Annotated in this window: 48 protein-coding genes and 2 pseudogenes (1 of these 50 running past the window's edge); 26 read left to right on the forward strand and 24 right to left on the reverse strand. The window is 59.2% G+C overall.

What is annotated here, in order from left to right:
- Nucleotides 1–170: 170 nt before the first annotated feature.
- Complete coding sequence (locus CKW15_RS23425; protein ID WP_095056093.1) at nucleotides 171–1,496, reverse strand: sigma-54 dependent transcriptional regulator; 1,326 nt, start codon at nucleotides 1,494–1,496, stop codon at nucleotides 171–173.
- Between the two features lie 345 nt (nucleotides 1,497–1,841).
- Between CKW15_RS23425 and CKW15_RS23430 the strand changes: the two genes are divergently transcribed.
- The 3 genes from CKW15_RS23430 (at nucleotide 1,842) to nhaB (ending at nucleotide 5,252) form a co-directional block, all read left to right on the forward strand.
- A complete protein-coding gene (locus CKW15_RS23430) occupies nucleotides 1,842–2,108 on the forward strand; it encodes a hypothetical protein (protein WP_095056092.1) in 267 nt (88 codons plus the stop codon).
- A gap of 274 nt (nucleotides 2,109–2,382) precedes the next feature.
- Nucleotides 2,383–3,672 carry a hypothetical protein gene (locus CKW15_RS23435; RefSeq protein WP_095152735.1) on the forward strand — a complete coding sequence of 430 codons (1,290 nt, stop codon included), beginning with the start codon at nucleotides 2,383–2,385 and terminating at the stop codon, nucleotides 3,670–3,672.
- A 77-nt stretch (nucleotides 3,673–3,749) separates the two neighbouring features.
- Nucleotides 3,750–5,252, forward strand: a complete 1,503-nt coding sequence (gene nhaB, locus CKW15_RS23440) for a sodium/proton antiporter NhaB (RefSeq protein ID WP_095056090.1) — start codon at nucleotides 3,750–3,752, stop codon at nucleotides 5,250–5,252.
- Nucleotides 5,253–5,417: 165 nt separating this feature from the next.
- On the opposite strand, the gene zwf is transcribed toward nhaB, so the two are convergent.
- Both zwf and gnd read right to left on the reverse strand, forming a co-directional pair.
- Nucleotides 5,418–6,941: a glucose-6-phosphate dehydrogenase gene (gene zwf / locus CKW15_RS23445; RefSeq protein WP_095056089.1), complete on the reverse strand. Its 1,524-nt coding sequence runs from the start codon at nucleotides 6,939–6,941 to the stop codon at nucleotides 5,418–5,420.
- Complete coding sequence (gnd, locus tag CKW15_RS23450) at nucleotides 6,938–7,918, reverse strand: phosphogluconate dehydrogenase (NAD(+)-dependent, decarboxylating) (protein ID WP_095056088.1); 981 nt, start codon at nucleotides 7,916–7,918, stop codon at nucleotides 6,938–6,940. Before gnd ends, zwf begins: the two co-directional genes overlap by 4 nt.
- A 272-nt stretch (nucleotides 7,919–8,190) precedes the next feature.
- On the opposite strand from gnd, the gene CKW15_RS23455 reads away from it, so the two are divergent.
- Entirely contained in the window at nucleotides 8,191–8,373 is a 183-nt protein-coding gene (locus CKW15_RS23455) for a DUF6026 family protein (RefSeq protein WP_095056087.1), read from the forward strand.
- A 201-nt stretch (nucleotides 8,374–8,574) separates the two neighbouring features.
- Nucleotides 8,575–10,311, forward strand: a complete 1,737-nt coding sequence (locus CKW15_RS23460; protein ID WP_095056086.1) for a phosphoethanolamine transferase CptA — start codon at nucleotides 8,575–8,577, stop codon at nucleotides 10,309–10,311.
- 170 nt (nucleotides 10,312–10,481) lie between these two features.
- Here CKW15_RS23460 and CKW15_RS23465 read toward each other — a convergent pair whose 3' ends face one another.
- From CKW15_RS23465 to zapE, 3 genes and pseudogenes are all read right to left on the reverse strand, one after another.
- Nucleotides 10,482–10,973, reverse strand: a complete 492-nt coding sequence (locus CKW15_RS23465; protein ID WP_095056085.1) for a GNAT family N-acetyltransferase — start codon at nucleotides 10,971–10,973, stop codon at nucleotides 10,482–10,484.
- Nucleotides 10,974–11,091: 118 nt separating this feature from the next.
- Nucleotides 11,092–11,190: pseudogene (locus CKW15_RS28400) on the reverse strand (damage-inducible protein DinB); the annotation flags it as partial.
- Nucleotides 11,191–11,253: 63 nt separating this feature from the next.
- On the reverse strand, nucleotides 11,254–12,372 hold the full coding sequence (gene zapE / locus CKW15_RS23470; protein ID WP_095152752.1) for a cell division protein ZapE: 1,119 nt from the start codon (nucleotides 12,370–12,372) through the stop codon (nucleotides 11,254–11,256).
- Between the two features lie 189 nt (nucleotides 12,373–12,561).
- On the opposite strand from zapE, the gene CKW15_RS23475 reads away from it, so the two are divergent.
- Nucleotides 12,562–13,614, forward strand: coding sequence for an aldo/keto reductase (locus tag CKW15_RS23475; protein WP_095056084.1), 1,053 nt, complete (start codon nucleotides 12,562–12,564; stop codon nucleotides 13,612–13,614).
- Between the two features lie 114 nt (nucleotides 13,615–13,728).
- On the opposite strand, the gene speB is transcribed toward CKW15_RS23475, so the two are convergent.
- Together speB and CKW15_RS23485 are read right to left on the reverse strand one after the other, a co-directional pair.
- Nucleotides 13,729–14,688: an agmatinase gene (gene speB / locus CKW15_RS23480; RefSeq protein ID WP_095056083.1), complete on the reverse strand. Its 960-nt coding sequence runs from the start codon at nucleotides 14,686–14,688 to the stop codon at nucleotides 13,729–13,731.
- A 9-nt stretch (nucleotides 14,689–14,697) separates the two neighbouring features.
- Entirely contained in the window at nucleotides 14,698–15,792 is a 1,095-nt protein-coding gene (locus CKW15_RS23485) for a polyamine ABC transporter substrate-binding protein (RefSeq protein WP_095152736.1), read from the reverse strand.
- Nucleotides 15,793–15,894: 102 nt separating this feature from the next.
- Here CKW15_RS23485 and CKW15_RS23490 point away from each other — a divergent pair, with 102 nt between their 5' ends.
- From CKW15_RS23490 to CKW15_RS23500, 3 genes are all read left to right on the forward strand, one after another.
- On the forward strand, nucleotides 15,895–16,788 hold the full coding sequence (locus CKW15_RS23490) for a LysR family transcriptional regulator (RefSeq protein ID WP_095056081.1): 894 nt from the start codon (nucleotides 15,895–15,897) through the stop codon (nucleotides 16,786–16,788).
- Nucleotides 16,789–16,946: 158 nt separating this feature from the next.
- A complete protein-coding gene (locus CKW15_RS23495) occupies nucleotides 16,947–18,053 on the forward strand; it encodes an enoyl-CoA hydratase/isomerase family protein (protein ID WP_095056080.1) in 1,107 nt (368 codons plus the stop codon).
- Nucleotides 18,054–18,056: 3 nt separating this feature from the next.
- Nucleotides 18,057–19,208 carry an acyl-CoA dehydrogenase family protein gene (locus CKW15_RS23500; protein ID WP_095056079.1) on the forward strand — a complete coding sequence of 384 codons (1,152 nt, stop codon included), beginning with the start codon at nucleotides 18,057–18,059 and terminating at the stop codon, nucleotides 19,206–19,208.
- A gap of 123 nt (nucleotides 19,209–19,331) precedes the next feature.
- Here CKW15_RS23500 and CKW15_RS23505 read toward each other — a convergent pair whose 3' ends face one another.
- From CKW15_RS23505 to CKW15_RS23530, 6 genes are all read right to left on the reverse strand, one after another.
- Nucleotides 19,332–20,105, reverse strand: a complete 774-nt coding sequence (locus CKW15_RS23505) for an enoyl-CoA hydratase (RefSeq protein ID WP_095056078.1) — start codon at nucleotides 20,103–20,105, stop codon at nucleotides 19,332–19,334.
- 13 nt (nucleotides 20,106–20,118) lie between these two features.
- Nucleotides 20,119–21,246, reverse strand: coding sequence for an acyl-CoA dehydrogenase (locus tag CKW15_RS23510; RefSeq protein WP_095056077.1), 1,128 nt, complete (start codon nucleotides 21,244–21,246; stop codon nucleotides 20,119–20,121).
- Between the two features lie 137 nt (nucleotides 21,247–21,383).
- Entirely contained in the window at nucleotides 21,384–22,577 is a 1,194-nt protein-coding gene (locus CKW15_RS23515; protein ID WP_095056076.1) for an acetyl-CoA C-acyltransferase, read from the reverse strand.
- A 12-nt stretch (nucleotides 22,578–22,589) separates the two neighbouring features.
- Nucleotides 22,590–23,351, reverse strand: coding sequence for an SDR family NAD(P)-dependent oxidoreductase (locus tag CKW15_RS23520; RefSeq protein ID WP_095056075.1), 762 nt, complete (start codon nucleotides 23,349–23,351; stop codon nucleotides 22,590–22,592).
- A 16-nt stretch (nucleotides 23,352–23,367) separates the two neighbouring features.
- Nucleotides 23,368–25,032, reverse strand: a complete 1,665-nt coding sequence (locus tag CKW15_RS23525) for an AMP-binding protein (protein WP_095152737.1) — start codon at nucleotides 25,030–25,032, stop codon at nucleotides 23,368–23,370.
- Nucleotides 25,033–25,292: 260 nt separating this feature from the next.
- Nucleotides 25,293–25,544, reverse strand: coding sequence for a hypothetical protein (locus CKW15_RS23530; RefSeq protein ID WP_007937833.1), 252 nt, complete (start codon nucleotides 25,542–25,544; stop codon nucleotides 25,293–25,295).
- 164 nt (nucleotides 25,545–25,708) lie between these two features.
- On the opposite strand from CKW15_RS23530, the gene CKW15_RS23535 reads away from it, so the two are divergent.
- Nucleotides 25,709–26,026 (forward strand): YqjD family protein, encoded by a 318-nt coding sequence (locus CKW15_RS23535; protein WP_095056073.1) that lies wholly within the window; start codon nucleotides 25,709–25,711, stop codon nucleotides 26,024–26,026.
- Nucleotides 26,027–26,162: 136 nt separating this feature from the next.
- Here CKW15_RS23535 and CKW15_RS23545 read toward each other — a convergent pair whose 3' ends face one another.
- Nucleotides 26,163–27,203 carry an Ldh family oxidoreductase gene (locus CKW15_RS23545; RefSeq protein ID WP_095056071.1) on the reverse strand — a complete coding sequence of 347 codons (1,041 nt, stop codon included), beginning with the start codon at nucleotides 27,201–27,203 and terminating at the stop codon, nucleotides 26,163–26,165.
- 195 nt (nucleotides 27,204–27,398) lie between these two features.
- On the opposite strand from CKW15_RS23545, the gene CKW15_RS23550 reads away from it, so the two are divergent.
- Complete coding sequence (locus tag CKW15_RS23550) at nucleotides 27,399–32,231, forward strand: dermonecrotic toxin domain-containing protein (RefSeq protein WP_095152738.1); 4,833 nt, start codon at nucleotides 27,399–27,401, stop codon at nucleotides 32,229–32,231.
- Between the two features lie 96 nt (nucleotides 32,232–32,327).
- Nucleotides 32,328–33,329, forward strand: a complete 1,002-nt coding sequence (locus CKW15_RS23555) for a FecR family protein (RefSeq protein ID WP_095056069.1) — start codon at nucleotides 32,328–32,330, stop codon at nucleotides 33,327–33,329.
- Between the two features lie 58 nt (nucleotides 33,330–33,387).
- Here CKW15_RS23555 and CKW15_RS23560 read toward each other — a convergent pair whose 3' ends face one another.
- Nucleotides 33,388–35,733 (reverse strand): acylase, encoded by a 2,346-nt coding sequence (locus tag CKW15_RS23560; protein ID WP_095152739.1) that lies wholly within the window; start codon nucleotides 35,731–35,733, stop codon nucleotides 33,388–33,390.
- A gap of 250 nt (nucleotides 35,734–35,983) precedes the next feature.
- Between CKW15_RS23560 and CKW15_RS23565 the strand changes: the two genes are divergently transcribed.
- On the forward strand, nucleotides 35,984–36,355 hold the full coding sequence (locus tag CKW15_RS23565; protein ID WP_095056067.1) for a fe2+ zn2+ uptake regulation protein: 372 nt from the start codon (nucleotides 35,984–35,986) through the stop codon (nucleotides 36,353–36,355).
- A gap of 20 nt (nucleotides 36,356–36,375) precedes the next feature.
- On the opposite strand, the gene CKW15_RS23570 is transcribed toward CKW15_RS23565, so the two are convergent.
- A complete protein-coding gene (locus CKW15_RS23570; protein ID WP_095056066.1) occupies nucleotides 36,376–36,564 on the reverse strand; it encodes a hypothetical protein in 189 nt (62 codons plus the stop codon).
- Between the two features lie 286 nt (nucleotides 36,565–36,850).
- Here CKW15_RS23570 and CKW15_RS23575 point away from each other — a divergent pair, with 286 nt between their 5' ends.
- From CKW15_RS23575 to CKW15_RS23585, 3 genes are all read left to right on the forward strand, one after another.
- On the forward strand, nucleotides 36,851–37,297 hold the full coding sequence (locus CKW15_RS23575; protein ID WP_095152740.1) for a DUF411 domain-containing protein: 447 nt from the start codon (nucleotides 36,851–36,853) through the stop codon (nucleotides 37,295–37,297).
- On the forward strand, nucleotides 37,297–37,731 hold the full coding sequence (locus CKW15_RS23580) for a YqaA family protein (RefSeq protein WP_095056243.1): 435 nt from the start codon (nucleotides 37,297–37,299) through the stop codon (nucleotides 37,729–37,731). Before CKW15_RS23575 ends, CKW15_RS23580 begins: the two co-directional genes overlap by 1 nt.
- Nucleotides 37,732–37,813: 82 nt before the next feature.
- Complete coding sequence (locus tag CKW15_RS23585) at nucleotides 37,814–38,842, forward strand: alpha/beta fold hydrolase (RefSeq protein WP_095056064.1); 1,029 nt, start codon at nucleotides 37,814–37,816, stop codon at nucleotides 38,840–38,842.
- A gap of 40 nt (nucleotides 38,843–38,882) precedes the next feature.
- Here CKW15_RS23585 and CKW15_RS23590 read toward each other — a convergent pair whose 3' ends face one another.
- The 3 genes from CKW15_RS23590 to CKW15_RS23600 all read right to left on the reverse strand — a co-directional run bounded on the left by CKW15_RS23590 (nucleotide 38,883) and on the right by CKW15_RS23600 (nucleotide 41,291).
- Complete coding sequence (locus CKW15_RS23590; RefSeq protein WP_143498505.1) at nucleotides 38,883–39,065, reverse strand: hypothetical protein; 183 nt, start codon at nucleotides 39,063–39,065, stop codon at nucleotides 38,883–38,885.
- A 221-nt stretch (nucleotides 39,066–39,286) separates the two neighbouring features.
- On the reverse strand, nucleotides 39,287–40,585 hold the full coding sequence (locus CKW15_RS23595) for an ATP-binding protein (protein ID WP_095056062.1): 1,299 nt from the start codon (nucleotides 40,583–40,585) through the stop codon (nucleotides 39,287–39,289).
- 4 nt (nucleotides 40,586–40,589) lie between these two features.
- Nucleotides 40,590–41,291 carry a response regulator transcription factor gene (locus tag CKW15_RS23600; protein WP_095152741.1) on the reverse strand — a complete coding sequence of 234 codons (702 nt, stop codon included), beginning with the start codon at nucleotides 41,289–41,291 and terminating at the stop codon, nucleotides 40,590–40,592.
- Nucleotides 41,292–41,558: 267 nt separating this feature from the next.
- On the opposite strand from CKW15_RS23600, the gene CKW15_RS23605 reads away from it, so the two are divergent.
- From CKW15_RS23605 to CKW15_RS23640, 8 genes are all read left to right on the forward strand, one after another.
- Nucleotides 41,559–42,716, forward strand: a complete 1,158-nt coding sequence (locus CKW15_RS23605) for an efflux RND transporter periplasmic adaptor subunit (protein ID WP_095152742.1) — start codon at nucleotides 41,559–41,561, stop codon at nucleotides 42,714–42,716.
- A gap of 15 nt (nucleotides 42,717–42,731) precedes the next feature.
- A complete protein-coding gene (locus CKW15_RS23610; RefSeq protein ID WP_095152743.1) occupies nucleotides 42,732–45,818 on the forward strand; it encodes an efflux RND transporter permease subunit in 3,087 nt (1,028 codons plus the stop codon).
- Between the two features lie 164 nt (nucleotides 45,819–45,982).
- Complete coding sequence (locus tag CKW15_RS23615; protein WP_095152744.1) at nucleotides 45,983–46,624, forward strand: DUF1345 domain-containing protein; 642 nt, start codon at nucleotides 45,983–45,985, stop codon at nucleotides 46,622–46,624.
- A 161-nt stretch (nucleotides 46,625–46,785) separates the two neighbouring features.
- On the forward strand, nucleotides 46,786–47,811 hold the full coding sequence (locus tag CKW15_RS23620; RefSeq protein ID WP_095056058.1) for a LacI family DNA-binding transcriptional regulator: 1,026 nt from the start codon (nucleotides 46,786–46,788) through the stop codon (nucleotides 47,809–47,811).
- A gap of 65 nt (nucleotides 47,812–47,876) precedes the next feature.
- Nucleotides 47,877–48,659, forward strand: coding sequence for a sugar phosphate isomerase/epimerase (locus tag CKW15_RS23625; protein ID WP_095152745.1), 783 nt, complete (start codon nucleotides 47,877–47,879; stop codon nucleotides 48,657–48,659).
- Entirely contained in the window at nucleotides 48,652–49,638 is a 987-nt protein-coding gene (locus tag CKW15_RS23630; protein ID WP_095152746.1) for a sugar kinase, read from the forward strand. Before CKW15_RS23625 ends, CKW15_RS23630 begins: the two co-directional genes overlap by 8 nt.
- A gap of 93 nt (nucleotides 49,639–49,731) precedes the next feature.
- Nucleotides 49,732–51,024, forward strand: coding sequence for an MFS transporter (locus tag CKW15_RS23635; protein WP_095152747.1), 1,293 nt, complete (start codon nucleotides 49,732–49,734; stop codon nucleotides 51,022–51,024).
- 21 nt (nucleotides 51,025–51,045) lie between these two features.
- A complete protein-coding gene (locus tag CKW15_RS23640; RefSeq protein WP_095152753.1) occupies nucleotides 51,046–52,023 on the forward strand; it encodes a D-glycerate dehydrogenase in 978 nt (325 codons plus the stop codon).
- Nucleotides 52,024–52,190: 167 nt separating this feature from the next.
- Here CKW15_RS23640 and CKW15_RS23645 read toward each other — a convergent pair.
- A pseudogene (locus tag CKW15_RS23645) lies at nucleotides 52,191–53,360 on the reverse strand (pyridoxal phosphate-dependent aminotransferase); the annotation flags it as partial.
- A 363-nt stretch (nucleotides 53,361–53,723) separates the two neighbouring features.
- On the opposite strand from CKW15_RS23645, the gene CKW15_RS23650 reads away from it, so the two are divergent.
- Nucleotides 53,724–54,008 carry a helix-turn-helix domain-containing protein gene (locus CKW15_RS23650; RefSeq protein WP_095152754.1) on the forward strand — a complete coding sequence of 95 codons (285 nt, stop codon included), beginning with the start codon at nucleotides 53,724–53,726 and terminating at the stop codon, nucleotides 54,006–54,008.
- Nucleotides 54,009–54,171: 163 nt separating this feature from the next.
- On the forward strand, nucleotides 54,172–54,798 hold the full coding sequence (locus tag CKW15_RS23655) for a response regulator (protein ID WP_256583271.1): 627 nt from the start codon (nucleotides 54,172–54,174) through the stop codon (nucleotides 54,796–54,798).
- Between the two features lie 260 nt (nucleotides 54,799–55,058).
- Here the strand turns inward: CKW15_RS23655 and CKW15_RS29195 are convergent, their stop codons facing one another.
- From CKW15_RS29195 to CKW15_RS23670, 3 genes are all read right to left on the reverse strand, one after another.
- Complete coding sequence (locus CKW15_RS29195; protein ID WP_095152749.1) at nucleotides 55,059–55,490, reverse strand: RHS repeat-associated core domain-containing protein; 432 nt, start codon at nucleotides 55,488–55,490, stop codon at nucleotides 55,059–55,061.
- A gap of 3 nt (nucleotides 55,491–55,493) precedes the next feature.
- On the reverse strand, nucleotides 55,494–56,759 hold the full coding sequence (locus CKW15_RS23665; protein WP_095152750.1) for a pertactin-like passenger domain-containing protein: 1,266 nt from the start codon (nucleotides 56,757–56,759) through the stop codon (nucleotides 55,494–55,496).
- 153 nt (nucleotides 56,760–56,912) lie between these two features.
- On the reverse strand, nucleotides 56,913–57,671 hold the final stretch of the coding sequence (locus CKW15_RS23670; protein ID WP_095152751.1) for a hypothetical protein. 1,221 nt of this gene lie beyond the right edge of the window; the window shows 759 of its 1,980 coding nt (coding positions 1,222–1,980); the start codon falls outside the window, past its right edge; its stop codon occupies nucleotides 56,913–56,915.

A 57,671-nucleotide genomic window follows, 5' to 3' on the forward strand; every position in this document is an offset into this window, starting at 1 on the left:
AGTTGAAAAGGTCGCCGAGGTCGAGCAGGTCTTGTTGAACAGACATAAAAAATCCGATGCCAGAGGTCTGGCATCGGATTTTCTAGGAAGCCCTGCGCGAGCTCAAATGCTTAAGTGAACAGCATTACGCCTGTTTGGCGGGTTTTTTATGCTGATGTCAGCAAGATGGCTCAACGTATCTGGTGCTTGTGCAACAACCGGTAAAAGGTAGGTCTGGATATCCCGAGTACCCTGGCGGCGATGCTCAAATTATCGCTGTGACGGTTAAGTACGTCGCACAAGGCCTGGCGCTCTGCCCGGTGTTTATAGTCTTCCAGCGTGGCAATCGGCGTGGCGACTGCCTGATGACTGATCAAGCCCAGGTCTCGCGCTTCGATCTGCCGGCCTTCAGCCAGTACCAACCCGCGACGCACCCGGTTGGCCAACTCGCGAACATTGCCTGGCCAGTCCTGCTTGCTCATGGCAAGCAACGCGTCTTCACTGAAGCTGCGCGGGCGGCGCCCGGTTTCATGGCTGTAAAAATGGGAAAAATGGTTGGCCAGCATCAGCAGATCGCCATTGCGTTCACGCAGGGGCGCGGTCACGACCTGCAACACGTTCAAGCGATAATAAAGATCTTCACGAAAGCGTTTCTTCTCGATCGCGGCCTCCAGATCAACATGGGTCGCGGCCAGCACTCGCACATCCACAGGAATCGGCTGACTGCCGCCCACCCGCTCGATGTGTTTTTCCTGGAGGAAGCGCAGCAGGTTGGCTTGCAGCTCCAGCGGCAGGTCACCGATCTCATCAAGAAACAGCGTTCCGCCATGTGCGGCTTCGATCCGTCCGATCTTGCGCTGGTGCGCGCCAGTAAAAGCGCCTTTTTCATGGCCAAACAGTTCGGACTGAATCAGGTGTTCGGGGATCGCACCGCAGTTGATCGCGACAAACGGTTTGTCGCGGCGCTGGGACTGGCGGTGCAACGTCCTCGCCACGAGCTCTTTACCGGTGCCGCTTTCACCCCGAATCAACACCGGAGACTCGGTGGGCGCCAGTTTGCTCAGCAGCTTGCGCAGTTCACGGATCGGTTTGCTGTCACCCAGCAGCTCGTGCTCGGGCTGATCAATATGAACCGTACCCTGCCCTCGCAGCCGCGCCATGCCAAAGGCCCGGCCCAAAGTGACCTGAACCCGGGAGACGTCAAATGGCAAGGTATGAAAATCGAAAAACCACTCGCACACAAAATCGCCGACATTTTGCAGTCGCAAGACTTCCTGGTTCAGTACGGCGATCCACTCAGTGCCACTGCGACTGATCAATTCTTTGACGGCATCTGGCCGGTCGAGGTGTAAGGGTTGCAAACGCAGCAATCCAACGTCGCAAGTTCGGTCGACGGCGTTTTCCAGCGTACAGCTGTCAACATCCCACCCCACTGACCGTAATCCCGGTAACAGGCGATGACAGTCGTCGCAGGGGTCCACTACCAACAAACGTCGTAAAGCTGGCACGTCATTCATGACTGTTCCTTGGCGCCAAATTTATGAAAATTTAATAAAAAACAGTCATTTGGCGGACCTGGCTGTAACATTAGCAAGAATTTGACGGAGCCTTGTACCGTTTGACTATAAGACTATTACTTAAGTAGTTATAAGAAACACAGAATCACCGAGTTCCCTAACGCGCCTTTTCTTTCGCTAAGCTTTCAATCTCAAGCACAATCTTGAGTTATGAAAGAAAGTTGAAATTTCTTTTGATTGTGTGTGACCCAACCCCCTGTTGCGGGCATCAGTACAAGTAACCAGCCGAACGGTCAGCCCAACCGACGGCACATCACTTGATTGGGCATACAGAGAGAAGACCCTATGAACGCCCCGCTCCGTATCAACGAAGCTCTTTTGATTGCCGACCGCGCATTTAAACCTTTCAAGTGCGTGGCCTGGGCGCCACAGGACGGTAACGGTGAACTCACGCTGACCGTTATCGACCGCACCAGCACCAGCATCGGCCGCAAGCAGATCCCGAGCAGCGCCTATACCGACCCTGCGCAACTGGAGCACTTGCTGGAACAGGCCCGCGCCGAATTAAGCGAAGAAGGTTACACGCTGCAGTCCTGGTCAATGCCGCACTAACCTTTTTGCGGATTACTCTAGAGTAATCCGCGCCCCCTTTCGCTAACTGGCTGATTTTTTAGCTGTTTGTACTTATCTGATTGAACTTTCGTAAACCGGCATTCTTTGCAGGCTTGCCATTGGTTCGCAAAGTCATTGTTGTGGCACATTACGACCCTCCGCCTGTTAGTGCCGACAGTTGTGCATCCCGTCATTCAGGGATTGAATGTTTTCCGTACAAAGTCCGACCCCTCCAAACTTTCGGAGCCAGGACGACTCGCAAGGAGATGCGTGCATGTCAATCCAGTCCGCTCTTGCCCTGCCCACCCCACTCCAGAACGCAGGACAACTCGATCCAGCCTTTGCCGGCAACGGCAAAACCCAAGTGTATTTCGCCGGTAGCCTTTGCAGCATGGCCCATGGGGTCGCGATTGATGCGCAAGGCCGTTTGCTGGTAGCAGCGAAGGTCGGAATGTCGGACGGCAGCCATTTCGGACTTGCCCGGTTGCTCAAGGATGGCTCGGCGGACCTTTCGTTCGGCATACAAGGCAGTGTCATCGGGCAATTCGAGGCGGGCTACGAAGCCATGGGCGCCAAGGTTCATGTACTGCGTGACGGAAACATCCTGCTGGCCGGCCTGCACTACGAAAACGCCCATCGCACGCTTCCGGCCCTGGCATTGATTGATCAACAGGGGCGCCTGGTACAGCCATTCGGTGATAACGGGCGCCGCGTTGTGCGTTTGCCGGGCGGTCTTTCCCTGGGCATGCGCGATACCTGGCTGCCTCCCGGTGTGCCTGGCGCAGAAACTTGTGACGTCGCCGTGCAAGAAGACGGTCGAATCCTGCTGTTGGCCAATCATCACTTCGAAATGGCCGATCACGTCGGCCTGCTGATACGACTCGACATCGAAGGCTCGCTGGACAGTTCATTCAATGGACATGGTTTCGTCATTGTCCGGCACTTGCTGATGAATACCTGGCTCAGCAGTTTACGGGTGCAACGCGACGGACGAATCCTGGTCGGCGGTTCAATCAACTTTCCCCACGAAGGCCTGCTGGCCCGTTATCACGCAGACGGTCGTCTGGATGAAAGCTTTTCCCTGGATGGCTTTATGGCTTTCAAGGCGCAAGACTACAGCGCGCAAGTCAGTCAGGTGGTACAGCAGGATAACGGCGACATCCTTTGCTTTGGCAGCAGTCGCGAGCCGATGCACTGCCTCACGTTTAAAGTTCACAGCAGCGGTCGCCCTGACAACCATTGCAACGCTGGCCAACCCCAACGCCTGGAAATCGGCCATAGCGGCTGCCAATGGACATGCGCCCAGGCCCAACCGGATGGCTCCGTGTTGACCGCGGGCGCAACGATTGCCGGCATAGAGGCCGATTTCCTCCTCGCTCGATACCTGCCCGACGGCTTGCTCGATGCAGACTTTGGCGATGGCAACGGTTGGACACGCACCCGCCTCGGTCGTAGCCTGGACACAGCCACGGCGATCGCGGCGCAAGCCGATGGAAACATCGTGGTGGCCGGCTATTCTCTCGATGGCAACTATAAAGCCGTCGTCACACGCTTCCTGGGATAAACACAGCCACTGCGCCTGCGCTTGATCTTCTGTCTCGCTTGCGGCAACTTGCGCGCTTCTTAAACAAGGAGCAACCGATGTCCGGTTCGATGGCCCAGGCGTTCGCGCACAACTTTCTCGGGAACTCACCCCGCTGGTACAAGGCCTGCATTGTCGGCTTCCTGATCCTCAACGCCCTGGTCCTGTGGACCGTCGGCCCGGTCGCGGCCGGATGGCTGCTGGTACTGGAGTTCATTTTCACCCTGGCCATGGCGCTCAAGTGCTATCCGTTGATGCCCGGCGGACTGTTGCTGATTGAAGCCTTGCTGCTGAAGATGACAACGCCCCAGGCCCTGTATGACGAACTGCTGCACAACTTTCCGGTGATCCTGCTGCTGATGTTCATGGTGGCCGGCATTTATTTCATGAAAGACCTGCTGCTGTATCTGTTTTCGCGCCTGCTGCTCGGGGTTCGCTCCAAGACGTTGCTGGCGCTGATGTTCTGCTTCTTGTCGGCATTCCTGTCGGCGTTTCTCGATGCCTTGACCGTGACGGCCGTGATCATCAGCGCAGGCGTGGGGTTTTACTCGGTCTATCACCGGGTCGCCTCCGGCAACGACCCACGCCAGGACAGCGAATACAGTGACGATCAGCAACTCCCCACGCTGCATCATGGTGACCTCGAACAGTTCCGGGCTTTCCTGCGCAGCCTGCTGATGCATGGCGCCGTGGGCACCGCGCTGGGCGGCGTGTGTACTTTGGTGGGCGAACCCCAGAACCTGTTGATCGGCCATGAAATGGGCTGGCACTTCGGGGAGTTCTTTTCCAAGGTCGCACCGGTTTCCCTGCCGGTGTTGGTGGCAGGCCTGGTGACGTGCGTCCTGCTGGAGAAGCTTCGCTGGTTCGGCTATGGCACATTGCTGCCGGACAACGTGCGCAGCGTGCTGGGCAGCTATGCGGCCGAAGACAACGCCGAACGCACCACTCGCCAGCGCGCAGCGTTGATTGTGCAAGGTCTGGCGGCGCTGCTGCTGATTGTCTGCCTGGCGTTTCACCTCGCGGAAGTGGGCCTGATCGGTTTGATGGTGATTGTGCTGATTACCGCGTTCACCGGCATCACCGACGAGCACCGCCTGGGCACCGCGTTCAAGGACGCCATGCCGTTCACCGCCTTGTTGGTGGTGTTCTTTGCCGTGGTAGCGGTGATCCACGATCAGCAGTTGTTCACGCCATTGATCCAGTGGGTACTGGCACTGCCGGCAGATCAGCAACCGGGCATGCTGTTTATTGCCAACGGTTTGCTGTCGGCCATCAGCGATAATGTGTTCGTGGCGACCATCTACATCACTGAAGTGAAACGCGCGTTCCTGGCGGGCGAGATGACCCGCGAGCATTTCGAGACATTGGCCATCGCCATCAACACCGGTACCAACCTGCCGAGCGTGGCGACACCCAATGGCCAGGCGGCGTTTCTGTTTTTGCTGACTTCGGCGATTGCACCGCTGGTGCGTCTGTCGTACGGGCGGATGGTGTGGATGGCCCTGCCGTACACCGTGGTGATGGGTACGTTGGGCTGGTATGCGGTGAGTTACTGGTTGTAATCCCCGCCCCTCATGCGTCCAACTTTGTGGCGAGGGGGCTTGCCCCCGCTCGCCTGCGCAGCAGGCGCATAACCTTCGCGTTCGGTGTGATTTTGGGGCCACTTCGTGGCCCAACGGGGGCAAGCCCCCTCGCCACAATGGCTCGCTCCAACAGGGGGATACGTGTTATCCGAGGCGATGCCAGACGCGTCCGTCGCGGGTCAGCAATTCGTCACCGGCCTGTGGGCCGTTCTCCCCGGCGGCATAGCTCTGCACACTGGCGTCCTGTTGCCAGGCATCAAGGAATGGCTGCACCGCTCGCCAGCCATTCTCGATATTGTCGGCACGCTGGAACAAGGTCTGATCGCCGGTGAGGCAATCGTAGATCAAGGTTTCGTAACCGGTAGACGGCTGCATCTCGAAGAAATCTTTATAGGCAAACCCCAGCTCGATGTTGTCCATCTTCAGCGCCTGGCCCGGCCGCTTGGCCAGCAGGTCGAACCACATGCCTTCGTTCGGCTGGATCTGAATACGCAGGTAGGTTGGTTGCAGCTCATCGACCTCGGTGTCGCGGAACTGCGCATACGGCGCCGGTTTGAAACAGATGACGATCTCGGTGTCGCGCACGCTCATACGTTTACCCGTACGAAGGTAAAACGGCACGCCGACCCAGCGCCAGTTATCGATCATGACCTTGAGGGCTACATAGGTTTCGGTATTGCTGTCGGGCGCCACGTTGTTTTCCTCGCGATAGCCCGGCAATGATTTGCCGTCGAGTTCACCGGCCGTGTATTGCCCACGTACTGAGTTGGCCTTGGCCTCCTCGACCGACCAGGGACGAATCGCACCCACCACCTTGGCTTTCTCGCCGCGCACCGCGTCGGCACCGAAAGCGGCTGGCGGCTCCATGGCCACCATCGCCAGCAACTGAAACAGGTGATTGGGCACCATGTCCCGCAACGCGCCGGTGTGTTCGTAAAAACTGCCACGGGTTTCCACACCGACGGTTTCGGAGGCGGTGATCTGCACGTGGTCGATGTAGTGGTTATTCCAGAACGCTTCGAAGAGGCTGTTGGAAAACCGGCTGACCAGAATGTTCTGCACGGTTTCCTTGCCCAGATAGTGGTCGATTCGGTAGATCTGTTTTTCCGTCATCACCTTGAGCAGGCAAGCGTTCAAGGCTTCAGCCGTATGCAAATCGGAGCCGAACGGTTTTTCGACCACCACCCTTCTGAACGCTTCCGGGGTTTCTTCCAGCAAACCGGCGCTGCCCAGGCGGCGCACCACTTCACTGAAGAAACGCGGCGCGGTGGCCAGGTAGAACACCGCATTGCCGGTTCCGCTGTCGGCGATTTTCGCCGCCAGCGCTTGATAGGTGCTGTCGTCCAGGAAATCGCCCTGAACGTAGCTGATGCCTTTGGCAAGTTTGGCCCACACCACCGGATCAAGGGCTTGATCGCCCTTGCCGGTCTTGGTGGCCACTTCATTGCGAATGAAATCTTCGAGTTTTTTCGCGAAGCCTTCGTCGCTGATGGCGTTGTGGTCAACGCCGATGATCCGCAGTCCATCCCCCAGTAAACCGTCACGACTCAGGTTATACAGCGCCGGCATCAGCAGGCGCTTGACCAGATCACCATGGGCACCGAACAGGAACAGTGTGGTCGCCGGAGCGGGTTCAGGCCTGGATTTTCTGCGGACCGGATGGGTCATTTTTTCGGGGTCTCCACATGGCCGCCGAAGCCGAAGCGCTGGGCCGAAAGCACTTTGTCGCCAAAGCTGCCTTGGCCACGGGAACGGTAGCGCGAGAACAGCGAGTTCGACAGTACCGGCACCGGAACCGCTTGCTCCATCGCCGCTTCGATGGTCCATTGACCTTCACCGCTGTCAGCCACGGAGCCAGAAAAACCGTCGAGCTTCGAATCACTGGCCAGGGCGTCAGCCGTCAGGTCGAGCAACCACGACGACACCACGCTGCCACGACGCCAGACTTCGGCGATGTCGGCGACGTTCAGGTCGAAGCGCTGGTCTTCCGGCAACTTTTCGCTGTTTTTGGTCTTGAGGATGTCGAAACCTTCGGCGAAGGCCTGCATCATTCCGTATTCGATGCCGTTGTGGATCATCTTCACGAAATGCCCGGCGCCCGCAGGACCTGCGTGGATGTAGCCACGCTCGGCGCGATCGTCATCGGACTTGCGGTCCTTGGTTCGCGGAATGTCGCCCATGCCCGGGGCCAGGGTGTCGAACAGCGGGTCCAGACGATTGACCGTGTCGGCGTCGCCGCCAATCATCATGCAGTAACCGCGCTCCAGGCCCCAGACGCCGCCGGACGTACCGACGTCGATGTAGTGCAGGCCTTTTTCCGCCAGGGTTTTCGCCCGGCGAATGTCGTCTTTATAGAACGTGTTGCCGCCATCGATGATGGTGTCGCCGGCTTCAAGCAAGGTGCTCAGGGTGTCGATGGTCTCTTCGGTCGGCGCGCCGGCCGGCAGCATGACCCAAATCGCTCGCGGCTTGGTCAGGCCGGCCACCAGGGCCGGCAAGTCGGCCACACCGGTTGCGCCCTCGGCGGCCAGGGTTTCGATGAAGGCGGTATTGCGGTCGTAAACAACGGTCGTGTGTCCGTTGAGCATCAGGCGCCGCGCAATATTGCCGCCCATGCGGCCCAGTCCAATAATCCCGAGTTGCATGTGCTGATGCTCCCTACTACAAATAAATGTGTGTCAAAGGTATAGCCCAACGCGACTAATGAAGCTTAGTCCAGAGCGTCGGGATGAAGTTTCCGGGCATTGTGCCCGATCCAGACTGATAACGTCGGGAATCAAGCCCAAGACACAACGACATTTGAAAATAAAAAAGTTCCCTTCAGGGGAAAAAGAAATCAAAATTGGCGCCGATAGTAGTTCTGCCGCTCAAATCGAGGCGGTTCTACAGTTGAGATACGCCATTTGCGAGGTGAGCAATGGGCACAGTACATACCGCACTGCCAGCACAAACCCTTTACGTCACAATCCGTCGTGATGAACTGCGCCAGTTGAAAGACGAACGCGATCAATTGAAGCAAGAGCTGGCGCAACTGCGACTGGTGCTGCAAGACACTCAAAATCCATCCGCAGTCGTCACTCAACGCGCCCCGCACGCCTGATCACCCCCGATTGATCTGGTAGCAGCCGACGCTGCTTTCCCCCTGCCTCTGAGCTGCCATTCAAAGCAGCTCACACAATTTTCACATTTGCTTTCCGATACTTACCTGTTTATGGCTGTTCGTTGCTCGGATGGTCACCGTTTCGTCGTCAGTGATATTTAACGTCCGGCGATGGAAGTGTTTTCTCGGCTGGAGCGCTGAATGACTTTGTTTAAACGCAGCAAGACGACTGCGAAAGGTTTCGACTGGGCCGGGTTACTCTGGTTGTTCGTATTCTTCTGGTACTTCTCCGGAATCACCCAGCTACTGATCCAACTGACAGGCACTTCCGGTTTCACGGGGTTCCGCCAGGCGTTCGTGATGAGCGCCATCTGGCTGGCGCCGATGCTACTGTTCCCCAATAAAACCCGTGTCATGGCCGCCGTGATCGGGGTCGTGCTGTGGGCCTGCTCGATGGCCAGCCTGGGTTATTTCTTCATCTATCAGCAGGAATTCTCCCAGAGCGTGATCTTCATCATGTTCGAGTCGAACGTGTCTGAAGCCGGCGAATACATGACCCAGTACTTTGCCTGGTGGATGGTGTTCGCGTTCCTCGCCCACACCGCATTCGCCTGGTTCCTGTGGACGCGCTTGCGCCCGGTGTACTTGCCACGCGGCAAGGCCTTGTTGGCTGCGACGGCCATTGTAGTCGCGGTGGTCGGCTACCCACTGGTCAAGCAAACCCTGCGCACAGGCAGTCTCGCTGAAGGTTTCGAGAAATTCGAAACCCGCATCGAGCCGGCCGTGCCTTGGCAGATGGCCGTGGCGTATCACCGTTACCTCGACACCCTGGCCAACATGCAGGACATGCTCGACAGCGCCAGCAAGATCCCGCCCCTGCACAACCTCAAGGATGCGATGGCCAACCAGCCCGCGACCCTGGTGCTGGTGATCGGCGAATCCACCAACCGCCAGCGCATGAGCCTGTATGGCTATCCGCGTCAAACCACGCCGGAACTGGACAAGCTCAAGGATCAACTGGACGTTTTCGACAATGTCATCACGCCGCGTCCGTACACCATTGAAGCGCTGCAGCAGGTTCTGACCTTTGCCGACGAGGAAAAGCCAGACCTCTACCTGTCGACGCCGTCGCTGGTCAGCATGATGAAACAGGCCGGGTACAAGACCTTCTGGATCACCAACCAGCAGACCATGACCAAGCGCAACACCATGCTCACGACGTTCTCCGAGCAGGCCGACGAGCAGGTGTACCTGAACAACAACCGCAACCAGAACGCCGCCCAGTACGATGGCGACGTGATCGAGCCCTTCAACAAGGCCCTGGCCGATGCCGCGCCGCGCAAGCTGATTGTTGTGCACCTGCTTGGCACGCACATGAGCTACCAGTACCGCTACCCTTCGTCCTTCGACAAGTTCAAGGACCGCAATGGCGTGCCGGCCGGTGTACGTGACGACCAGGTGCCGACGTACAACAGCTACGACAATGCCGTGCTGTACAACGACTTCGTGGTGTCCAGCCTGATCAAGGACTACGCCAAGACTGATCCGAACGGCTTCCTGCTGTACCTCTCGGACCACGGTGAAGACGTATTCGATTCCGCAGGCCACAGCACCCTCGGGCGCAACGAGAGCAAGCCGACAGCGCCGATGTACACCATTCCGTTCATGACCTGGGCCTCGCCAAAATGGCGTGAGAACCACAATTGGAACGTCGCCGGTGATGTGTCGCGCCCTTACAGCAGCTCGCACCTGATTCATACCTGGGCCGACCTTGCAGGCCTGAGCTTCGATGAGCTCGATCGCAGCAAGAGTCTGGTCAGCGACAGCTTCAAGGCGCGACCGTTGCTGATCGGCAACCCTTATGAACGCCAGCAGCGGGCCTTGATCGACTTCAGCCTGATCAAGCCTAAAGTCGCGCCAGCGGTGGTTCAGCAGTAATCCTTTCAGGGGCCGGTTCCGGCCCCTTTTTCATACTGGCTTTGCGGCCATCAGCGTTTGTTCCCATCTCATGTAATCGGCGGATATGACTGTAAGCTACAGGCCGAAATAAAACCGGGGACTTGTGTCCATCGCGAGCAAGCTCGCTCCTACAGGCGCCAGACGCTAATTCAGAGCGCCTTGGTCCAGAACAGCATCCGGCCATGGGCCGGGTCGAACATGCCCGCGGCAAAACCGGCTTTTTCGTAAGCCGCTTGCGCCACGGCATTGCCTTCCAGCACCTCCAGGGTGAGCTTGCAGCAACCGCGCTGACGGGCGATTTCCTCGACCTTTTGCAACATGCGCTGACTCAAGCCCAACCCGCGAAACTTATTCACCACCGCCACATCGTGCACATTCACCAATGGCCGGCAGGCAAAGGTCGAGAAACCCTCGAAGCAATTGACCAACCCGGCCGGTTCGCCACCGACAAACGCCAACACACTGAAGGCATGGGGACGTCGAGCAAGCTCTGCTGGTAATTGCTCCAGCACATTGGCAGGCAGGGATTGGCCGCCGCCCATCGGGTCCTCGGCGTAGTGGTTCAATACCAGACCAATCGCTTCGGCATGCACCGGGTTGGTGTAGCTGGCCTGAAGAACAAGAATTTCTGCGAAATCCATTTCCATCCTCGATCACACATAAAGTAGCCCCCGCCGCGTATGTCGCGCCGAGGTGCCGGGCGACCATAGCGCGAGCGCTGTGCTGCCGACAATCAGTTGTGCTGAAAATAATTGACGCTCAAACGCCCCAGATCAGCGTTTCGGTCCAACCCAACTCGGCAAAGTCCTCGGCCCGCCGGTGCGACTCACCGGCACAGAAAAACTCGTCGTGTTGCGGATTTTCGCGGGCGATGGTCAGCAAATGGTGCGACAGCGGTTGATTCATCTTCCCTCCTTCTGATCACGCTTCGGCGAACCGTTGCAGTTGCATCTCCTGCAGCCGACTCAGGGTGCGACGGAACGGAAACTCCAGATACCCGTCGGTGTAAAGCGAGGCCATCGGCACCTGAGCTTCCAGGTACAACGGCACCTTGCGGTCATAGCATTCGTCCACCAGAGCAATGAAGCGTCGCACACCGTCGTCATGCACCGACAATTGCGGCAACTCGCGATCCCCCGCCTCTACCCGCTCGACGCCGTCCTCAGTGCCACGGGCAATGCGTCCTGCGCGCTTTTGTGCACTCAGGTTGGGGACGTCGCTCAACAGGACTGCGCTGTAGGTGTCACACAGGGCCATGAAATCCATGGCGGCGAAAGGCTGCTCGCAAAGATCGGAGTAACGGGTCCAGAGCACGCTCGGGCTGGCCTTGATCACATTGAGAGAACGATAACCGACCTTGATCGGGTCGCTGGACACCGATTGGCCGATGGTCAGTGCGGCGAACACCTCATCCAGCGCGCAATCCTGCCCGGGCTCCGCCACCCAGTATCGTTGCGAACCGACGCCAGGGTGCAGCCGGTGGTCTTCCCCGCCGTCCACGGCGATCACCTGCATGTGCTGCTTGATTGCGGTGATTGCGGGCATGAACCGGTCGCGGTTGAAACCGTCGGCGTACAGTTGATCCGGCGGCAGGTTCGAGGTACAGACCACGACCACACCCTGCTCGAACATGACCTGAAACAGACGCCCGAGAATGATTGCGTCGCCGATGTCATTGACGAACAACTCGTCGAAACACAGCACGCGCACCTCCTCGCTCAACTCCCGGGCCAGTGCCTTGAGCGGGTCGGCGGTGCCGGTCAACTGGAATGAACGCTGGTGCACCCACCCCATGAAATGGTGAAAGTGCTGGCGCCGCGCCGGGACCCGCAAGCTTTGGTAGAACTGGTCCATCAGCCAGGTCTTGCCCCGCCCGACCGGCCCCCACAAGTAAACACCCGTGATCGGCGAGTGACCGGCATGCAAGGCTTCGTGGCATTTCTGCAATGCCCAGACGGCATGTTCCTGAGCCTCGTCCTGGACGAAGCCCTTCTGTTCGATGGCCTGCTGCCAGGCACTGAGGGGAGAGTCGATAGTCATGCGCGGCAGTATGCCATTGCGAAACACCCAAAAGGCAAGACAGGCCCTGTGCCTCCCTCGCCACTGGCTTAGTTTTTATCACTGACAACGCCAATGGTCGGGAGCATCTTGACGGTGAATATTACCGGCATCATATTTAATTCATGTCACCGGCATCTAAATTAAGTCCCATCCTTCTGGAGCCATCCCATGCATTACAAAGTGTTCGGCCGTAAAACAGGATTGCGCGTTTCCGAACTGGCGCTGGGCGCCGGTAACTTCGGCACTGGTTGGGGCCACGGCGCCGAGCGCGACGAAGCCAAACGCATTTTTGATGGTTACCGGGAGGCTGGCGGTAACTTCATCGACACTGCCAACGGCTATCAAGGCGGACAATCGGAAGCCATGCTCAGCGAGTTCATCGTGGCGGATCGGGATAGCCTGGTGATCGCCACCAAATACACCCTCGGGACGACACCGGCAGCGGGTATTTCCCACACCGGCAATAATCGAAAGAACATGGTTCGCGCCGTCGAAGAGAGCCTCAAGCGCCTGAAGACAGACCACATCGATCTGTTCTGGGCGCACATGAGTGACGGCGTAACACCGATGGAAGAGATCCTGCGCGGCTTCGACGATCTGGTACGCGCGGGCAAGATTCATTACGCCGGTTTGTCGAACTTCCCGGCCTGGCGCATCGCACGCGCCGATCTGCTGGCCGAGGTTCGCGGCTTCGCGCCGATTGCCGCCATCCAGGTTGAATACAGCCTCGCCGAACGCACCGCCGAACGCGAGCAATTGCCGATGGCCGAAGCCCTGGGCCTGGCCGCTACGCTGTGGTCGCCACTGGGCGGTGGTTTCCTCACCGGTAAATACCGCAACAGTGAAGGCGATAACCGTGCGACCAAACTCGGCATGCTGATTCATGCCGAAAAAGGAACCCGCGAAACCGCCCTGCTCGACACCTTGCTGGGCGTCGCCGCCGAACTGGATGTCAGCCCGACCCACGTGGCCATCGCCTGGCTGCGGGAAAAGGCCAAGCGTTCGACAACGGCCCTGATTCCAATTCTCGGCTCCCGCACCCGCGAGCAACTCGACGCGACGTTAGGTGCGCTGGACGTGCAGTTGAGTGCTGAACAAGTAGTGCGGCTGGATGCGGTCAGCGACGTGGCTAAAGGCGTGCCGCATGAATCCATCGCCGGTTCGGTGGCGCGATTCAGTGGTGAGGCCATTCTGGATTTGCCTATGATTCCAGTAGCCTGACACCCTTCAAAACTGTAGGAGCGAGCTTGCTCGCGATGAGGTTCTGCCAATCAACAGAGAGGTTGAATGCACGACCGTGATCGCGAGCAAGCTCGCTCCTACAGGGTTTATCGCTTACTGATCGACCTTGTGTTTTGCCGCATACAAACACAGCATTTCCATCGCTAGCGTCGCCGCTGCCAGTGACGTGATTTCTGCGTTGTCATACGCCGGCGCCACTTCCACCACGTCCATGCCGACCAGATTGATCCCGCGCAGGCCACCGAGGATGTCCAGCGCCTGCGCCGTGCTCAAGCCGCCACACACCGGCGTTCCGGTACCGGGGGCGAAGGCCGGGTCGAGGCAGTCGATGTCGAATGTCAGGTACACCGGGTTGTCACCCACCCGCGCCCGAATCGCCTCGACAATCGCATCGACGCCACGACGATGCACTTGACGCGCATCCAGCACCTGAAAGCCCTGATGATCATCGTTGGTGGTGCGCAAACCGATCTGCACCGAGCGCGATGGATCAACCAGCCCTTCCTTGGCCGCATGCCAGAACATGGTGCCGTGATCGATGCGCTTGCCGTCCTCGTCCGGCCAGGTGTCGCTGTGGGCATCAAAGTGAATCAACGACAACGCCCCGTGCTTGCGCGCATGCGCCTTGAGCAGCGGATAAGTGATGAAGTGATCGCCACCAAAGGTCAGCATCGCGCTGCCGGCATTGAGGATGTGCTCGGCGTGGGCCTCGATACTTTCCGGGACCGATTGCGGCGAGCCGTAGTCAAAGTCGCAATCGCCAAAGTCGACCACCGCCAGATGATCGAACGGGTCAAACGTCCACGGCCAGTGGCGCTCCCAGGCAATCGCAGTAGACGCGGCGCGAATGCCACGAGGCCCGAAACGCGCGCCGGGGCGGTTGCTGGTGGCAGTGTCGAACGGCACACCGCTGACTGCCACATCGACACCCCGCAAGTCGCGGCTGTAGCGACGACGCATGAAACTGGTGATGCCGGCGTAAGTGCTTTCGGCAGCCGTGCCGTAGAGGCTGTCGCGGGTGATGGCTTGATCGTTCTGCACAGGGACGTCCATTGAAAATCCTTACTGTTGACGGCTACGGAAGGTGGTCCACAAGCGAGTGCGCTGACGCATGTCCTTGAGGCTCATGCTGCGGTCGGCGTACAACCGGTCACGCACGTCGGCGGGTGGGTAAATGTCCGGGTCGGTGCGCACCGCCTCATCCACCAACGGCGTGGCCGCCTGGTTGGCGGTGGCAAAGAACAACGTATTGGTCAGCGCCGCGACGGACTCGGGGCGCAACATGAACTCGATGAACTGGCGCGCGGCCTCGGGGTGCGGCGCATCTTTTGGGATCGCCAGGTTGTCCTGCCAGACGATGGTGCCTTCCTTGGGAATCCGGTAGGCGATCTCGTACGGTTTGTTGGCCTTGCGTGCCTGATCGGCGGCCATGCTGGCGTCGCCGTTGTAGGTCAATGCCAGGCAAAGACTGCCGTTGGCCAGATCATTGATCTGCCGGCCGCTGGCGACGTACAGCACCGAAGGCTGCAACTGATGCAACAACGTCTGGGCAGCGTCGAGATCGTTTTTGTCGGTGCTGTAGGGATCCTTGCCCAAGTAGTGCAGCGCCAGGCCGATGACCTCTTGCGGTGAATCAATGACCGCGATCCCGCAGTCCTTCAGCTTGCTGGCGTATTCCGGTTTGAACAGCAGATCCAGGCTATTGAGCGGCACGTCCGGCAGGCGTTTGCGCACCTCATCGACATTCATCCCAAGTCCCAGGGTGCCCCATGTATAGGGCACGCCGTATTTGTTGCCGGGATCGACCGCCGCCATCTTTTCCAGCAGATCGGGATCGAGATTGGCGTAGCCCTTCAGGCCTTCGTGGGGAATCGCTTTCAGCGCGCCCGCTGCCAGGCCACGGGCCAGAACGCTGGAGGACGGCACCACCACGTCATAACCGCTGCCGCCGGTCAGCAGTTTGGTTTCCAGTACCTCCGGCGCATCGAACGTGTCGTAACGCACGTGAATGCCGGTCTCCTGTTCGAAACGCTGCAAGGTTTCAGGGGCGACGTAATCCGCCCAGCTGTAAAGGTTCACAACCTTGTCCTCGGCCTGGACCGAAGCAGCAACGGCAAGCAACAGCGCGGGCAAACACAGCTTGAACATGGGAGCCATGACGAACACCTGACCAGAAGGAAGTGGTGGCAGGATGCGTCGTCCGATACATTGGTAAAATACCAAGTTTGTTAACCTGACTTTATGCAGGAGTAATGTGTGATGCTCGGCCAACTCCACGATCTGGACCTCCAATTGCTGCGCCTGTTTGTCCGCGTGGTGGAGTGCGGTGGATTCAGCGCCGCCCAGGGTGAGCTGGGCCTGAGCCAATCGAGCATCAGCCAGCAAATGGCCAAGCTGGAGACGCGCCTCGGCTATCGCCTGTGCAGCCGAGGCAAAAGCGGATTTCAGGTCACCGCCAAGGGCGAACAATTGCTCAGCGCCACGCGCGGGTTGTTCGAATCCATCGAAGCGTTCCGTCATCAATCCAACGGCGTGGCCGGGCGCTTGATTGGCGAAGTGCGCCTGGGCTTGTCCGAAGCGCTTGATCAATCGGTGCTGCAACGGGTCGCCGAGGCGATCCGGCGCTTTCGTGAACGGGACGAGTCGGTGCGCATCGAGTTGATCAGCGCGATGCCCGGGGAAATGGAACGCCTGCTGTTGCAACAACGGCTGGACCTCGCCATCGGCTACTTCTCGCAGGTGCAAAACGCGTTCGACTACCGCGAACTGTTCATCGAAACCCAGCACCTCTATTGCGCGCCCGGCCACCCGTTGTTTACCAATGAAGCGCCGGACGACCAGGCGTTGCAGGCCAGCGACCGGGTCGATCACCCCTACCGCTTCCTGCGCAGTGACGAACCGTTCCAGGGCAAGCTGTGCTCGGCGCGCTCGGAACAGGTCGAAGGCACCCTCGCCTTCATTCTTTCCGGCAAGCACGTGGGTTACTTGCCCAGCCACTTCGCCCGCCAATGGGAGGACAAAGGGTTGCTCAGGGCCGTGCGGCGCAGTGACATGAGCTTCGATGTGGCGTTCCATCTGGCCCGCCATCGGGCGCAAGTGCCGGGGGATGCGCAGAAGGCGTTCGAAGAGGATCTGCTGGCGGCGTTTGCCTGATCAGACCTTGGTGTACGCTGAATCAACGCCCGTAATCACCATGCAAAAATGCACAGAGAACCTGCACTTATCCGGGTTGTACAAGGCAAATTTGCACTGCTACGATCCGACATCGCTCGCGCGCGAGCATAAAAAACAACAAAAGCAGGGAGTTAGTGATGACTGCTCAGGTTTCTTCACCGGGGACTCAGTCCATGGATGCCACGCAAAATGAAGTGCTGGCCGAAGTTCGCAACCACATTGGTCACCTGACCCTCAACCGCCCCACCGGCCTCAATGCCCTGACCCTCGACATGGTGCGCAACCTGCACCGGCAACTCGACGCCTGGGCCCAGGACTCGCAGGTGCATGCAGTGGTGCTGCGCGGTGCCGGTGAAAAAGCCTTTTGCGCCGGTGGCGACATCCGCTCGCTGTACGACAGCTTCAAAAGCGGCGATACCCTGCACGAAGATTTCTTCGTCGAGGAATACGCCCTCGACCTCGCGATCCACCATTACCGCAAACCCGTGCTGGCCTTGATGGACGGTTTTGTCCTCGGCGGCGGCATGGGCCTGGTGCAAGGCGCGGATCTGCGCGTAGTCACCGAAAAAAGTCGCCTGGCGATGCCGGAAGTCGGCATCGGCTACTTCCCGGACGTCGGCGGCAGTTACTTCCTGCCGCGCATCCCCGGTGAACTGGGGATTTACCTGGGCGTCAGCGGTGTACAAATCCGCGCGGCCGATGCGCTGTATTGCGGCCTGGCCGACTGGTATCTGGACAGCGCCAAACTGAGCACGCTGGACGAGAAACTCGATAAGCTGGAATGGCACGACACGCCGCTCAAGGACCTGCAGAGCCTGCTGGCGAAACTCGCCGTCCAGCAATTGCCGGATGCCCCGCTCAGTGCATTGCGCCCGGCCATCGACCACTTCTTCGCCCTGCCCGATGTGCCGAGTATTGTGGAGCAATTACGCCAGGTGACGGTTGCCGACACCCATGAGTGGGCGGTCACCACCGCCGACCTGCTGGAAACCCGTTCACCCCTGGCCATGGGCGTCACCCTGGAAATGCTCCGCCGCGGACGCGAGCTGCCCCTTGAACAGTGCTTCGCCCTTGAGCTGCATCTGGACCGCCAATGGTTTGAACGCGGCGACTTGATCGAAGGCGTACGCGCCTTGCTGATCGACAAAGACAAGAATCCGCGCTGGAACCCACCGACCCTTGCGGCACTGGACGCCGAGCACGTGGCGAGTTTCTTCAGCGGGTTTGACCGGAGCGGGAGCTGAACCATGCACGATATCGAATTGAGCGAAGAGCAAGTCATGATCCGCGACATGGCCCGGGACTTTGCCCGTGGCGAAATCGCCCCCCACGCCCAAGCCTGGGAAAAGGCCGGCTGGATCGACGACGCGCTGGTGGCGAAGATGGGCGAACTGGGCTTGCTGGGCATGGTGGTGCCCGAGGAATGGGGTGGCACTTATGTCGACTACGTTGCCTACGCCCTGGCGGTGGAAGAGATTTCCGCAGGCGACGGCGCGACGGGCGCGTTCATGAGCATCCACAACTCTGTCGGCTGCGGGCCGGTGATGAACTACGGCAGCGAAGAACAGAAACAGACCTGGCTGGCCGATCTGGCCAGCGGCAAGGTCATCGGCTGCTTCTGCCTGACCGAACCCCAGGCTGGGTCCGAAGCGCACAACCTGCGCACCCGCGCCGAACTGCGCGACGGCCAGTGGGTGATCAATGGCGCCAAACAGTTCGTCAGCAACGGCAAGCGGGCAAAACTGGCGATTGTGTTTGCCGTCACCGATCCGGATTTGGGCAAGCGCGGTATCTCGGCCTTTCTCGTGCCGACCGACACGGCCGGTTTTATCGTCGACCGTACCGAACACAAGATGGGCATCCGCGCTTCCGACACCTGCGCCGTCACCCTGAACAACTGCACCATTCCCGAGGCCAACCTGCTTGGCGAGCGCGGTAAAGGTCTGGCGATTGCGCTGTCCAATCTTGAAGGCGGACGCATCGGCATCGCGGCGCAAGCGTTGGGCATCGCACGTGCGGCGTTCGAAGCAGCGCTCGCCTACTCTCGCGACCGTGTGCAGTTTGGCAAACCGATCAATGAACACCAGAGCATCGCCAACCTGCTGGCCGACATGCACATGCAGTTGAACGCTGCGCGGTTGATGATCTTGCACGCGGCACGGTTGCGCACGGCCGGCAAGCCTTGCCTGTCAGAAGCGTCACAAGCCAAGCTGTTCGCGTCGGAAATGGCTGAAAAGGTCTGCTCGTCCGCGATTCAGATTCATGGCGGATACGGTTATCTGGAAGACTATCCGGTGGAGAAGTACTACCGGGATGCGCGGATCACGCAGATCTATGAAGGGTCGAGCGAGATTCAACGGATGGTGATTGCCCGCGAACTGAAGAACTATTTGGTGTGAAGCTCTAAAAGCATCGCTGGCAAGCCAGCTCCTACAGTGGATTCGGTCGTACGCACATGTTGTGTATACCCGAAAACCTGTAGGAGCTGGCTTGCCAGCGATAGCGTCAGCAGCTACGCCACATTACTGACCGACGAACTCCGCCTCGCGCTTGGCAATAAACGCCGCCATCCCTTCCTTCTGATCCTGCGTCGCAAACGCCGCATGGAACACCCGACGCTCGAAGCGCACACCCTCGGACAGGCTCACTTCGAATGCACGGTTGACGCTTTCCTTGACCATCATCGCAATCGGCAACGACTTCTTGGCGATCAACGCTGCGACTTTCAGCGCTTCGTCCAACAGTTCATCACTCGGCACGATCCGCGCGACGATACCGCAACGTTCCGCTTCCACCGCATCGATCAAGCGCCCGCTCAGGCACATTTCCATGGCCTTGGCCTTGCCCACGGCGCGGGTCAGGCGCTGGGTGCCGCCCATGCCCGGCAGCACGCCGAGGTTGATTTCCGGCTGGCCGAATTTGGCGTTATCGCCGGCCAGAATGAAATCGCACATCAGCGCCAGCTCACAGCCACCGCCCAACGCGAAACCGTTGACCGCCGCGATGATCGGTTTGCGGCGGTTGGCCACGCGATCGCTGTCGCTGAACAGGTCATCGAGGTAGATCTGCGGGTAGGTCAGCTCGGCCATTTCCTTGATGTCGGCACCGGCGGCGAAGGCCTTTTTCGAGCCTGTCAGCACAATGCAACCGATGTTCGAATCGGCTTCCAGGCCATCGAGGGCATGGTTCAGTTCGCCGATGATCTGCGCGTTCAACGCGTTCAGGGCTTGCGGACGGTTGAGCGTGATCAGGCCGACGCGGCCGTGGGTTTCCAGCAAAATCGTTTCGTAGTTCACAAGGGACTCCTTCTTATAAGTTGCGCGAAATGACCATGCGCTGAATATCGCTGGTGCCTTCGTAAATCTGGCAGACCCGCACGTCGCGGTAGATCCGCTCCAGCGGGAAGTCGTTCAGGTAACCGTAGCCGCCGAGGGTTTGCAGCGCCGAAGAGCATACCTTCTCGGCCATTTCCGAGGCGAACAGTTTGGCCATAGACGCTTCGACCAGCGCCGGTTTGCCGCTGTCTCTCAAGGCTGCGGCGTAATGCACCATTTGCCGCGCAACGGCAATCTGGGTGGCCATGTCGGCCAGGCGGAACGCTACAGCCTGATGCTCGATGATCGGTTTGCCGAAGCTTTCGCGCTCACGGGCATAGTCGCGAGCCGCTTCAAACGCGGCGCGGGCCATGCCTACCGATTGCGAAGCGATGCCGACTCGACCGCCTTCGAGGTTGGCCAAAGCAATCTTGTAGCCTTCACCCTCCTCGCCCAAACGGTTGGCCACCGGGACTTTTACGTCTTCGAAAAGGATCTGGCAGGTGTCGGAGGCGTGTTGACCGAGTTTGTCTTCGACCCGCGCAACTTTGTAGCCCGGCGAATCGGTCGGCACGATGAACGCGCTGATCCCGCGTTTGCCGGCGCTCGGGTCGGTCACCGCAAACACGATCACCACCCCGGCGTTCTGCCCGGAGGTGATGAACTGCTTGCAGCCGTTGAGCACGTAGTGGTCGCCGTTCAGTTTGGCCCGGGTTTTCAAACCACTGGCATCGGAACCGGCCTGGGGTTCGGTCAGGGCGAATGCGCCGAGCATCACACCGCTAGCCAGCGGCTTGAGGAAGCGTTCTTTCTGGTAGTCGTTGCCGTAGTGCAGGATCGGCACGCAACCCACCGAGTTGTGCACGCTCATGATGGTCGAGCAGGCACCGTCGCCCGCAGCGATTTCTTCCAGGGCCATGGCGTAGGCCAGGTACCCGGTGTCGCAACCGCCCCACTGTTCCGGCACCAGCATGCCGAAGAAACCCAGCGCGGCCATTTCACCGATGGCTTCCTTGGGGAATCGATGCTCACGGTCCCACTCGGCAGCGAACGGTTTCAGGCGTTCCTGGGCAAAGTCCCGGGCCGCGTCGCGAATCTGCTGTTGTTCGTCATTGGGAATCATGACTATTCCTTAACATTATATTGGACTCTGTAGGAGCGAGCATGCTCGCGATGGACGTCAACGATGATGAGGGAAGCCTGATTCCCCACAGTGCTCTCGAGTTTCTCGCGAGCATGCTCGCTCCTACAGAAATCGTGTCAGTACAGGCATTCCACAGCCATGGCCGTGGCTTCACCGCCACCAATGCAAATCGCCGCAACACCACGCTTCAAGCCTTTCTGCCGCAGGGCCGAGAGCAAGGTCACGATAATCCGCGCACCGGACGTACCGATCGGATGGCCCAGGGCACAAGCACCGCCATGAACGTTGAGTTTTTCATGGGGGATTTCCAGCATGGTCATGGTCACCAGGCTCACCACCGCAAAGGCTTCGTTGACTTCGACCAGATCGACATCGTTCAGTGACCAACCGGTTTTCTTCATCAGCTTCTTGATCGCACCCACCGGCGCCACCGGAAACAGGCTCGGGGTGTCGGCAAACGCCGCGTGCCCATGAATCACTGCCAGCGGTTTGAGGCCGCGCTTTTGCGCTTCGGAACGACGCATCAGCACCAGAGCCGCCGCACCGTCGGAGATCGAACTGGAGTTGGCCGCCGTCACGGTTCCGCCGTCGCGGAACGCCGGTTTCAGCAAGGCGATCTTGTCGAGCTTGGCCTTCGGCGGCTGCTCGTCGTTGCTGATCGTCACCTGCTCTTTGCCGACCGTCACGGTCAGCGGCACGATCTCGTCCTTGAAGCTACCGTCCTTGATCGCCTGCTGTGCGCGGGTGGTCGAGGCAATGGCGAAGGCGTCCTGAGCCTCACGAGTGAAGCCATGGGTTTGCGCGCAATCTTCGGCGAAGGTGCCCATCAGGCGACCTTTGTCGTAAGCGTCTTCCAGACCGTCGAGGAACATCGAATCCAGCACCCGGCCGTGGCCCATGCGGTAACCGCTGCGAGCGCGGTCCAGCAGGTACGGCGCATTGGACATGCTTTCCATGCCACCGGCGATCACCACGTCGGCGCTGCCGGCGAGCAGCATGTCGTGAGCCAGGATGGCCGCTTCCATGCCGGAACCGCACATCTTGTTCAGGGTGGTGCAGCGGGTCGATTTATCCAGCCCGCCGCCCAGCGCTGCTTGACGCGCCGGGGCCTGGCCGAGGCCAGCAGGCAGCACACAGCCGAACAGCACTTCATCGACCGCATCGCTGGCGACGCCGGCGCGTTCCACTGCGGCCTTGATGGCCGCGGCACCGAGTTGCGGCGCGGTCAGGCTTTTCAGTTCGCCCTGAAAAGCACCCATCGGGGTACGCACGGCGCTGACGATGACAATTGGATCGTTGGATTGAGTCATGACAAATCCTCCTTACTTGGCCGCCATGCGCAAGGCACCGTCGAGACGGATCACCTCGCCGTTGAGCATGCTGTTTTCAATAATATGCTTGACCAGCCCGGCATACTCGCCCGGTTTGCCCAAACGCGGCGGGAATGGCACGCCAGCGGCCAGGGAATCGCGAACTTCCTGGGTCATGCCGGCCATCATCGGCGTTTCGAAAATGCCCGGTGCGATGGTCATCACGCGGATGCCGAAGCGCGCCAGTTCACGGGCGGCAGGCAAGGTCAGGCTGACAATCGCACCTTTGGACGCCGCGTAAGCTGCCTGACCGATCTGGCCGTCGTAAGCCGCCGCAGACGCGGTGTTGATGATCACACCGCGCTCGCCATCGGCGTCCGCTTCGGTTTCGGCAATTGCCGCCGCCGCCAGACGCAGCATGTTGAAACTGCCGATCAGGTTGACGTTGATCACTTGGCTGAAACTGGACAGCGCATGCGGGCCGTTCTTGCCGAGGATCTTCTCGCCACGCACGATACCGGCGCAGTTGACCAGACCGTTGAGACCACCGAAGGCTTTGACCGTGGCCTGCACCGCGGCTTCGGCAGCCGCTTCGTTGCTGATGTCAGCGACAACACTCTGCGCACCCAGGCGCTGGGCCTGCGCCGCGACCGCTTCGGCGTTCATGTCCACCAGCATCACCTTCGCGCCGGCTGCGACCAGCACTTCAGCGGTGGCTGCACCGAGGCCGGAAGCCCCGCCGGTGACGATAAAAACCTTGTTCTCGATCTGCATCACTGTTTCCTTGAATTCAAGCTGAAACGTTCTTCGCCGCGGCTTCTTTAGCCTTGGCGATTTCCTGATTACGCAAAATAAAGCGCTGCAATTTGCCACTTGGGGTTTTCGGCAATTCACTGACAAATTCGATTTCACGGGGGTACGAATGCGCCGCCAGACGTTTGCGCACGTGTTGGCGCAGTTCTTCGGCGAGCTCTGGTGCGGCGCGGTATTGCGGGCTGAGCACGACGAACGCCTTGACCAGTTCGGTGCGTTCCGGATCGGGCTTGCCGACAACGGCGGCTTCGACCACGGCCGGGTGCTCGATCAGCGCGCTCTCGACATCAAACGGCCCGACGCGATAGCCGGAGGTGGTGATCACGTCGTCGCTGCGGCCGACAAAGCTGATGCTACCGTCCGGGTTCCACTCGACGGTGTCGCCGCTCAAGTAATAGTCGCCAACAAAAGCCTTGGTCGGCGCGCCTTCGTAGCCGGCGAACCAGCACATCGGCGACTGGGTGCGGTCGATGGCCAGAATGCCCGGCTGGCCGACGCCCAGTTCCTGGTACTTGTCATCCAGCACCACAATCCGATGACCGGGCGAGGCGAAACCGGCGGCGCCCATGTGAATCGGATGCTCCAGGCCGTGGTGGTTGCACAGCACCATGCCCAGTTCGGTCTGGCCGTAGTGGTCGTGAATGACCACGCCGAGGTTGTCGGCGAACCAGCGAATCACTTCCGGGTTCAACGGTTCGCCCGCGCTGCTGACGATGCGCAGCTTGCCCTTGATCGATTTGGCGAACTCATCGCCACCGGCAATCAGCAAACGATAGGCCGTCGGCGAACCGGTGAGGTTGGTGATCCCGTATTTGTTGATCACCCGGCAAGTGCTTTCGAGGGTGAACGGGCCATCGTAAAAGGTGATCGGATGCCCCATGGCCATGGGCCCTGTGACACCAAAATAAATGCCGTAGGCCCAACCCGGATCGGCAACGTTCCAGAAGGCGTCTTCAGGGCGCAAATCGACGGCGTCGCGGGTGTAGGCCTCAAAGGCGACGATGGCTTTGAGTGGTACCGACAGCGCTTTCGACGGACCGGTGGTGCCCGAGGTGAACATCAGCAGGAACGGGTCTTCGCCAGTCAGCAGCACCGGTTCACAAGCAGCGGGGAAATTGGCCAGCTCGGCCCAGAAACTGAAATCACCGCGCACGATGCCCTGCCCTTTGGCGCCAGCGACGGTGACGATGGTCGGGCAATCGGCGACTTCGGCGAGTTTCGACCGGTTGACCGCGTCGGTGACCACCACTTTCGCGCCAGAGCTGCTCAGACGATGCTCAATGGCTTTGGGGCCAAACGCGGTAAACAGCGGTTGATACACCGCGCCGATGCGCCAGGTGGCGAACACGGTGACCAGCAGTTCGATATTACGTGGCAGGAGACCGGCAACCTTGTCGCCTTTTTTCACGCCTTGCGCGAGCAGGAAATTGGCGAATCGCGCAGCCTTTTCTTGCAGGTCGGTGAAGGTGTACGTCGCGCTGGTGCCGTCGCGGCCTTCCCAGAACAGGGCGATTCGACCCGGCAAGGCATGGCGATCGCAACATTCGACACAGGCGTTGAGAGCCGTCAGATCACCGGCAAGTGCGGCATCGACGGTGTGCTGATAATTGAACTGAGAAGTAGCAGACAAGTAATCGCGCATTGCCAGAATCCCTCTGTTTTCTTATTAGGTTGGGGAACCGTAATCAACAGGGAAATACTCGCTCTGCGCGGGGTGGCGGGCAATGGTCAAAGTTATCAAGTTGCCTGACTGGTTTGGCCAAAACCCGCAAGGCGTCAGGAAACGAAGCGCACGCCAGGTTTGGCGCGCTCGTCGACGCTCAGCTCAAACACGTCCGGACGCGCGTAATGCAGGCTGCGATCTTTAAAAAAAGATCAAAAGATCGCCGCCTGCGGCAGTGCCTACTTGGCCGCCATCAGCCGATTGACTTCACTGCGCACCATGTTGGCGAATTCCGGAGGCGACATGCCGTCCAGCTCGGACCGCACCCACTCGGCCCATTTGCCTTTGCGCTTGGCCCGCTCGCCAAACAACCGAGCGGCTTCGCCCTTGGCTTTGCCCAAATTGTTTTGCCACAGTTCGAACAGACGGGACTTCTCGTCTTCCAGCGCTGCACGCTCGGCAAGGGGTTTGTCGGCCAGATTGAAGCTCATGGGAATTTCCTGCTGCGTAAAATTGGCGACATCTTACACTGTAGGACGAAACGTCCTGCGCCGGTTTTCAGCAAAATTGCGTCCCCGAGGCTATCTGGCTGCAACTTTTCCAGCGGCGGCAGACTCCACTGTTCACTGTCCACTTACCTGCAAGGAGTACGTCAATGGCCCGGAAAACCAGCACGCCCGCCGCCGAAGAACAAATCAAGGATCTGGCCTTCAGTGAGCTTTCGGCACTGATCGAAGAGTCGGAAAAGCTGCTCAAGAGCAGTGCTTCACTGGTCGGTGAGGACGCGGAAACCCTGCGCGAGCAAATCGCCCTGAAGCTTCAGCAGGCCAGGGATTCGGTCACCCGCGTTCGCGACCGCACTTTGCCGGCGGTCGAAGCCACGGAAACCTACATTGGCGGGCATCCATGGCAAACCGTGGCCATTTCTGCCGGGTTTGGGCTGGTGGTTGGCTTATTGCTCGGCCGTCGCTAAGCCCATCATTTGCAGCACCGAAGCCCCTGCAGGAGCGAGCCTGCTCGCGATGGACCCAAGAACGCCGCGCTTACCCAGTAAGCACGCGTTTTCGTTGACGTCCATCGCGAGCAGGCTCGCTCCTGCAGTTCCAGATTCAGACCCCGGCCAATTCCCGCAGATTCGCCAATGTCTGCGCATCAAGCACAATGCCTCCCGCCCGGGATTTTGCGCGCTGATGATGACGCCGATCCCCCGGCAGCCGCTTCAGCCCCACACTGTGCATTTGTCGCACCAGCTCCTGGCTGCGCTCGGCAAAACTCTGCCCGGCCGCCTTGCGCGGGTCGATCACGATCAGCAACTGACCGGTCCACGGCGTTTTCGCGCCGGGGTGATTCTTCCAATCGAACTCGAAGGAGAAATTGCCCCCGGTCAGCGCTGCCGCCAACAACTCGACCATCATCGACAACGCCGAACCCTTATGCCCGCCGAACGGCAGTAACGCGCCGCCTTCAAGTATCGCTTTAGGGTCGGTGGTCGGTTGACCGAGGCTGTCAACGCCCATGCCCTCCGGCAAACGTTCGCCCTTGCGCGCAGCAATCTGTACATCGCCATGGGCGATGGCGCTGGTGGCCAGGTCGAAGACAATCGGCGCACCGTCAGCACGTGGCGCGGCGAAGGCGATCGGGTTGGTGCCGAACAACGGGCGGTCGGCACCGTGGGGCACCACGCAGGTCATGCTGTTGACCACGCTCAAGGCCACCAGGCCTTCATCCGCGAAGGGCTCGACGTCCGGCCACAGCGCGGCGAAATGGTGCGAATTACGAATCGCCAGCACTGCAATCCCGGCGCTGCGGGCCTTTTCAATCAGTAACGGACGCGCGGCCGCCAACGCCGGTTGCGCGAAACCGTTACCGGCATCGACCCGGACAAAACCCGACGCCACGTCCTCGACCACCGGAACCGCCTGGCCATTGACCCAGCCGCTTTGCAGCGTCGACACATATCCCGGAATCCGGAACACGCCATGGCTGTGAGCACCGTCGCGCTCGGCGCCTGCACAGTTCAATGCCAGGGTTTTTGCGACCTCGACAGACGTGCCATGGCGGACAAATATTTGTTGGAGCAGCAGAACGAGTGAGTCGAAATCGAGATGTGTTTCGGCCGAACTGACTGCCGTTTCAGGCGATGCGGTCATCAGAAGCTCCAGTGTTTTTTATTGTTAAGCACGTTGACTCGCCGATTAATCGCTTTCTTGTGGGCTCGCTGTCAAGTCTTCAGAACATCTTCGGATGAGCAATATGTACCGCACTCGAACAATGCCCTGCCCCTACTGTTTTCCTCATTCAGCAAGCTGCGGTTGATCGACGCTTGCATTCACGGAGGAAACACCATGACTGATCCATCAAAGCCTTATTTTTTTGACGAGGCCACCAATGCTTCGAGGCAAAAGCAACCCGGTGAGCGGGAAAAAGAACGGGGTTTGAACAAAGATGACCTGAACTGGTTGCAGGCGGTTTATCTGCCAACGCATGCAACCCGCACCGCCAATGTAAAACCCATGGCCGTTCACCAGTTGCGGTTGGACTTGCCTGGTGGGACTGCCACCCCGCTCGCCGGTGCCTTCGCGATGAGCCAGTCCGCCGGGGGTGATGTTGTGCTTTACACACCATGGAAAGGCCTGAGCAAATTCGCCGACATGGGCGACCTCAAGACCCATCTGAAAACCTGGCTATCGGAGGAAACCGGAAAACGTGAATTGCTGCGTTTCCTGTCTGTTCAACAACGACACGCCGTGCTTGCAGGCAATACGCCGGACATTTCCACCGAAATCATTGAAGGAGCCGTCTTCGAACACCAGCAAACCGCGCTCAACCTCAATCAGGCACAAAACGTCAACGCAATGCTGGACGAACTGCGCAAGACGCCCACCCTGCAATCGATGCTGGACGAGGCGCTCAAGATCGCACTTTTCCAACCGTTCCCCCTGCTGGACCAGCGCCATACTCGCCTGACCTGTTCACGTCCATCCACCCACACCGAAGATACCGACGAGAAACCAACGGTCACCACTTTTTCGCTGAGCGAAGCCTTGTTGCAGCGATATTTGAATACCCCTTGGCCGACAGACGAAACCAGGGTCTTTTCCAATCCCTCGCATGGCGTCAGTAGCGAGGCGGACCAACAGGTTTGGGAAAGCACGCTCATCGACATTGCGGGGGGGGTGCGATTCTGGCTGCAAAACCTGCTCGAACTATTCTGGCAATCCGAAATAAGCAGCGACTTGTCACGCGAAGCGTTTTTTGCCGAGTGCCTGCGTGACGCCTATCACCTCGACCTCCTGCTCAAACGTCAGGAAGGGACGTTGACTTCAGACGAATATTTGCGGCTGATGAACGTCAGTCTGCCACCTGACGCGATCAAGCCGCTGCGCATCGAAAAAGCGCGGGTCTCTGCGCCGTTCAGGCACTCAGTTGAACTGGCTTCCACGCTGATGATCGGCGATAGCGGCACCCCCGGATTCCTTTACACCCAATCCAGGGGTATTGAAGCGACAACCGACTTGGCCGCCCTGCAGAACGTTGTGCTGCAGATGCTGAAGAGTGAAGGCCACGAAGACAACTTGTTCAATTTCATGTCACTGGAAGAGCGCGGCACTTTTCTCTCGCTGGAATCAGATAAGCGCACCGTTACCGGTGTAACGGTCCCCCAACCGATATTCGCGCACGTGATGGCTGACATCCTCAGCAAGCAACGGGACAACCTTCACTACGCCTTGGTGTGCTTTTATCGGAGCAAGGGCCAACATGACCTCCATGCCTTGATGGGAAAGGCACTGGACGTACGCGGCTACATCGATGATCGATTGCTGGCAGTCGACGGTGACGACCGCTGGAAGATTCAGCCGCTTCATCGTTGGGCCGCGCAACCCGCCACGGTGCGTGCAGAGTCTGCGAAAAAACACCTGGAATTGCTTACCACCGTCGACCAGGCCTTGGCGTTAAAGCTGAAAAACCACCCAGCCATTTCCACCGACACCCGCACCGTCGCCCACGCGCAAGGGCTCGTCGACGCGTCGATAAAAAGCCTGCAAGCGGACTTCACCCACCTGTATGCACTGGGACTGAAAAGCGAGCTTGACCTACGAACGGCCGACCGCACATTGGGCGCGACGGAACAAGCCATCGTCAAAGCGGTACTGGATAATCCGGTTCGGTTGCAGCGAGCGGCACTGAACAATGTGATACCCGATGTGTTTTCCCTGGCACTCAAGCCGGGCGGCTCTGAAAACCTGTTGAAACTGGCCAGTTGTTTTGTGTTGACCGAACGAGGCGGCAAGGACCCGGCTAAATCAGGTAAAGCGATTTTGTGGACCCCCGCCCTGGGGTTTGAAGCATTCGCGTCATTGGCGCCTTTGCTGGCATCGCTTGAACAACGCCTGCTGGAGCAAGACCAGCGCATCGCTTTGCTGGAGAACCTGGCGCGTAGTGAACGGGTACTTGGGCGTGCTTATACGCTGGCGCCACTGCAACAGGTGACGGAAAACTTTCTGGATCATGTGCAAAAACCCTTTGTTCAACTCGACCAGACGAGCGTCACGGATGCGCTCGCCACCACGGCGACCGCAGCGCCCCAGGCCGGCCTGCTGAAGCTGTTGGCACTGCGACAACCACAGACCGGGTTGCACCGCGCCACGCAAATCGCCAAGGCCCTGAGCACTCGACAAAATTTTCCGACATGGCTCGCCAAAGCGTCCATTGAAGATCAGGTGCTGCATGCTGAGTTGCTTCAACAATACCTCAACCACGTCAAGGATGATCAGGACTGCCTGAGCGCCATCCGCCCACTCGCCCGCACGGCGCATCATGAGCTTCAGAAACAGCTTACGACCGACACGTTCAATCTTGATCCGGACAAGATCGAGGTAAAAATCACGACGCCCCAACCGTCGATACAAACCCTCACGGAGTTCGCACTGAGTCATTTCGACGATCTGGATGCGGCCCGCTTCACCGTCAAATCACTCGACAGCTCCCCTATCCCCAAAGGTATGGACACCACCTATATCAAGAGTCTCATTCGTAACCTGAGCCTTGGACAGCGCCATCAGGCCGTACTGAACGACGCTCTTGCGGCGACCCACACCGACGCCGCTGAACGCCGGCATCGATTTGCCTCGCAGTTGCCCTGGCAAATGATGCATTACGCCCACACGGAAAAACTTCGTGAGCGCTTGAGCGCAAGCGGTTTCGACCTGGTCAAGCAAATCATGGACATGCCAGATGCCACCGCACGGGCGGCGGTCAGCGAGGCGAAGGCGATTATCCGGCCACTCGAGCTGGGCGGCATCAAGAAAGACCAGGTCATCCAGGTGCCAGGTGTTTATCTGATCGGAACCCAGGGCAACGACGCTGGCGCACAAGTCCTCGTCGCCCCTTACAGTCCCCGGCATGGCATCAAGGAGTTCGCGGATGAGTCTTCCCTGATGACCGAACTGAAGACGCCCGGCCTGCTGCGCAACTGGTGCATCAACCGATTGCCGACGCTGGAAAAGACACTCTGCAAAGCGCATCTATCCCTCAGCAGCGGGACGCACGGTGCAATCACGCTGGCCTCCAACCCCGTCAAGGGCAACGCGATCGTGCAGCTGTTCAAAGACAATGCGGCGTTGCTCGCGCAACTACTTGGTTGTCAGTCGGACAGCGATTCCCGGGGTGAGTGGGCTACCGCCAAACGCGTGTTGAGCGAAGATGTGCATGAAGCTTTTTCGTTTTGCATGGGCAAACTCATGTACCCGATTACGGTGTGGCGAAGCTTTCGTGAAATCAAACAGTCGGCTGAAGACTTGCAACTGCATCACTGGTCAGCCGCAGTCACCGAACTGATCGGCGGACTGGCGCAGCTCGCCTCGTTGCGTGGATCGATGAAGTCGCCGCAAATACCCTCTCCCACCGTGAACACACCGACAATCGAAACAACCGACGCGCCATTCAAATGGAAAGACATTGACGTCACCGCTCCCGAGCGAACCCGGTTGCAGGGACTAGAGGCAAGTGACATTGACCTGAGTTCATTAACGCTGGACTCGAAACTTGGGCTCTACACCCATCCGACGTCCAAAAAAACCTATGGCCCGGTTGAAGGTAAAGTATTCCCGGTCGAAAAAAAAGGAACCCGATGGCGCATCGGCGCTGGACAGAAACAGGGCCCTTATCTGCGCCAGCAGGTTACGAAACAGTGGATCATCGACTCGGTACCGTTACCATTACCGGAACTGCCCATTGCCCCTACCCAGGGCATGTTGAAACGAATCGAAACAGCCATATCGGTGTGGGCCGGCATGAATGTCGACGCCCACGGCATGGTACAGATTCGTGAACGGTTTCCGGTCAAGGCACGCATAATTCAAGAAAGTCTGGATCATGCAACTGCCTATGTCTGGAACGCCTTCCGCAACCTGGAAGTACTGAAAAACACAGATGATGCGATCACGCCTGTTCATCAAATCATCATGGACTTTGCAGGTTTGCCGGCGGTGCAGCCGGCGCACGTGACCATGATTGAAAATGTAATTGGCAAGATTTTTACGGCACTTCTGGATCCGACACTCAGATCACCCAATACCAAACGCTTTGCGGTAGGACGGCTCCTCGAAGACGCAGAGGGTACCTTCGGCTTCATCGTGCCCACGGACCCGATACGAAAAATCTACCTGGCAGAAAAGTTCTTCTTGCCTGGCTTGGACCACTACCGAAACTACATAACCGAACCAGCCTTTCCGATCCGTGCTCATGCCCGTGCCGCGACTTTGATTCATGAGTTGTCCCACATCGTTTGCAATACCGAGGACATTGCTTATCTCGATTCCAGCAGGCCTTTTCATGAGCTGATCGAAACAACGAGCGAGATGGCCCGCAAGCTTAAGCTGGAGTTAACCGATCTACAGGGCAAGGGATTGTCGATCAGAACGCCACTGCCTGCGTTGTTCACTGAGTACAACCGCGACCTCGGAGTATGGGAAGACTTTGGGCAAACCAGCTATATGGAAACCGATCGACCTTGTAATCAGGTATTGAGGTTGACTGGCCAATTAACCTTGGCCGAGGCCCGTACCGCTTTCAGGAGAGATCCTTTAATCAGATTGGCTGTGCAACTGGGGAATGCCGATAGCGTCACCTTGTTGATCACGCAATTAGGACGGCAACTGCATGTCCGCACCCCTTGATGCTTAAAATAGTTGCAAGTTTGATGGGTAATTGCCATGACGGTTGTTCTCGCCGACTGCCTCCGAGGTTAGAATGCGGGAAATCAGGATGGGCCAATGACCGAACACACGCTCTCGGAAGCCGAATACGACGCCATCACCGATGCCGCTGCGCATTGGTGCATGCGTTTACACGCCAATGACTGCACCGGGCAAGAACGCCTGGCGTTCGAGCAATGGCGTGATGCGCACCCGCTGCATGCGTTCGAGTACGAAGCCATGCTGGAAATCTGGGAGGTCGCAGGCGATCTGCCTTCTCCCGCTCCCGTCGTGCCGATCGTGCGCGCCAAACCGAAAACGCCATGGCGTACCTTCGGCATGGCGGCGGCGGTATGTGCCCTGGCATTGCCACTGGCGGCTTACAGCGGCTGGCATCTGGGTTGGGTACCGAATTCGTACCAGCATTTCGAAGCGAGCGGCAACGTCCGTCACGTCACCCTGAACGACGGCAGTCAGGTCGAGCTGAACCTGGGTAGCGAACTGACGTACAGCAACTACAAGGATCACCGGCAGATCACGCTGAAGAAAGGCGAAGCGTTCTTCAGCGTCAGCCATGACACCCTCCACCCGTTTGTGGTCAAGGCTGCCGAAGGCCGCATCCGGGTGACGGGCACCCAATTCAACGTCTGGATGTATGAAGACAAGGTCAAGGTCAACCTGATCGAGGGTTCAGTGCTGGTCACCAGCAACGACGACCTGCCCGGCGACGGTCTGCGCCTTGGGCCTTCGATGCAGGCGAATTATGGTCCGGGCGACTTCATTCCCCGCATCAGCCAAACCTATGACAACGACACATCACTGGCCTGGCGCCAGGGCAAACTGGTGCTCGATGACATGGCGTTGAGCGATGCGCTGCCCTTGATCAATCGCTATCTGGACCAGCCATTGGTCGTTGCCGACCACAACACTGGCTCGATCCATATTGGCGGCATCTACAACATCAAAGACATCAATGGCCTGGTGAAATCCCTGCCACGGGTTTTGCCGGTCTACCTGACGCGTAACCAGAGCGGCAATCTGGTGGTCAATTCGATTCCGCAAAAGCCTTCAAAAAGCTGAAAAGGCCGCATCCCTTTCGGGAGGCGGCCTTCTTTACGCCCTTCAAACGCTCACGCCATTACTGAGCCGCCACTTTGGCAGCCTTGTCTTCAGCCTGCCGGATGGACTGCACCTGATACTGCGGATCGGACGTGATCTGCTGTTCGGTGAACGGCAAAACACTCAACTGTTTCTGCGAAAAGGCCAACGTCTGGTCCCGGGCGTACTTCGATGCCGGATCACTGGACAACGAAAAGGCAAGAAGCCCTTTGGCTTGCGGTCCGTTGTCATCGAAGGTCACCACTTGCAGATAGCTTGTGCCGCTGACCACTTCACGCTTGCCATCGGTTCGCGGCACGCTTTGAATGGCGTTGTAGACACCCAGCGTTCCCGGCCCACCATGAATCGGCGTCTGCTGTCCGCCGCTGCTGACCACCTGAATATCGCCCCAGCGGCTGTTTGGCGTGAGCCCCGACTCACTCACTTGCTGTGCCGAAGCCAGCATCGCCGAACGTAACGCCGCCGCCACCTCAGGCCGCTCGACCGCAAGGCCACGGGGGGTGTGTTGCGGGGCTTTCGGATCGAACGCCACACGCCAGACATCCGGGGATTGTTCAAGCGCTTCCATTAGATTCTGGAAGTGCACAAAACCCAGGCCGCTATTCAGGTTCGCATGGCGATCCCAGGTCTTGAGGCTGGTGCACAACGGCCCAAGGTCTTTTGCATCAGCACCGAGAGCGGTCGCACAGAACTGCAAGACGTCCGGCATGACCTGTTCGGCCTGATAGACCTGATCCTCCATCACCATGCGCTGCAGGTCCACGGCACCAATCTTGCCGGACTTGGTCAGCGTACCCAGGCGCTCCAGCGCAAAACGCGAACGCATCCCCAGTGGCTGGCTGTCCTGACTGATCAACGGCGAATAACCCGTCAGCGGCTGCGCCGGGTTGGCCATCCACGCCGAGTCGTTGGAATGCTGGACAAAGTCCTTGCGCAGCAATTGCGGCAACTGGCTGGACGCATAAATCCCTTGTTGCGCCGCCTGCGGATCGATGTCCCAGGCGCAGGCGCTGCTGGAACCGTCCAGAATGATCATCTGCAAGCCGATACGCGGATCGCTGCATTTTGCGAGTTTGTCAGCGCCCACGTTCGGCACCACCGACAGGTTCATGTACAGCGTCTGGCCCTGATCGTCCGCCGCCAGAGTGTTGACCCACGGGATGCCTTGAATGGTGTGCACCGAGGCCTGGAAATCCTTGAGCGTTTCGGCACGATTCATCGCGTACCACTGCTGCAGCACACGGTCGTTTTCCAGGTTGGCATCGCGCAGACTGAAGGCGTACTGATTGTCCCAGTCAAGCTTGCCGGGCCATTGCACGATCGGGCCGAACTTCGAGCTGTAGACGTCATGGGCAATCGCCTTGATCTGCCCGTCCGCCTGTTTGACGTTAACGCTCACGGTCTGCTTGTCCAGCGGCAAGGACTCACCATCCAACAGGTAACGCGTCGAATCCTTGGGGTCCAGTTGCAGGCGATAGAGGGTGAAATGCTTGGACGAGTCCACTGTATGGGTCCAGGCCAGGCGGCGATTGAAACCGATGTTGATCACCGGCAGACCGGGTAAGGCAGCGCCCATCACGTCCAGTTTGCCGGGGATGGTCAGGTGCATCTGATAGAAGCGCATCCCGCCGACCCACGGAAAATGCGGATTGGCCAACAGCATGCCGCGCCCGTTGAAGGAACTGTCGCTGCCGACCGCCACGGCATTGCTGCCCCGGTCCAGCGCGAAACGCTGCATACGTGCGGTCGCGACCTGGAAAGCGGCGTGATCGTTTGATGCCTGGGTAACCGACTTGGGTGGCGTAGCACCGGCCAGGGCTTCGGCGAACTGCCCGACACCGCCCTCGACCAGCAGACGGCGCGTCAACTTGACCAGATCCATCGCCGTGATATCCCGCACCCAGTCGCCCTGGCATTGCACCGGCAACGTCTGGGCGCGACGCTCGGCCAGGGCACGGTTGTAACCCGCCACGTAACCTTCGATCAGTTCGCGCACCTCAGGCGTTTGTGCCTGCCAGAATCCCGCGACAGCCTGCGGCGTGTTCAGCCAGGTGAAGAACAGATCGCTGGTCAGGTTTTCACGTTCTTCGACGGTGAACTGATCCGGCCCGAAGAACCGTGAGCGCTCGCCATTGACCGTGGTGATTTCGTTGGCCAGCAGGCACAGGTTGTCCTGGGCGTAGGCATAACCGATGCCGTAGCCGAGCCCGCGTTCGTTGTTGGCACGAATGTGCGGCACGCCGAAACCGGTCCTGCGGATATCGGCCGTTACCTCCTCGGGCTGGTGGCGCGCGCTTGCTGCAAGGCTCAACCCCAGAAACACACCCGCCAGGCTCAACCTGGTTAACTGGCTGGAAATAATCACGCTCGCTCCTGATCGAAAAAAACGATGGCCACAGCGCTGCTGTACGGACAGGCACTGCACCTCCCTATAGGGACGAAGCACACACAAAAAATTTAGGGTTTACGGCGTATTGGCGCGGGGGCTTACAGCCTGATCACATGGCTTCGACAAAATTTCTACATTTAAAGCTTCATGATTCGGGCTGCTCAAACGTCTAGTTATACGAGAGCGCCTATTTTTTCCTGATCAGGCTCTGAAAAGGAGTTTTGCAATGTACAACTCGCAACTGCCAGCGGACGGTAGCAACGCGCCAAAGGGTACTTCCTTGGGAGTCGGCGTATTCGAGCCACGCACCGAACGCCACGGTAACGATCGGATCAGGGTTCTGCTCAAGAGCTTTGGTCTGCGAACCAGTCTGATTCGTCTCAAAGTCATCGATGCCCTGCTCTCGGCCGCCGACAACGACCGCAGCCTGGGCGTGCGGGGCGTGCACAGCCATTTGCTGGAGCTGGATATCCCGCTGTCATTTCTAAGCGTGCGCGAAGTGTTGAAGCGCCTGTGCAGCGAAGGTGTGATTGTCCTCAACCCGGACAAAAGCTACAGCCTGCACCCACAGGCTGCCGCTATGCTCCATCTCGAATAATCAAGCCAGGGCCCTGGATTTCAGGGCTTGACCTTGCGGCGCATCATGCCATTGATGACCACCACGACCACCGCCACGCCGATGGCGATGTACTGGAACATTTTTTCGCTGATCGCGCCGGTGTTCTGCAACCACGAAAGGCCAAACATGATCCCCAGCACGACGAGGGAGATCAGAATCGAATACTTCAAACGTTGCGACTGAGTCATTGCGGTTTCCTGAAACTGAAAATGTGTCCGACTTGGCGGGGCCTCATGTTACAGACGATGAAGCGTTTTGGCTTCGTTGCGGCGATAACCGTGAGATTTTTCACCCCTTGCGCGCCAGCACAGGCGCTCGAGCGACAACCTGACAACGTTGTAATGTTCCCCTCATCCGGCTGACAGCATTGATCCACGATGATCGAGCTGTAGCACTTTGAAACACTCATCGAATGCCTGACCGGGGAAAACGGTCAGAATGCGTTTTTTTGCCCGTTAGCCGAGACGAATGCCCATGCGAACCCACCTACGCCTGATCGCCCTGAGCGCCCTGTTTGTTTCCTCCCTGGCCCAGGCCGCCGACCTGATCCCGATCGAAGTCCACCGCGATGCCAATTGCGGTTGCTGCAAAAAATGGATCAGCCACCTGGAAGCCAACGGTTTCAAGGTCGAGGATCACGTTGAAGCCGACATGAGTTCATTCAAGCAACAACACGGCGTACCGCCGCGCCTGGCCTCGTGCCACACCGGGTTGATCAACGGCAAATTTGTCGAGGGCCACGTGCCTGCCGATCAAGTGTTGGCCCTGAGCAAACGCGACGATCTGTTGGGCGTCGCCGCACCCGGCATGCCGATGGGGTCGCCCGGGATGGAAATGGACGGTATGAGCGATGCCTATCAGGTCATCGGCCTGAAAAAGGATGGCTCTGACGTAGTGGTCGCGGACTACCCGGCGCATTGATTTTCGGAGCGTACATCGGGCTGTTTTTTGCCGCGTTCGGCGCGGCGACATTGCTGCCCTTGCAGTCCGAAGCCGTGCTGGTGGGTTTGCTGGCCAGCGACCGGTACGATATCTGGCTGTTGCTGGGGGTGGCGACGCTGGGCAACGTCCTCGGTTCGCTGCTTAACTGGTGGCTGGGACGCGGTATCGAGCGGTTTCGCGATCGGCGCTGGTTTCCAGTCAGCCCGGAGCGTCTGGAAAAAGCCCGGATTTACTACCAGCGCGGAGGTCATTGGTCGTTGCTGCTCAGTTGGCTGCCGGTGATTGGCGATCCGCTGACCCTGGTGGCCGGCGTGATGCGCGAGCCGCTGGGGCGATTTCTGCTGATCGTTACCCTCGCCAAAGGGGCCCGTTATGGCGTGCTGGCACTGGCGACGCTGGGCTGGATGGGTTGAACCAATAAGGGTGGCTGTTGCCTGTTTAATGTCGCCCTAATCAAGCCGATCCAGCATCGGCGGATGCCTGATGGAGTTCCCCATGTCGCTGCCGTTCCCCCGCTGGTTATCCGGCCTGCTGCTGACCACCGCCCTGCCCCTCACTGCCTACGCCGAAGGCCCGGTGTATGGTCCCGAGCTGCAAGGTTTCGAGTATCCCTACACGCTCAAGCATTTCGCCTTCGAGTCCCAGGGTAAATCCCTGCAAATGGGTTACATGGACGTCGCCGCGCAAGGCAAGGCCAACGGTCGCAGCGTGGTGCTGATGCACGGCAAGAATTTCTGCGGCGCCACCTGGGAGCGTTCGATCAAAGCCCTGAGCGACGCCGGTTACCGGGTCATCGCACCGGACCAGATCGGTTTCTGCACCTCCAGCAAACCGGACAACTACCAATACACCTTCCAGCAACTGGCCAGTAACACCCAGCAGTTGCTCAAAGCCCTCGGCATCCAGAAAGCCACCCTGCTCGGCCACTCCACCGGCGGCATGCTCGCCACCCGTTATGCCCTGCAATACCCCGAGCAAGTCGAGCAACTGGCGATGGTCAATCCGATTGGCCTGGAAGACTGGAAAGCCCTCGGTGTGCCCTATCGCACGGTGGACCAATGGTACGAGCGCGAACTCAAGCTCAGCGCCGACGGCATTCGCACCTACGAGCGCAACACCTATTACGGCGGCCGCTGGAAACCGGATTTCGATCGTTGGGTGGACATGCTCGCCGGCCTGAACAAAGGCTCGGGGCATACCCAGGTCGCGTGGAATTCGGCGCTGGTCTACGACATGATTTTCACCCAGCCGGTGTTTTACGAATTCCCCAACCTGAAAATGCCGACCCTGTTGTTGATCGGTACGTCCGACACCACAGCCATCGGCAGCGACATCGCGTCACCCGAGGTCAAGGCGAAAATCGGCCAGTACGACGTACTCGGCAAACAGGTGGCGAAGATGATTCCTCACTCGACGCTGATCGAGTTCCCCGGTATGGGCCATGCGCCGCAAATGGAAGAACCGGAAAAATTCCATCAGGCGCTGCTGGCCTGGCTGGATAAATCCAATCCTGTCGGCAAATGAGGCAGGTTGATGGTGGTGTGGTGAGGCGAAGACCTGACGCTTACACAGCCCCATCGTCGGCCTGAAGCTTTACCAGGTGTTGTGCACGCGGAAACTCTCCCGGCCGCGCCATCAGCGTGTACTGCACCTTGTCACCGACCAGAAAGCACTGGCCGGCGGTTGTGATCCCGGCCGCTAACCTGATCGCCACGCAGGCGCAGAAATCGTCCTCAGGCTTGACCATTGCAAAACACGTCGACGCAGAGTCGATCCTGACGTCCCTGATCGCACTGATCGTCCCCAGACCGCATCTTGTTATTGTTGGCGCGCTCATCCCTGCTTCCCACCCTTGTCGTCCGCTTGACTGCACCGGGCCAATGAAACGCGCAAGTTGCCGGCATCGCAACTGTCAAACATGACAGTTCGTGGATTCATGCGCAGCGCACACGCTGCCGTTCGTCGAATTCAGCCCGCTGCCGGCAACCACAACCTGAATCGCGCCCCACCCAACGGCGAGGTTTCAACCGTCAGTGTCCCACCCTGGGCTTCCAACGCCCGGCGACTGATCGCCAGCCCCAGACCGAACCCGCCCGTGGCGCGGTCGCGGCTGCGGTCAAGGCGGTAGAACGGTTCGAAAATGCGCTCGCGCTCGTCTTCGGGGATGCCGATGCCGTCATCGTCCACCCAGATTTCACACCCACCGGCGTACACCTGCACACCAATCTGGATGCGTTCTTCGCAATAGCGCATGGCGTTGCGCAACAGGTTTTGCAGGGCGCGTGCCGTCAGGCGCGGGTCGAGGCTGAAGCGTTCGAGTTGGCCGTGCAGCAGCACGTCGATGACGATGTCCGGTGATTGCTCGTCATCGACGCTGCCCAAAATGCTGTCGATAAATTCATCGAGCGACACGTCAACCTGTTCCGGCAACTGCGCCGGGTTTTGCAGACGACTGTAAGAGAGCAATTCCAGTACCAGTTCGTCGAGTTCACGAATGTGCGCCACCAGGCTCTGCAAACGCTCGCGGCTGGCTGTCGGCAAGTCGTCGGACAGGGCCAGCGCCAGACCGAAGTCCAGGCGAGTCAGCGGCGTGCGCAGTTCATGGGACACCGCGTTGAGCAGGTCCCGCTGCTGGTTGAGCAGGTTCTCGATGTCGCCGGCCATGGTGTCGAAGACATTGGCCAGGCTGCCGATGTTGGAGCTCGGAGCGATTTGCGTGCGCTCGCTCAGATGCCCCTTGCCGAAGCGTTCGGCGGTGCCCTTCAGGCGCTCCAGATCGCGCCAGTGCGGGCGCAACCAAAGCAGCAGACAGGCGAGCATGGTCGCGCCAATCAGCACGTTGATGCTCCAGTACAACAGGTTGACGTCCATCGGGTCCGGTGGTACGACCATTTGCACCACCGTCCGATCATTCAGCGGCGCCACCGCCAATGTACGCCAGCCCCAGTCGCCGACGCGCACGACATTCTCGCCGCGCTGCAAGCGCTGCTGCTCATCAAGGGATAAACCGGGGTCGTCGTTGCCGCTGAGGACGATGTGCAGCGGATCGAATTCTTTGTCCATCTGCGCGGCCAGGGCCGGCCACTGATCGGCGGGCACGGCATGAAACTGCTTGACGATCAACGTCTGCAAGCCGCGAGAGTAATCAAGGTTGTAGGTGACGAAGCGTTCCTGGAAGACCCTGACCACCAGGTCCGGCACCAGATAGATTGCCGCGCTGTACGAGACGATAGTCACGACATACAAGCGAAAGAGGATTCTGAACATCCGCTCAGCATTCCCACTCGGAACGGCTGAACAGGTAGCCCTTACCCCACACCGTCTTGATTTTGCGCGCCTCGCCAGCGTGGTCATCGAATTTGCGGCGCAACTTGGAAATAGCCACATCCACCGAACGGTCGGTGCCGTTGAATTCGATGCCGCGCAGGCGTTGCAGGATCTGGTCGCGGCTCAGCACTTCACCGGCATGCCGGGCCAGCACCACCAACAGGTTGTACTCGCCGCTGGACAGCTCGACCAACTGTTCGCGCCAGGTCACCGTGCGCTCGGACAGGTCGATGCACAGGTTGCCCATCAAAATGCGGTCGTTGGCGGTCAGCGGTTCGCTGAGGCTGCTGCGCCGCAACAACGTTCGCACCCGGGCCAGCAACACGCGCGGTTCACACGGTTTGGTGACGTAGTCGTCGGCGCCCATTTCCAGGCCCAGCACCTGATCGTGGCTGTCGTCGCGGGCCGTGAGCATCAGGATCGGCAAGGTTGCCGAATCGGCGCGCAACAAGCGGCAGACTTGCAGGCCGTCGAGGCCGGGCAGCATCAGGTCGAGAATCACCAGGTCCGGCGGACTGGTCCGCGCACGTTCGCGCACGTGGTCACCGCGACCGATCACGCTGACGGAGTAGCCATTGCGTTCCAGGTAGCTGGCAATCAGTTCGGCGAGGGCGGTGTCGTCTTCGACCAGGAGGATGTTGGGCATGGGTGTTCCAGAAAGTGCAGTGGCGTCTGTTCCGGCCCTATCGCTGGCAAGCCAGCTCCTACAGGTCGTGAGCTGAAAATCCCTGTAGGAGCTGGCTTGCCAGCGATAGCGACCTCACAGACGCAATAAATTTCAAGAAGTGCAGGATATACGCCCTCACCCACCCCTGAGTAAAACCCTTACACAATTTCACACAGCACCAACAAAGCTTCACCGCTACCCTCGCTGTCGCCCAGTAGGATGCTGGGGTCTTTATTGGGGTATTTCATGTCAAAAAATCTGCTTGCCAGGCTCAGTCTGATCGCACTGGCGTTGGCGCTGGGCGCCTGTGACAAGTCCTCGAGTGCCGATGAACCGGAGCCGCTGGCCACCGTGCGCATCGAGACCCTCGAAGCCCATCCGCTGACCATCAGCAGCGAACTGAGCGGGCGGATTGCCGCGCCACGTATCGCCGAAGTGCGCGCACGCGTCGCGGGTGTCGTGTTGCAGCGCACGTTCCGTGAAGGCAGCGACGTGAAAAAAGGCGACGTGCTATTCCGTATCGACCCGGCGCCGTTCAAGGCTGACCTGGACAGCGCCGAAGCCGTCTTGCGCAAGGCCGAGGCCAATGCGTTCCAGGCCCGGTTGCAGGAACAGCGCTACGCCCAGTTGATCGACGACAAGGCCATCAGCGGTCAGGAGTATGACAACGCCCGCGCCAACGCCCGACAAACCGCCGCCGAAGTCGCCGCCAGTAAAGCCGCCGTAGAACGGGCTAAACTGAACCTCGGTTACGCCACGGTCACCGCACCGATTTCAGGGCGTGTCGGCCGTGCACTGGTCACCGAAGGCGCACTGGTCGGGCAGAACGAACCCACACCGCTGGCGCTGATTCAGCAACTCAACCCGATCCATGCCGACCTGACCCAATCCACTCGCGAACTCAACGACCTGCGCCGGGCCTTCCGTTCCGGACAGTTGCAGCAGGTCGGCCAGGGTCAGGCCAAAGCCACGTTGATTCAGGATGACGGCACCCTTTACCCGCTGCCGGGCAAACTGCTGTTCAGCGACATTTCCGTCGACCCGGGCACGGGGCAGATCATTCTGCGCAGTGAGTTCCCCAACCCCGACCTCGACTTGCTGCCCGGCAGCTTCGTGCGGGTACGCCTGGAACAAGCGGTCAACCAGCAAGGTCTCAGCGTGCCGCAACGGGCCGTTCAGCGTGACAGCGCCGGCATCGCCCAGGTGCTGACGCTCGACACCGAACAGCGGGTCGCGCAGCAACCGGTCGAGTTGGGCGCTGTGCAGGACGATCGCTGGATCGTCACCGGCGGCCTCAAGCCAGGCGACCGCATTGTCGTTGAAGGCCTGCAACACGCCCGCCCCGGCGAAAAAGTGCAGATCGACGACACCCCTCTTCCACTTGCCCAGGTTTCTGGTCAGTAAGCAGGACGCTTGTTTATGCCGCAGTTCTTTATCGACCGCCCGGTGTTCGCCTGGGTGGTTGCCTTGTTCATCCTGTTGGCCGGTGCACTGGCCATCCCGCAATTGCCGGTGGCGCAATACCCCGACGTCGCGCCGCCGCAGATCGAAATCTACGCCGTGTACCCGGGCGCTTCGGCGCAGACCGTGGACGAGAGCGTGGTCAGCCTGATCGAGGAAGAACTCAACGGCGCCGATCACCTGCTGTATTTCGAATCCCAGAGCAGCCTCGGCAGCGCCACCATCAAGGCCACGTTTCAACCGGGCACCAACCCGGAACTGGCGCAGGTCGATGTGCAGAACCGCCTCAAAGCCGTGGAGTCGCGCCTGCCGCAAGCAGTGATTCAACAAGGCTTGCAGGTGGAGAAAGTGTCCTCGGGTTTCCTGCTGTTGATCGCCCTCACGTCCAGCGACGGCAAGCTCGACGACGTCGCACTCAGCGATTACCTGGCGCGCAACGTGATGAACGAGATCAAGCGTCTCGACGGCGTCGGCAAGGCGCAGCTGTACGGCGCCGAACGCGCCATGCGGGTGTGGATCGATCCACGGAAGTTGATCGGTTTCAACCTGACCCCGGCCGACGTCAATGCCGCCATCGTCGCGCAGAACGCCCAGGTTTCAGCCGGCAGCATCGGCGACTTGCCGACCCGCACCACCCAGGAAATCACCGCGACCATTCTGGTCAAAGGTCAGCTCTCGACACCGGAAGAGTTCGCCGACATCGTGCTCAAGGCTAATCCGGACGGCTCCACGGTGCGCATCCGCGATGTGGCGCGGGTCGAGATCGGCAGTCAGGAATACCAGTTCTCCACGCGCCTGAACGGCAAGCCGTCCACCGCCGTCGCCGTGCAGTTGTCGCCCGGCGCCAACGCCCTGAACACCGCGACCCTGGTGCGGGCGAAAATGGACGAACTCAAGCGCTACTTCCCGGCCAACGTCGAATATTCGATCCCGTACGACACCTCGCCGTTCGTCAAAGTCTCGATCACCAAAGTGGTCTACACCCTCGGCGAGGCGATGCTGCTGGTGTTCGCGGTGATGTTCCTGTTCCTGCAGAACATCCGCTACACGCTGATCCCGACGCTGGTAGTGCCGGTCGCCCTGATGGGTACGTTCGCAACGATGCTGGCGCTGGGCTTTTCGATCAACGTGCTGACCATGTTCGGCATGGTGCTGGCCATCGGCATACTGGTGGACGACGCCATTGTGGTGGTGGAGAACGTCGAACGGATCATGGCCACCGAAGGCTTGTCGCCCAAGGAAGCCACACGCAAAGCGATGACGCAGATCACCGGCGCCATTATCGGTATCACCCTGGTGCTGGTGGCGGTGTTCATTCCGATGGCGTTCATGCAGGGCTCGGTGGGCGTGATCTATCAGCAGTTCTCGCTGTCGATGGCGACCTCGATCCTGTTCTCGGCGTTCCTCGCCCTGACCTTGACCCCGGCGCTGTGCGCGACGCTGCTCAAGCCGATTGCCAAAGGCGAACACCACGAAAAAACCGGGTTCTTCGGCTGGTTCAACCGCCGCTTCGAGCAACTGACCGACCGCTATCAAGGCTGGGTCGCCTATGCGTTGAAACGTACCGGGCGCTACCTGCTGATCTACGGCGTGCTGCTGGTGGGGCTGGGCTTTGCCTTCAGTCGTCTGCCCTCCTCGTTCCTGCCGGTGGAAGACCAGGGTTACACCATCACCGACATTCAACTGCCACCGGGCGCGAGCAAGAACCGCACGGTGCAGGTGGCCGAGCAAGTCGAAGCGCACAACGCGACCGAGCCGGGTATTCGCGACAGCGTGGTGATTTTGGGTTTCAGCTTCTCCGGTAGCGGCCAGAACGCAGCCCTCGCCTTCAGCACGCTTAATGACTGGTCCGAACGGAGCAGCGACGATTCGGCCAGTGCCATTGCCGACCGCGCCAACATCGCCCTCAGTCAGATCAAGGACGCGGTGACCTTTGCCGTACTGCCGCCGCCCGTGGATGGCCTCGGCACGTCCAGCGGCTTCGAGTTTCGCTTGCAGGATCGCGGCGGTCTCGGTCATGCGCGGCTGATGGAAGCGCGCACCGAATTGCTCTCCGCCGCCGAAAAAAGCCCGATCCTGATGAACGTCCGGGAAAGCGCATTGGCCGAAGCGCCCCAAGTCGAGTTGATCGTGGACCGTAAACAAGCCAACGCCTTGGGCGTGTCCTTTGCCGACGTCGGCAACGTGCTGTCCACTGCCGTCGGCTCGGCCTACATCAACGACTTCCCGAACCAGGGGCGGATGCAACGCGTGGTGGTGCAGGCCGAAGGTGATCAACGCAGTCAGGTAGACGACTTGCTGAAGATCCACGTGCGCAACATCCACGGAAAAATGGTGCCGCTGTCCGCCTTCGTCCAGGCCAAATGGACCCAGGGGCCGGCGCAATTGACCCGTTACAACGGCTACCCGGCCATCGCCATTTCCGGTGAACCGCAACCCGGTCACAGCACCGGCGAGGCCATGGCCGAAATCGAACGACTGGTGGCGCAAGGCCCGGCAGGGTTGGGCCAGGAATGGACCGGTTTATCGTTGCAGGAACGCTTGTCCGGCAGCCAGGCACCGATCCTGCTCGGTTTGTCGTTGTTGATTGTGTTCCTGTGTCTGGCGGCGCTCTACGAGAGCTGGTCGATCCCGACATCGGTGTTGCTGGTGGTGCCATTGGGCGTGCTGGGTGCCGTGTTGGCGGTGACGTTGCGCGGGATGCCCAACGATGTGTTCTTCAAGGTCGGGTTGATCACCATCATCGGTCTGTCGGCGAAGAACGCGATCCTGATCATCGAATTCGCCAAGACCCTGTACGACGAAGGCCACGACCTGATAGACGCCACCCTGCAAGCGGCACGCCTGCGGTTGCGGCCGATTGTCATGACCTCGCTGGCGTTCATTCTCGGCGTAGTGCCATTGGCGATTGCCACCGGCGCGAGCTCCGCAAGCCAACAAGCCATCGGCACCGGGGTGATTGGCGGGATGATCACCGCGACATTGGCCGTAGTGTTTGTCCCGGTGTTTTTCGTGGTGGTGATGAAACTGGTCCGCAAACACTAACCAACCCCCCCCCGTAGGAGCTGGCTTGCCAGCGATGGCGATCGAAAAAGCGGCGCATGACTCAAGGCCCTCATCGCCGGCAAGCCGGCTCCTACAATGATTCGTACGCATCCGATAATCACCTGGGCTAAGGTGTTGGCAAAGCCACAACCCATAGAGCCTCCATGTCTTACCTCACCCACACCCACCCGCGATTGTCCGCCGCCATCCTGCTGGGCATCGTGGTGGGTATTCTGATGCCGGCAGATTCGATCATCAGCAAAATCCTCTTCGGCTGGAATGCCGGCGTCTGGACCTACCTGATCCTGATGTCCTGGCTCGTCGTGCGCTCCAAAGCCACGGACGTTAAACGCATCGCCGAAATCGAAGACGAAAACGCCGGATTGGTGTTGCTGGTCGTGTGCATCGCCGCGCTCGCCAGCCTGGCGACGATCACCTTCGAACTGGCCGGCAGCAAAGACCTGGAAACCACCCGCAAACTGCTCCACTACGGTTTCATCGCCTTCACCGTGCTCGGCTCGTGGCTGTTGATCGGGGTGATTTTCAGCGTGCACTACGCTCGCCTGTTTTACACCTGGGACGGCAAGGAACCGGCGCTGCGCTTTGCCGAAGGCCTGGAGACACCGAACTACTGGGACTTCCTGTACTTCTCGTTCACCATCGGCGTCGCGGTGCAAACCTCCGATGTCGGCGTGGCCACGCGGGAACTGCGCAAGATTGTGCTGGCGCAATCGCTGATCGGTTTCCTGTTCAACACCGCCATCCTCGGTTTCTCGATCAACATTGCGGCAGGGTTGTTCAACTGACGGCCGCCGGGTTGAGTGTGCTGGCCTGATTTCCATTTGTCGGTTTTTATCGGGCGCTGCGCCATCGAGTGCTTGACGGCAGATTCGTTTCTGGTGTCTTCTGAAACCGGTTTCAGCGCCACGCGCTCAGCCTGATAAATCCAATAAGAAGGTTATCGACCGTGAACGATTTTTCCGCCGCCCAGCGCAGCCGCGTGACCATGCTTGACGTGGCCGAACACGCCAAGGTGTCCAAGGCCAGCGTGTCGCGGTTCATCGGCGAAGACCGCGCGTTGCTCTCGGATGCCATTGCCCAGCGCATCGAGCAGTCCATCGCCGAATTGGGCTATCGCCCGAACCAGATGGCCCGAGGCCTGAAACGCGGGCGTACGCGCCTGATCGGCATGCTGGTGGCAGACATCCGCAACCCTTATTCAATCGCCGTGATGCACGGGGTGGAAACCGCCTGCCGTCAGCACGGTTACAGCCTGGTGGTGTGCAACACCGACCGCGACGATGAGCAGGAACGTCAGCACCTGGCCCTGCTGCGCTCGTACAACATCGAAGGCCTGATCGTGAACACCCTCGGCCATCACCGTGACGAATTGCACGACCTGCATCGGGAAATGCCCTTGGTGCTGGTGGATCGCAAGGTCGCGCATCTTGAAAGCGATATGGTCGGGCTGGACAACCCGGCAGCGGTGGCCATGGCCCTCGCCCATCTTGAAGAACGCGGCTACCGCGATGTGCTGATGGTGACTGAGCCGTTCGACGGCACCAGTTCACGGATCGAACGGGTCAGCAGCTTCAAGGCTCAAATCGAACAACACCCGGTCCTGCACGGCACATCGATCGAAACCGGCAGCGAACTGACCGCGCAGCTGAAAACCTTCCTCGATACACCTGGCCCCGGTCCGAAAGCGCTGTTTTGTGCCAACGGGGTTGCGGCACTGGCCAGTACCCATGCGTTGCGTGAGCTCAAGTGCAAGCTGTTTGAGGACGTAGGTTTGATCGCCCTGGATGACCTGGATTGGTATCCGCTGGTAGGCAGCGGTATTACCGCCCTCGCCCAGCCGACCACCGATATCGGTGCGAGTGCGTTTGAGTGTTTGCTCAAGCGATTGCGCGGGGATGACAGTGCGGTGCGGACACTGGATTTTTCGGCGCAGTTGATTGTGAGAGGGTCGACCCTTGGGGATTCTCGATGAGGCCGTCAGCTGCACCGCCTATTTTTTTGAACAAAAATGAAACCGGTTTCAGAGGTAGAAAAACAATGAATACACCAGCCGTTTCCATCAGCCTCTCCAGCTACGGCGCCGATCTGGTGCGCGAGCGAGGCCAGGGCAGTTTCATCGACATACTGGCTGCCGCCAGCGCCACCCGCATTGAATGGCGCGAAGAGCTACTGACCACTGAAGCCCCCGCGCTACTGGCACAAGCCACACAAGCCCAAGGCCTGGAAAGCGTGTATTCCTCGCCAATGGAGCTGTGGCTGGCCGGGCAATCCAAACCCAATCCCGAACTGGTCAGCGCCCTGCAACGCGCCCAGGCATTTGGCTCGAAGTGGCTGAAAGTCTCGTTGGGTTACTTCACCGACAACAGCGATCTGCAAACCCTGGCCCGACTGCTTGATACGAGCCCCGTGCAACTGCTAGTGGAGAACGATCAAACCCTGCAGGGTGGTCGCATCGAACCTTTCCAACGCTTTTTCGATGAAGTCGATCAGCACGAGCTGCCGATCAAAATGACCTTCGATATCGGCAACTGGCATTGGCAGGATCAGTCCGCCACCAGCGCCGCACGGTTGCTCGGCCGTTATGTCGGTTATGTGCACTGCAAAGCAGTCACCCGCCGCGCCGACGGCAAACTGGTCGCCATCCCGCCTGCCGCCAGCGATCTGCAACAGTGGGAACGCCTGCTGCGACACATGAACCAGGACGTCATGCGGGCCGTGGAATATCCGCTGCAAGGCGACGATCTGGTGCAGCTGACCACCGCACATGTCAGCGCCCTCGCCCGCCTCGGCCAATCGCAACGGGAGAGCGCTCATGTCTGAGATCGATATCCTCTCGTTCGGCGAAACCATGGCGATGTTCGTCGCCGAGCATACCGGCGACCTGGCCAGCGTTGACGCTTTCCACAAACGCATTGCCGGTGCGGACAGCAACGTCGCGATCGGTTTGTCTCGGCTGGGTTTCAATGTGGCGTGGCTGAGCCGGGTTGGTGCCGATTCCCTGGGTCGATTCGTCATCGACACCCTGGAAAAAGAAGGCCTGGATTGCCGCCACGTCGACATCGACAGCGCTCACCCCACCGGTTTTCAATTCAAGTCCCGCGCCGATGACGGCAGCGATCCCGTCGTCGAGTACTTCCGACGAGGCTCGGCGGCCAGTCACTTGTCGACGCATTCGATCGTGCCTGAACTGCTCAACGCACGGCACCTGCACGCCACTGGCATTCCCCCGGCATTGTCAGAAACGGCGCGGCACATGACCTTCGAATTGATGAGCCGCATGCGCAATGCCGGGCGCAGCGTGTCGTTCGACCCCAACCTGCGCCCGAGCCTGTGGGCCAGCGAGCGACTGATGATTACCGAGATCAACCGCCTCGCCGCCCTCGCCCATTGGGTGCTGCCGGGGCTGAGTGAAGGTCGGTTGCTGACCGGTTTCGAAGACCCGGCCGACATCGCCGCGTTTTACCTCGACCAGGGCGCCGAAGCCGTGGCGATCAAGCTCGGGCCGCACGGCGCGTATTACCGCACGCAGCTGAATGCCGGTTTCGTCGCCGGCGTACCGGTGCAGACAGTGGTCGACACCGTCGGCGCTGGCGATGGTTTTGCCGTCGGCATGATCAGCGCCCTGCTGGAAAACCACAGCGTTGCCGAGGCCGTGCAACGGGCCAACTGGGTTGGCAGCCGAGCGGTGCAAAGCCGCGGAGACATGGAGGGGTTGCCGACCCGTACCGAAATGCTCGCTGAATTTGAGACCGCCATCGCGAGCAGGCTCGCTCCCACATTAGAACGCGCTCCCCTGTAGGAGCGAGCCTGCTCGCGATGAAGCCAGCACAAACACTGAAGAGTTAAACCGTTACCTGCTGCGACAAAAACAACAAGCTCAGGAGCACCACTCATGAAAACCGCAACGCTCGCCACCCGCCGCTGGTGGTACATCATGCCCATTGTGTTCATCACCTACAGCCTGGCGTATCTGGATCGTGCCAATTACGGTTTCGCCGCCGCATCGGGCATGGCCGCCGACCTGATGATCACCCCGGGACTGTCCTCGCTGCTCGGCGCGCTGTTCTTCCTCGGGTACTTTTTCTTCCAGGTCCCGGGGGCGATCTACGCGCAAAAGCACAGCGTGAAGAAGCTGATTTTCGTCAGCCTGATCCTCTGGGGCAGCCTGGCGACATTGACCGGCATCGTCTCCAACGCCTACTGGCTGATCGTCATCCGCTTCATGCTCGGCGTGGTCGAAGCGGCGGTGATGCCGGCGATGCTGATCTACCTGTGCCACTGGTTCACCCGCGCCGAACGCTCGCGGGCCAACACTTTCCTGATCCTCGGCAACCCGGTGACCATGCTCTGGATGTCGGTAGTCTCGGGCTATCTGGTGCAGCATTACAGCTGGCGCTGGATGTTCATCGTCGAAGGTTTGCCGGCGGTGCTCTGGGCATTCATTTGGTGGCGCCTGGCGGATGATCGTCCGGCCCAGGCCAAGTGGCTCAGCGACCAGGAAAAACAGGATCTGGAAAGCGCCCTGGCCGCCGAACAGGTCGGCATCAAAGCGGTAAAAAATTACGCCGAAGCGTTCCGCTCGCCCAAGGTGATCATCCTGGCCTTGCAGTTTTTCTGCTGGAGCATCGGCGTCTACGGCTTCGTATTGTGGCTGCCGTCGATTCTCAAGGCCGGTGCACAAATGGACATGATCGAGGCCGGCTGGCTGTCGTCGTTGCCCTATCTGGCGGCCGTCATCGGCATGCTGCTGGTCTCCTGGGGCTCGGACAAACTGCAAAAACGTAAACGTTTCGTCTGGCCACCGCTGCTGATCGCCTCCATTGCCTTCTACGGTTCCTACGCGCTGGGCGCAGAACATTTCTGGTGGTCGTACACGCTGCTGGTGATCGCCGGCGCCTGCATGTACGCACCGTACGGGCCGTTCTTCGCAATCATCCCGGAAATCCTCCCAGCCAACGTCGCCGGTGGCGCCATGGCGCTGATCAACAGCATGGGCGCGCTCGGCTCGTTTGGCGGTTCTTATCTGGTCGGTTACCTGAACAGCTCCACCGGCTCGCCCGGCGCGTCGTACCTGTTGATGAGCGGTGCGCTGATGCTTTCGGTGGTGCTGACGGTGCTCCTCAAACCCGGCGCCAGCGACCGGGAGCGGCCTACGATAGCGCGTGCCGCCACCGCCCATTCCTGAATTGAAGTTGAGATCATGAAGATGAAAAAGCAGATCGTTCTGTACAAAAAACTTTCGCCGCTGCTCATGGCTCGCCTGCACGAGCAGGCTGAAGTCACGCTGATCGACAGCCTGGATGCGCAAGGCATGGCAACACTGCGCGACGCCCTGCCCCGCGCCCACGGTTTGCTCGGCGCCAGCCTGAAACTGGATGCCGAATTGCTGGACCGGGCGCCGCACCTCGAAGCCATTGCCAGTGTCTCGGTGGGCGTCGACAACTACGACATCGACTACCTCACCGAGCGGCGCATCCTGCTCAGCAACACCCCCGACGTGCTGACTGAAACCACCGCCGACACCGGTTTCGCGCTGATCCTCGCCACCGCCCGGCGCGTGGTCGAACTGGCGAATCTCGTTCGCGCCGGCGAATGGAAACGCAACATCGGCCCCGCACATTTCGGCAGTGACGTGCACGGTAAAACCCTGGGCATCATCGGCATGGGGCGCATTGGCGAGGCCTTAGCCCAGCGCGGGCATTTCGGCTTTGGCATGCCGGTGATCTACCACAGCCATTCGCCGAAACCGGCGGTCGAGCAGCGATTCAATGCGCAGTACCGCAGCCTTGGCGAGCTATTACAGCAAGCGGATTTCGTTTGCCTGACCTTGCCGCTGACCGCCGAAACCGAGGGCCTGATCGGTGCCGAGCAGTTTGCGCTGATGCGGCGCGACAGCATCTTCATCAACATTTCCCGGGGCAAAGTCGTCGACGAAGCGGCGTTGATCGAGGCCTTGCGTGGAGGGCAGATTCGCGCAGCGGGCCTGGATGTATTCGAGCGCGAACCGCTGAACCCTGACTCACCGTTGTTGCAGTTGAACAATGTGGTGGCGACCCCGCACATCGGTTCGGCCACCCATGAAACGCGGGAAGCGATGGCCAGGTGTGCGGTGGACAATCTGCTGGCGGCGCTGGCCGGTGAGCGGCCGGCGAATCTGGTGAATACCGAGGTGTGGATGGCCTGAGATCCTGATCGCTCGTAGGAGCACGCTTGCTCGCGATGGTCTCAACAACGCCGCGTTCATCCGGCGTGCACGCGGTATCGTTAACGGCCTTCGCGAGCAAGCTTGCTCCTACAACCGCGACTGACTGCACCAGAAGGTTGTGTTACCGCCAACGTCACTTGCGATATCAGCAAACCCGCAGCACACAACGCCATACGCCGGCAGGCATCGGCCAGCCTGGTTTGGTCCACCACCAGGCCGATGCGGATATACCCTGCGGCGCTCGGTCCAAACGCTTCACCCGCCAGCACTGAAACGCCATAACCTTCGAGCAGTCGCTCGGCAAAATGCTGGGCGGAAAGTCCGGTCTGGCGCACATCGACCATCACGAACATCCCACCATCTGGTCGAATAGGTCGAAGGCCAGGACATTGACCCAAACTTGAGCACACCAGATCACGTCGCTGCCGATATTCCTCGCGCATCGACGCCACTTCCGGCAGGTCATGATCGAGCGCCAATTGCGCGGCGTTCTGCACAAAATCCGGAATGCCGAACAACATGCTCAAGGACAGATTGACCAAATGATCGGCCATGGGTTTCGGCCCGATCACCCAGCCGACCCGCCACCCACTCATGGCGTGGGACTTGGACAGGCTGTTGATGGTCGCGGTGCGTTCGGCCATGCCCGGCAAACTCGCGGGGCTGATGTGCTCGCCCTCGAACAGCAAGTCGCTGTAGACCTCGTCACTGATCAGCCACAGGTCGTGACGAATGCACAACTCAGCCAGTGCCTGCCAAATGGGCAGCGACAGGCTGGCACCGGACGGGTTGTTAGGGCTGTTGAGCAAGATCGCCCGAGTCTTCGGCGTAATACGCGCCGCGACATCCGCCGGATCGACGCGAAAGCCGTTTTCAGGTCGTACGGGGACGGCAACCACCGTGGCCGCGCAAGCGCCGATCACGCCTTCATAGGTCACGTACATCGGTTCGGCGACGATCACTTCATCGCCCGGGTCGAGCAGGCATTGCACCACCGAATACACCGCGCACTGCGCGCCGGGAAACACGATGACATGCTCGGCCTCCACAACTTGACCGCTGCGTTGCCGATGACGGCGGGCGATGCTATTGCGCAGCCCGGCGCTGCCACGCACTTCTGGATAGTGTGTGTCGCCGGCCAGCAAGCTGTCGATCGCGGCCTGAACGATGGGCCGCGGTGTATCGAAATCCGGATCGCCAATCGACAGCAACAGCACATCGACGCCCTGCTCGCGCAGCGCCAGCGCTCGATCATGAATCTGCCAGGCCGCCGCTCCGTCACCGGCGATGCGTTGGGTCAAGGCTGAATAGCGCATGGTCTGCTCCTGTTGCGCGAAAATCCTGAGCTCAACCCTATCTGAAATCGCCGAACACGCCAGCTCTGTGTGTGAATCGACGGACGGTAAAAACTTACGCCGCCTCTGTAGGACACGGACTAAACAAGGAAATCTCCCACAACTCAGGCCGGCTTCGCTGACAGCCCTTCACCTAATAGCCGGTTAAAGTGCGCCACCTGTAATTTCTGACAGGTGCCAAAAAGGTTGATCAGCGCTATAAAAAAACCGTGCCTCAAGCCCCACCACCAGGCTTGAAAAACGGCCGCGCGAACCATGCCATTACGATGTAGGAAGATTCCGCCGCGCCCTCGCCGTCAATGATGATGAATGGGAGATTCCACCATGTTTCAACCACACACCACCGCAGTTCGTTCATCGCCAGCCCAGATCAACCCAGAGCCCCAGGAAAACCAAATAGCACCCGCGATCAAGCTCACGACCCGCGAAAAAGAAGTCTTGCAGTGGAGCGCCGCCGGCAAGTCGTCCTGGGAGATCAGCCGGATCGTCTGTTGCACCGAGTCCGGTGTGAATTATCACTTTTGTAACATTCGCCGAAAATTCGGCGTGAGTTCGCGCTGGACCGCAGTCGTCCGGGCGCTGGAGCAGGGTTTGATTCACATGCCCTGAACCCGTCCCGCAACAGTGGTCATGGCGTCATTGATCCCTGTTGAGGCATTGCATGAATTCGTACCAGCCCCCCCACGCTCAACTTCCCTCCCCCTCCCGGCCAAGCGCCTGTGACGATACGCCGGTATCGCACAGGCACCGCCCGCACAAAGCCCTTCGCATCATGCTCGCCGACGACCACCCCGTGGTACTGATGGGCGCTGAAGTCGCCCTCGGCGATGCTTTTACGATTGTTGCCCAGGCACACAACGCTGATGAGTTGATCAGACACTTGCAGAGCACACCCTGCGATTTGCTGATCAGTGACTACTCCATGCCTTATGGCAATTTTGCCGATGGGCTGAAGTTGATGAGTTATGTAAAAAGGCACTTCAATCACGTGCAGTTGATCGTCATGACGATGTTGCGCAACCCGACCTTGCTCCAGGCCTTGCTCAACATCGGCGTGGAGGGGTTGTTCGATAAACGCAGTGCGCTGAATGACCTTAAACAGTCCGTGCATTCAGTGATCAAGGGACGACGTTTTATAAGCCCGTCATTTGCGCAAGGGCTGCAGGCGCAAGGTTTATCGCGACAGACAGCTGACGCCGCGCAGGTGAGTCTTTCCGAACGTGAGCTGGAGGTGGTGCGGTTGTTTGTTCAGGGCCTGTCCGGCCGACAGATTGCGGCGCAACTGAACCGCAGTGAAAAAACCATCAGCCGCCAAAAAAGAACCGCCATGGACAAGTTGGGGCTTGACCATGACGGTGGGTTGGTTGAGTTTGCGCGCGTTAGTGAATTAACAAGTTAGACTCAAGCCAATTCTAAAAACCGCTCAAGGGTTGATTGAGTAACCACATATACATCAAAAAAGTACATCACTCCTAATCGAATTAACATATTGAGTAACTTCTTTATTTTTGACTTGCCTAGGAGTAACTTCCTTCATTGGTCTCCGTCCACCGCCCCGCTTAAAGTCATCACCTATCGAAAAATCAAATTCAGTGAGAACATCAGCAGTAGATTTAGCCTCAGCGTTAATTTCACTGTTTATTTTTTCGAGCTTAACTCTCAGCTCGGCTCGCTGCTTGTGCGCCGCAGATATTTTTTTACGTTGGGTTTATTTTTTATCAGCTGACCAAGAATATCTCTATTAGCCTTCTGCCCTCCAAGTTTGACATCGTTGAGCGTTTCCATTCTAGTGGGCTTTTTTATTGGCTGTGACCCTACCGATCCTTTGATATTTACTGAACCAGGTTTGGATGCGCGAAATGGACGGGTAACATTCCTCCATAGCGACGAAAACCAAGAATGCCCGTCCGGGTCGATGTTACCAACCGGATTTCCTCCACAATACGCATACCCGTTCACCCCACCTTCCCCAAAAGGACTTAAATCATCAGGACTTTGAAACCTCATCAGCACAGGATTAAATGCTCGATATCCGTTACCCAGAAAATAACGACCTGACTGAGCTTCACAGATCTCCCCGTTAAACCCCAGTGGTTACCAATCGGTATCGCCCTGCTTGACCAGGTCATAGGAGTAAGCGCCCAAGTCCACAAATTTACTCAGCGCAAACTGGGCATCACCGGAGCCGATCTGTACAACGGGCGTGGAACTTGCCGCCAGGGGTTCCGAGCCACTGCTTTCGAGATCGATCAGGTGGTTACCTGTCGCGTTCCCGGTCACGACCAATGTATCGATTTGCCCGGTGGCAAAATTATTGTGCATATAGAACGTGCCGCCGGAGCCCGACAGACTATCGACCGACAACTTGAAGAACTCGCCCGGGTTGCCGAACTGAATGCCGCCACCATTTAGGGTGAGATCACCCACTTTACTGTCACCCACCATCACCCATTTGGCATTGCTATTGACCGCCAGGCTTTGCACATTTTCCAGGCGACCGGTCAGGGTCGCCGAGTTCTCCAGCAGCACATGGGCCGTGCTGCTCCCATCCGCAACGATATCGCCGACCAGCGTGCTGTTGTCGACCCGTAAATTACCTTCTGCGCCTCTACGCACATCCATCAAAATGCCGTTGCTGGCCGTCAGCGTTGAACCATTGGTCACGGCAATGTTGGCTTGACTGGGCTGCGCATTGACAGTGTCGACGACAATCGCCGAGCCGTTGAGCGCGGTCACATCGGTGTTGTTCAAAACCAGCGTGCTGGGGCTGCTGACCTGTAAATCATTGGCGATCTGAATGCCGTTGCCGCCACCGGTGATCGTACTGTCCGTCGCGGTGGCAGTACCGTCGAAAACCCGCAAGCCGGTACCATTGGCGCCAGTACCGGTCAACGTCGACCGCTGCAATGTCAAGCTGCTCATCGCGTTGACCGTGGCGCCAGCGGTTGCGCCACTGATCGCACTGTCGCTGACTGTCGCGCTGCCACCTTGAGTGGCCGCCGCATCACGGCTGATGGCCAGACCGACCCGATCACTGGAAATATTACTGCCCGCAATGTCCGCCCGACCGGCATTCACATGAACGCCATTGGCACCGGTCGCCTGCACGGCGCTGCCCTTGAGATTCAGGGTCGATTGGTTGACCGCGATATCGCGGGTTTGAGCGCCGTTGGCATTGAGGGTCGAATCACCGTTCAGCACGTAATTATCGGGGGCTGTACCGCCATCAATGTTCAGCACTTCGTTTGGGTTCAGAACCCGTGCATGACTTAGATCGCAAAACAGCAAAAACGGTGTAACGGAGAGCACCTTCAAGGCACGGGCCAGCGGATTCAGCTTGAACAATCGAACAGTAGGCATACAGGCACCCCAGGTAGGCGAAAGGAGAAGGCCGCGCAGGCTATAGGGCTATGGATTACTCGTCTGTAGGAGTAATCCGGACTGAGCACTACAGAAAGCGGGTGCCGGTGCGACACCCGCCTCCCTTCCGGCGTTACCGTTGCACGTGGTTGCTCAAGGTTTTGTCGGAATGTTGCAGCTCCCTTCACCCTGATTCAGCCCGACCTTGGTGTTGGGTGGTAGCGAAGCGGCGGGTTTGCCCGTGATGGTGTAGGTCACGTTGCCTTTTCCCCAGTCGATAACATTGTCTTCGTCGAATATAGGCAGGATGTGAGTGGCATAGGGTTCGATAAGCCAGACAATCCCGTTTTGCGCCTGGTCGTCGGTGATGTCAGTAAAGGTGTGCTTTTTCTGGGCGTCGGAGATAATTGTCGAAGGATCGTTGAAGTCCTTATAAGCATTCCACACGACTTCTACGTCATCGCCCGGCTTCAGATGAGCACTCGGTGGAATCCGGTACTCAAAGCCGTATTCGGTGCCGCCAGCATTCCAGCGCAATGAATTGCAGTTTAAGTTGCCGACGCTGCTGGGATGCAGCGGTTCGGCAGGCGGCAATTTCAGCACCAAGAACTGAATGTCGACGGGTGTACGGAGCTTGGGTTCTTGTGGATTGGCATGATCTGCATGGGTCAGCACGTACCACACCGGCATGGCAATATCCGGGCCTTCGCCGCGGATGATGTCCCAGTCAAGCGGGATTTCGATAGTGTCCCCCACCTCGTCGTCGGTGAGATCGATCACACGCGGATCGCCAATGGGTGTTCCGTTCCACATGACCTGATACGTATCTCCATCCTCCAGCGGCGTAACAAGCTTTATTTTGGCGAAGACATCCTCATCCTCATCGGTATCGATCAATTTATTAGGGTCATC

The organism is Pseudomonas sp. Irchel s3b5, from assembly GCF_900187435.1.
Lineage (GTDB): Bacteria > Pseudomonadota > Gammaproteobacteria > Pseudomonadales > Pseudomonadaceae > Aquipseudomonas.

Bases quoted from the DNA above. Each gene is read 5' to 3' on its own strand.
- CKW15_RS23635 (WP_095152747.1), top strand. From the start codon at position 49,732: ATGAAAACCGCAACGCTCGCCACCCGCCGCTGGTGGTACATCATGCCC.
- zapE (WP_095152752.1), bottom strand. From the start codon at position 12,372: ATGACTATCGACTCTCCCCTCAGTGCCTGGCAGCAGGCCATCGAACAG.
- CKW15_RS23665 (WP_095152750.1), bottom strand. From the start codon at position 56,759: ATGCCTACTGTTCGATTGTTCAAGCTGAATCCGCTGGCCCGTGCCTTG.
- CKW15_RS23550 (WP_095152738.1), top strand. From the start codon at position 27,399: ATGACTGATCCATCAAAGCCTTATTTTTTTGACGAGGCCACCAATGCT.
- CKW15_RS23650 (WP_095152754.1), top strand. From the start codon at position 53,724: ATGTTTCAACCACACACCACCGCAGTTCGTTCATCGCCAGCCCAGATC.
- CKW15_RS23575 (WP_095152740.1), top strand. From the start codon at position 36,851: ATGCGAACCCACCTACGCCTGATCGCCCTGAGCGCCCTGTTTGTTTCC.
- CKW15_RS23525 (WP_095152737.1), bottom strand. From the start codon at position 25,032: ATGCGCGATTACTTGTCTGCTACTTCTCAGTTCAATTATCAGCACACC.
- CKW15_RS23455 (WP_095056087.1), top strand. From the start codon at position 8,191: ATGGGCACAGTACATACCGCACTGCCAGCACAAACCCTTTACGTCACA.
- CKW15_RS23500 (WP_095056079.1), top strand. From the start codon at position 18,057: ATGCACGATATCGAATTGAGCGAAGAGCAAGTCATGATCCGCGACATG.
- CKW15_RS23495 (WP_095056080.1), top strand. From the start codon at position 16,947: ATGACTGCTCAGGTTTCTTCACCGGGGACTCAGTCCATGGATGCCACG.
- CKW15_RS23435 (WP_095152735.1), top strand. From the start codon at position 2,383: ATGTCAATCCAGTCCGCTCTTGCCCTGCCCACCCCACTCCAGAACGCA.
- speB (WP_095056083.1), bottom strand. From the start codon at position 14,688: ATGGACGTCCCTGTGCAGAACGATCAAGCCATCACCCGCGACAGCCTC.
- nhaB (WP_095056090.1), top strand. From the start codon at position 3,750: ATGTCCGGTTCGATGGCCCAGGCGTTCGCGCACAACTTTCTCGGGAAC.
- CKW15_RS23595 (WP_095056062.1), bottom strand. From the start codon at position 40,585: ATGTTCAGAATCCTCTTTCGCTTGTATGTCGTGACTATCGTCTCGTAC.
- CKW15_RS23615 (WP_095152744.1), top strand. From the start codon at position 45,983: ATGTCTTACCTCACCCACACCCACCCGCGATTGTCCGCCGCCATCCTG.
- CKW15_RS23485 (WP_095152736.1), bottom strand. From the start codon at position 15,792: ATGGCTCCCATGTTCAAGCTGTGTTTGCCCGCGCTGTTGCTTGCCGTT.
- CKW15_RS23510 (WP_095056077.1), bottom strand. From the start codon at position 21,246: ATGATTCCCAATGACGAACAACAGCAGATTCGCGACGCGGCCCGGGAC.
- CKW15_RS23605 (WP_095152742.1), top strand. From the start codon at position 41,559: ATGTCAAAAAATCTGCTTGCCAGGCTCAGTCTGATCGCACTGGCGTTG.
- CKW15_RS23630 (WP_095152746.1), top strand. From the start codon at position 48,652: ATGTCTGAGATCGATATCCTCTCGTTCGGCGAAACCATGGCGATGTTC.
- CKW15_RS23545 (WP_095056071.1), bottom strand. From the start codon at position 27,203: ATGACCGCATCGCCTGAAACGGCAGTCAGTTCGGCCGAAACACATCTC.
- CKW15_RS23475 (WP_095056084.1), top strand. From the start codon at position 12,562: ATGCATTACAAAGTGTTCGGCCGTAAAACAGGATTGCGCGTTTCCGAA.
- CKW15_RS23535 (WP_095056073.1), top strand. From the start codon at position 25,709: ATGGCCCGGAAAACCAGCACGCCCGCCGCCGAAGAACAAATCAAGGAT.
- CKW15_RS23425 (WP_095056093.1), bottom strand. From the start codon at position 1,496: ATGAATGACGTGCCAGCTTTACGACGTTTGTTGGTAGTGGACCCCTGC.
- CKW15_RS23460 (WP_095056086.1), top strand. From the start codon at position 8,575: ATGACTTTGTTTAAACGCAGCAAGACGACTGCGAAAGGTTTCGACTGG.
- CKW15_RS23570 (WP_095056066.1), bottom strand. From the start codon at position 36,564: ATGACTCAGTCGCAACGTTTGAAGTATTCGATTCTGATCTCCCTCGTC.
- CKW15_RS23600 (WP_095152741.1), bottom strand. From the start codon at position 41,291: ATGCCCAACATCCTCCTGGTCGAAGACGACACCGCCCTCGCCGAACTG.
- CKW15_RS23590 (WP_143498505.1), bottom strand. From the start codon at position 39,065: ATGGTCAAGCCTGAGGACGATTTCTGCGCCTGCGTGGCGATCAGGTTA.
- CKW15_RS23625 (WP_095152745.1), top strand. From the start codon at position 47,877: ATGAATACACCAGCCGTTTCCATCAGCCTCTCCAGCTACGGCGCCGAT.
- zwf (WP_095056089.1), bottom strand. From the start codon at position 6,941: ATGACCCATCCGGTCCGCAGAAAATCCAGGCCTGAACCCGCTCCGGCG.
- CKW15_RS23655 (WP_256583271.1), top strand. From the start codon at position 54,172: ATGCTCGCCGACGACCACCCCGTGGTACTGATGGGCGCTGAAGTCGCC.
- CKW15_RS23555 (WP_095056069.1), top strand. From the start codon at position 32,328: ATGACCGAACACACGCTCTCGGAAGCCGAATACGACGCCATCACCGAT.
- CKW15_RS23430 (WP_095056092.1), top strand. From the start codon at position 1,842: ATGAACGCCCCGCTCCGTATCAACGAAGCTCTTTTGATTGCCGACCGC.
- CKW15_RS23565 (WP_095056067.1), top strand. From the start codon at position 35,984: ATGTACAACTCGCAACTGCCAGCGGACGGTAGCAACGCGCCAAAGGGT.
- CKW15_RS23515 (WP_095056076.1), bottom strand. From the start codon at position 22,577: ATGACTCAATCCAACGATCCAATTGTCATCGTCAGCGCCGTGCGTACC.
- CKW15_RS23585 (WP_095056064.1), top strand. From the start codon at position 37,814: ATGTCGCTGCCGTTCCCCCGCTGGTTATCCGGCCTGCTGCTGACCACC.
- gnd (WP_095056088.1), bottom strand. From the start codon at position 7,918: ATGCAACTCGGGATTATTGGACTGGGCCGCATGGGCGGCAATATTGCG.
- CKW15_RS23465 (WP_095056085.1), bottom strand. From the start codon at position 10,973: ATGGATTTCGCAGAAATTCTTGTTCTTCAGGCCAGCTACACCAACCCG.
- CKW15_RS23640 (WP_095152753.1), top strand. From the start codon at position 51,046: ATGAAAAAGCAGATCGTTCTGTACAAAAAACTTTCGCCGCTGCTCATG.
- CKW15_RS23610 (WP_095152743.1), top strand. From the start codon at position 42,732: ATGCCGCAGTTCTTTATCGACCGCCCGGTGTTCGCCTGGGTGGTTGCC.
- CKW15_RS23520 (WP_095056075.1), bottom strand. From the start codon at position 23,351: ATGCAGATCGAGAACAAGGTTTTTATCGTCACCGGCGGGGCTTCCGGC.
- CKW15_RS23530 (WP_007937833.1), bottom strand. From the start codon at position 25,544: ATGAGCTTCAATCTGGCCGACAAACCCCTTGCCGAGCGTGCAGCGCTG.
- CKW15_RS23490 (WP_095056081.1), top strand. From the start codon at position 15,895: ATGCTCGGCCAACTCCACGATCTGGACCTCCAATTGCTGCGCCTGTTT.